General features: G+C 64.4%; 45 protein-coding genes. 25 read left to right on the top strand and 20 right to left on the bottom strand.

The genetic code is table 11. The features are described from left to right. Nucleotides 1-778: Hint domain-containing protein (locus QZY01_RS23050; RefSeq protein WP_294541959.1), on the top strand; the 778-nt coding region annotated here is incomplete at its 5' end. Between the two features lie 141 nt (nt 779-919). Here QZY01_RS23050 and bfr read toward each other — a convergent pair. The 7 genes from bfr to QZY01_RS23015 form a co-directional block, all read right to left on the bottom strand. After that, the gene (bfr, locus tag QZY01_RS23045) at nt 920-1,396 is read right to left on the bottom strand and encodes a bacterioferritin (protein WP_294541957.1); all 477 of its coding nucleotides are present in this window, start codon (nt 1,394-1,396) and stop codon (nt 920-922) included. Between the two features lie 87 nt (nt 1,397-1,483). Further along, nucleotides 1,484-1,708: a (2Fe-2S)-binding protein gene (locus tag QZY01_RS23040; protein WP_294541955.1), complete on the bottom strand. Its 225-nt coding sequence runs from the start codon at nt 1,706-1,708 to the stop codon at nt 1,484-1,486. A 196-nt stretch (nt 1,709-1,904) separates the two neighbouring features. Further along, nucleotides 1,905-3,554, bottom strand: a complete 1,650-nt coding sequence (locus tag QZY01_RS23035) for an OFA family MFS transporter (protein ID WP_294541953.1) — start codon at nt 3,552-3,554, stop codon at nt 1,905-1,907. A gap of 501 nt (nt 3,555-4,055) precedes the next feature. After that, on the bottom strand, nt 4,056-7,406 hold the full coding sequence (locus QZY01_RS23030; protein WP_294541951.1) for an efflux RND transporter permease subunit: 3,351 nt from the start codon (nt 7,404-7,406) through the stop codon (nt 4,056-4,058). After that, a complete protein-coding gene (locus QZY01_RS23025) occupies nt 7,403-10,528 on the bottom strand; it encodes a multidrug efflux RND transporter permease subunit (RefSeq protein ID WP_294541949.1) in 3,126 nt (1,041 codons plus the stop codon). The genes QZY01_RS23030 and QZY01_RS23025 overlap by 4 nt, the downstream gene beginning before the upstream one ends. Continuing rightward, nucleotides 10,525-11,964: an efflux RND transporter periplasmic adaptor subunit gene (locus QZY01_RS23020; protein ID WP_294541947.1), complete on the bottom strand. Its 1,440-nt coding sequence runs from the start codon at nt 11,962-11,964 to the stop codon at nt 10,525-10,527. Before QZY01_RS23020 ends, QZY01_RS23025 begins: the two co-directional genes overlap by 4 nt. Nucleotides 11,965-12,047: 83 nt before the next feature. Beyond that, nucleotides 12,048-13,541, bottom strand: coding sequence for an efflux transporter outer membrane subunit (locus QZY01_RS23015; protein ID WP_294541944.1), 1,494 nt, complete (start codon nt 13,539-13,541; stop codon nt 12,048-12,050). 632 nt (nt 13,542-14,173) lie between these two features. Between QZY01_RS23015 and QZY01_RS23010 the strand changes: the two genes are divergently transcribed. After that, nucleotides 14,174-15,049, top strand: coding sequence for a lysophospholipid acyltransferase family protein (locus QZY01_RS23010; RefSeq protein ID WP_294541942.1), 876 nt, complete (start codon nt 14,174-14,176; stop codon nt 15,047-15,049). A 9-nt stretch (nt 15,050-15,058) separates the two neighbouring features. Here QZY01_RS23010 and QZY01_RS23005 read toward each other — a convergent pair whose 3' ends face one another. Continuing rightward, complete coding sequence (locus QZY01_RS23005; protein WP_294541940.1) at nt 15,059-15,805, bottom strand: glycosyltransferase family 25 protein; 747 nt, start codon at nt 15,803-15,805, stop codon at nt 15,059-15,061. 132 nt (nt 15,806-15,937) lie between these two features. Here QZY01_RS23005 and QZY01_RS23000 point away from each other — a divergent pair, with 132 nt between their 5' ends. Further along, nucleotides 15,938-16,741 carry a glycosyltransferase family 2 protein gene (locus QZY01_RS23000; protein WP_294541938.1) on the top strand — a complete coding sequence of 268 codons (804 nt, stop codon included), beginning with the start codon at nt 15,938-15,940 and terminating at the stop codon, nt 16,739-16,741. Between the two features lie 225 nt (nt 16,742-16,966). On the opposite strand, the gene QZY01_RS22995 is transcribed toward QZY01_RS23000, so the two are convergent. Then, nucleotides 16,967-17,920, bottom strand: coding sequence for a D-2-hydroxyacid dehydrogenase (locus tag QZY01_RS22995; protein ID WP_294541937.1), 954 nt, complete (start codon nt 17,918-17,920; stop codon nt 16,967-16,969). 87 nt (nt 17,921-18,007) lie between these two features. Here QZY01_RS22995 and QZY01_RS22990 point away from each other — a divergent pair, with 87 nt between their 5' ends. From QZY01_RS22990 to QZY01_RS22975, 4 genes are all read left to right on the top strand, one after another. Continuing rightward, nucleotides 18,008-19,222 (top strand): FAD-dependent oxidoreductase, encoded by a 1,215-nt coding sequence (locus tag QZY01_RS22990; protein WP_294541936.1) that lies wholly within the window; start codon nt 18,008-18,010, stop codon nt 19,220-19,222. Between the two features lie 64 nt (nt 19,223-19,286). Beyond that, complete coding sequence (locus tag QZY01_RS22985) at nt 19,287-20,366, top strand: hypothetical protein (protein WP_294541935.1); 1,080 nt, start codon at nt 19,287-19,289, stop codon at nt 20,364-20,366. 130 nt (nt 20,367-20,496) lie between these two features. Continuing rightward, entirely contained in the window at nt 20,497-22,764 is a 2,268-nt protein-coding gene (locus QZY01_RS22980) for a PAS domain-containing sensor histidine kinase (RefSeq protein ID WP_294541934.1), read from the top strand. A gap of 2 nt (nt 22,765-22,766) precedes the next feature. After that, on the top strand, nt 22,767-24,134 hold the full coding sequence (locus QZY01_RS22975) for a sigma-54 dependent transcriptional regulator (protein WP_294541933.1): 1,368 nt from the start codon (nt 22,767-22,769) through the stop codon (nt 24,132-24,134). Between the two features lie 409 nt (nt 24,135-24,543). Here the strand turns inward: QZY01_RS22975 and QZY01_RS22970 are convergent, their stop codons facing one another. The 4 genes from QZY01_RS22970 to QZY01_RS22955 all read right to left on the bottom strand — a co-directional run bounded on the left by QZY01_RS22970 (nt 24,544) and on the right by QZY01_RS22955 (nt 29,774). Further along, nucleotides 24,544-24,801, bottom strand: a complete 258-nt coding sequence (locus tag QZY01_RS22970; RefSeq protein WP_294541932.1) for a hypothetical protein — start codon at nt 24,799-24,801, stop codon at nt 24,544-24,546. A 40-nt stretch (nt 24,802-24,841) separates the two neighbouring features. After that, entirely contained in the window at nt 24,842-25,057 is a 216-nt protein-coding gene (locus tag QZY01_RS22965) for a hypothetical protein (RefSeq protein ID WP_294541931.1), read from the bottom strand. 350 nt (nt 25,058-25,407) lie between these two features. Beyond that, nucleotides 25,408-28,545, bottom strand: coding sequence for a multidrug efflux RND transporter permease subunit (locus QZY01_RS22960; RefSeq protein ID WP_294541930.1), 3,138 nt, complete (start codon nt 28,543-28,545; stop codon nt 25,408-25,410). Nucleotides 28,546-28,598: 53 nt separating this feature from the next. Next, nucleotides 28,599-29,774: an efflux RND transporter periplasmic adaptor subunit gene (locus QZY01_RS22955; protein WP_294541929.1), complete on the bottom strand. Its 1,176-nt coding sequence runs from the start codon at nt 29,772-29,774 to the stop codon at nt 28,599-28,601. A gap of 170 nt (nt 29,775-29,944) precedes the next feature. On the opposite strand from QZY01_RS22955, the gene QZY01_RS22950 reads away from it, so the two are divergent. The 7 genes from QZY01_RS22950 to hflX all read left to right on the top strand — a co-directional run bounded on the left by QZY01_RS22950 (nt 29,945) and on the right by hflX (nt 34,964). Beyond that, the gene (locus tag QZY01_RS22950) at nt 29,945-30,151 is read left to right on the top strand and encodes a hypothetical protein (protein ID WP_294541928.1); all 207 of its coding nucleotides are present in this window, start codon (nt 29,945-29,947) and stop codon (nt 30,149-30,151) included. 370 nt (nt 30,152-30,521) lie between these two features. Further along, nucleotides 30,522-30,725 carry a hypothetical protein gene (locus QZY01_RS22945; protein ID WP_294541927.1) on the top strand — a complete coding sequence of 68 codons (204 nt, stop codon included), beginning with the start codon at nt 30,522-30,524 and terminating at the stop codon, nt 30,723-30,725. Between the two features lie 79 nt (nt 30,726-30,804). Next, nucleotides 30,805-31,326 carry a chromate transporter gene (locus tag QZY01_RS22940; RefSeq protein WP_294541926.1) on the top strand — a complete coding sequence of 174 codons (522 nt, stop codon included), beginning with the start codon at nt 30,805-30,807 and terminating at the stop codon, nt 31,324-31,326. Continuing rightward, the gene (locus QZY01_RS22935) at nt 31,323-31,862 is read left to right on the top strand and encodes a chromate transporter (protein ID WP_294541925.1); all 540 of its coding nucleotides are present in this window, start codon (nt 31,323-31,325) and stop codon (nt 31,860-31,862) included. Before QZY01_RS22940 ends, QZY01_RS22935 begins: the two co-directional genes overlap by 4 nt. 159 nt (nt 31,863-32,021) lie before the next feature. Continuing rightward, a complete protein-coding gene (locus QZY01_RS22930; RefSeq protein WP_294541924.1) occupies nt 32,022-32,882 on the top strand; it encodes a D-amino-acid transaminase in 861 nt (286 codons plus the stop codon). Nucleotides 32,883-33,298: 416 nt separating this feature from the next. Then, the gene (gene hfq / locus QZY01_RS22925; RefSeq protein WP_294541923.1) at nt 33,299-33,550 is read left to right on the top strand and encodes an RNA chaperone Hfq; all 252 of its coding nucleotides are present in this window, start codon (nt 33,299-33,301) and stop codon (nt 33,548-33,550) included. Between the two features lie 34 nt (nt 33,551-33,584). Beyond that, a complete protein-coding gene (hflX, locus tag QZY01_RS22920; RefSeq protein WP_294541921.1) occupies nt 33,585-34,964 on the top strand; it encodes a GTPase HflX in 1,380 nt (459 codons plus the stop codon). Between the two features lie 59 nt (nt 34,965-35,023). Here the strand turns inward: hflX and QZY01_RS22915 are convergent, their stop codons facing one another. From QZY01_RS22915 to queF, 4 genes are all read right to left on the bottom strand, one after another. Then, on the bottom strand, nt 35,024-35,974 hold the full coding sequence (locus QZY01_RS22915; RefSeq protein WP_294541920.1) for a collagen-binding domain-containing protein: 951 nt from the start codon (nt 35,972-35,974) through the stop codon (nt 35,024-35,026). A gap of 431 nt (nt 35,975-36,405) precedes the next feature. After that, nucleotides 36,406-37,053, bottom strand: coding sequence for a phosphatase PAP2 family protein (locus QZY01_RS22910; RefSeq protein WP_294541918.1), 648 nt, complete (start codon nt 37,051-37,053; stop codon nt 36,406-36,408). A 55-nt stretch (nt 37,054-37,108) separates the two neighbouring features. After that, nucleotides 37,109-38,971: an ABC-F family ATP-binding cassette domain-containing protein gene (locus tag QZY01_RS22905; protein WP_294541916.1), complete on the bottom strand. Its 1,863-nt coding sequence runs from the start codon at nt 38,969-38,971 to the stop codon at nt 37,109-37,111. An 85-nt stretch (nt 38,972-39,056) separates the two neighbouring features. Beyond that, a complete protein-coding gene (gene queF / locus QZY01_RS22900; protein ID WP_294541915.1) occupies nt 39,057-39,518 on the bottom strand; it encodes a preQ(1) synthase in 462 nt (153 codons plus the stop codon). A gap of 170 nt (nt 39,519-39,688) precedes the next feature. Between queF and eno the strand changes: the two genes are divergently transcribed. The 4 genes from eno to QZY01_RS22880 all read left to right on the top strand — a co-directional run bounded on the left by eno (nt 39,689) and on the right by QZY01_RS22880 (nt 42,525). Beyond that, entirely contained in the window at nt 39,689-40,972 is a 1,284-nt protein-coding gene (gene eno / locus QZY01_RS22895; protein ID WP_294541914.1) for a phosphopyruvate hydratase, read from the top strand. Between the two features lie 101 nt (nt 40,973-41,073). Beyond that, nucleotides 41,074-41,379 (top strand): hypothetical protein, encoded by a 306-nt coding sequence (locus QZY01_RS22890; protein ID WP_294541913.1) that lies wholly within the window; start codon nt 41,074-41,076, stop codon nt 41,377-41,379. A gap of 166 nt (nt 41,380-41,545) precedes the next feature. Further along, the gene (gene parA, locus QZY01_RS22885) at nt 41,546-42,190 is read left to right on the top strand and encodes a ParA family partition ATPase (RefSeq protein WP_294541912.1); all 645 of its coding nucleotides are present in this window, start codon (nt 41,546-41,548) and stop codon (nt 42,188-42,190) included. Continuing rightward, complete coding sequence (locus QZY01_RS22880) at nt 42,187-42,525, top strand: hypothetical protein (protein ID WP_294541910.1); 339 nt, start codon at nt 42,187-42,189, stop codon at nt 42,523-42,525. Before parA ends, QZY01_RS22880 begins: the two co-directional genes overlap by 4 nt. Nucleotides 42,526-42,554: 29 nt before the next feature. On the opposite strand, the gene QZY01_RS22875 is transcribed toward QZY01_RS22880, so the two are convergent. Then, the gene (locus QZY01_RS22875; protein WP_294541907.1) at nt 42,555-42,746 is read right to left on the bottom strand and encodes a hypothetical protein; all 192 of its coding nucleotides are present in this window, start codon (nt 42,744-42,746) and stop codon (nt 42,555-42,557) included. Continuing rightward, nucleotides 42,734-43,285 carry a response regulator gene (locus QZY01_RS22870; RefSeq protein ID WP_294541905.1) on the bottom strand — a complete coding sequence of 184 codons (552 nt, stop codon included), beginning with the start codon at nt 43,283-43,285 and terminating at the stop codon, nt 42,734-42,736. Before QZY01_RS22870 ends, QZY01_RS22875 begins: the two co-directional genes overlap by 13 nt. 190 nt (nt 43,286-43,475) lie before the next feature. Here QZY01_RS22870 and QZY01_RS22865 point away from each other — a divergent pair, with 190 nt between their 5' ends. The 7 genes from QZY01_RS22865 to QZY01_RS22835 all read left to right on the top strand — a co-directional run bounded on the left by QZY01_RS22865 (nt 43,476) and on the right by QZY01_RS22835 (nt 49,421). After that, complete coding sequence (locus QZY01_RS22865) at nt 43,476-43,826, top strand: septum formation initiator family protein (protein WP_294541903.1); 351 nt, start codon at nt 43,476-43,478, stop codon at nt 43,824-43,826. Nucleotides 43,827-44,033: 207 nt separating this feature from the next. Continuing rightward, entirely contained in the window at nt 44,034-45,080 is a 1,047-nt protein-coding gene (locus QZY01_RS22860) for a thiamine pyrophosphate-dependent enzyme (RefSeq protein ID WP_294541902.1), read from the top strand. Between the two features lie 45 nt (nt 45,081-45,125). Continuing rightward, nucleotides 45,126-46,463: a pyruvate dehydrogenase complex E1 component subunit beta gene (locus QZY01_RS22855; RefSeq protein WP_294541900.1), complete on the top strand. Its 1,338-nt coding sequence runs from the start codon at nt 45,126-45,128 to the stop codon at nt 46,461-46,463. Nucleotides 46,464-46,476: 13 nt separating this feature from the next. Further along, nucleotides 46,477-46,782, top strand: coding sequence for a DUF5076 domain-containing protein (locus QZY01_RS22850; RefSeq protein ID WP_294541899.1), 306 nt, complete (start codon nt 46,477-46,479; stop codon nt 46,780-46,782). Nucleotides 46,783-46,888: 106 nt separating this feature from the next. Beyond that, complete coding sequence (locus QZY01_RS22845) at nt 46,889-47,791, top strand: 2-oxo acid dehydrogenase subunit E2 (RefSeq protein WP_294541897.1); 903 nt, start codon at nt 46,889-46,891, stop codon at nt 47,789-47,791. Nucleotides 47,792-47,980: 189 nt separating this feature from the next. Further along, nucleotides 47,981-48,958, top strand: a complete 978-nt coding sequence (lipA, locus tag QZY01_RS22840; protein WP_294541895.1) for a lipoyl synthase — start codon at nt 47,981-47,983, stop codon at nt 48,956-48,958. Between the two features lie 7 nt (nt 48,959-48,965). Next, on the top strand, nt 48,966-49,421 hold the full coding sequence (locus QZY01_RS22835) for an SRPBCC family protein (RefSeq protein ID WP_294541893.1): 456 nt from the start codon (nt 48,966-48,968) through the stop codon (nt 49,419-49,421). 27 nt (nt 49,422-49,448) lie between these two features. Here QZY01_RS22835 and lipB read toward each other — a convergent pair whose 3' ends face one another. Beyond that, nucleotides 49,449-50,177: a lipoyl(octanoyl) transferase LipB gene (lipB, locus tag QZY01_RS22830; RefSeq protein ID WP_294541891.1), complete on the bottom strand. Its 729-nt coding sequence runs from the start codon at nt 50,175-50,177 to the stop codon at nt 49,449-49,451. Nucleotides 50,178-50,568: the final 391 nt, after the last annotated feature.

Raw genomic sequence — 50,568 nt, 5'->3', positions numbered from 1 at the left:
GTTCGACGCCTCCGGCGAGTTGGTCGCGACGCTTACGAGCGGCATCCGCGCCCCCAACAATTTGGCGACCGATTCCGCCGGCCATGTGTTCGTCGTGAGCCGTCTCAACGATACGGTCGAGCAGTTCAAGGTCTTGCAGCAGACCAGCGTGAGCGATGCGACGACGCGGATCAGCGTTTACGCGGCGCCCTGCTATTGCGCCGGAACGCTCATCCGGACCGACAAGGCGGAAGTCCCCGTGGAAATGCTGAAGCGCGGCGACCTGGTCATGACGACGGAAGGCGTCGCCAGGCCGATCTCATGGATCGGCCGACGGGCGATATGCGCCGGTTTCGCCGACCCGATCTGCTGCTGGCCTATCCGCGTCATGGCCGGCGCGCTGGGCGACAATGTTCCTTCCCGCGATTTGCGGCTGTCGACCGATCACGCTTTGCTCGTCGAAGGCGTGCTGATCCAGGCGGGCGCGCTGGTCAACGGGACCTCGATCGTTCGCGAGACCTCGGTTCCCGAAAACTTCATTTATTATCACGTCGAACTCGACGACCATGCGCTGATCCTCGCGGAAAACGCGCCGGCGGAGACGTTCGTCGATAATGTCGACCGGCTCGGCTTCGACAATTGGGCCGAGCACGAGGCGCTTTATCCGGACGGCAAAACGGTTGAGGAAATGCCTTTTCCTCGCGCGAAAGCGCGCCGGCAGGTTCCGCTGCACATTCGCGCGGCGCTCGATGCGCGCGCGATCGCGCTCGGCGCGCAGGCGAGAGCCGCTGTGGCTTGACGTTCACGACGGGTTTGGATCGTCGATCTTCATTCCCGGCATGGCAGCCGGTTCAGACGACCGGCCATGCCGGGTCGGGTCGCGACGGTCGCGGGCCCGACTGCGGCGGTCCGAAATGAGCCAGTCCGCAGCCGATCCGGCTCAGCTCAAATCGCCAATATGCTTTTGGGCGTAAAGCGGCAGGCCGACCTGTTTGATCAGTTCCAGCTGGCTTTCGAGAAAATCGATATGTTCTTCGGTTTCCCCGGCGATGTGTTCGAACAGGTTCTTGCTGACGCGGTCGTTGACCGACACGCAATAGCCGGCGGCTTCAAGGTAGAGCGCGCGGGCCGCCAGTTCCGCGGCGAGGTCGAGTTCGAGCACTTCCTGCACCGTCTCGCCGATGGTCAGGGCGTTCAGCTCCTGCATGTTGGGAAAGCCTTCGAGAAACAGGATGCGGGTGGTGAACTGGTCGGCGTGGCTCATTTCCTCGATGGATTCCTCGCGCCATTTCTTCGCGAGGGCCTTGTAGCCCCAATTGTCGAGGATGCGGTAATGCAGCCAATATTGGTTGATCGCGGTCAACTCGGCGCGCAGCCCGCGATTGAGATAGTCGATTACCGTTGCATCGCCCCGCATGATTTTCCCCAGCCTTTCGATGATATTTCCAACCTGATGGCGGCGCGATGGTTCCGCCCGCAACATCGCAGGTTCATTCTGGCCCGTTCATTCCGCCGCCTGAACCATGCGCACGCATGGGGTTTGCGCCGAGGCGCCGCCGCGCGTCTCCCGCTCGAACAAAGCCTGGATATTGCGCACGCAGCGCCCGCATTTCGGGGTCACGCCGAGGCGGTGGAACACCTCGCGCGCCCGCGCCGGCGTATCGCAGCAGGGCCTTACGCAGGCCCGGATGTCGCGGTCCGATATGACATTGCAAGAGCAGAGGATCATCTGGGCCAAGGCTCCGTCGCGGCCGGCGAAAGCTATGCGCCTATTTGACACGGATAGACGGCGCGGCAAAAGCTTTTCGCGGTGAATTAGATTATTTCTAAACTGCATCCGCGCCGCCAGACAAAAGACCGGTCCGAAACCGTCGCGATTTCGGACCGGACAAGGCTCACCCGAACAAGGGTCGCTCGGACAGGTCTCACTTGAAGATGATCAGCGCCTTGGCGAAAGTCTGCTGGACGCCCCAGGCGAGCGGCAGGCCGACCGCCAGCCAGGCGAGGATGGTTTTCACGTCGAAGCCGCCGCCGCCGATGCCATAGGCTCCGATCGGACCCGAGGGCAGGGCCTGGGCCGCCTGATAGGCCGCCGCCTCCTGTTCCGGGATCAGATATTTCGGATCGACCGGCCTGACCAGCGCGTTGCAGATCATGCCGACGACGAGAAATCCGGCGAGAATATAGAGCGTCACGTCATAGAGCCGGTCCGCCGGCACGCCCGCCGCCTTGTTGAACTCGCGGATGTAATTGACCACCACCGGACCGACGATCCCCGCCGTGGACCAGGCGGTGAGCAGGCGGCCATGGATGGCGCCGACATATTGCGTGCCGAAAATATCGGCGAGATAGGCCGGCACCGTGGCGAACCCGCCCCCATACATCGACAGGATGACGCCAAAGGCCAGCACGAACAGAGCCTTGGCGCCCATGTGGCCAAGCGTCGGGGTTGCGGCGTAAAGCGCGATGCCGAGCGCGAAAAACACGAAATAAGTGGCTTTTCGGCCAAGATGATCCGAGAGCGACGCCCAGACGATGCGCCCGACGATGTTGAACAGCGACAGGAAGCCGGCAAAGCCCGCCGCGATCACCGCGATCGTCGCTTTCTGGCCCGCATCGAGCGCGGCGAAGCCGAGTTCCGGCTTGCCGATCAGCGCGCCGCCGAAAATCTCCTGCAACATCGGCGAGGCCATGCCGATCACGCCGATCCCGGCCGAAACGTTGAGGCAGAGCACCGCCCAGATCAGCCAGAATTGGGGCGTCTTGAGCGCGTCGTCGAGATGGACATTGCCGGTGGCGATCATTTTTTTGGCGCCGGCTGGCGGCGTCCAGCCCTGCGGCCGCCAGCCCGGCGGCGGCAGGCGATAGCCGAAGGCGCCGCCGAGCATATAGACGAAATAGAGGCCGCCGAGCACGACCAGGGTCTGCCAGACGCCGACCGATTCGGCGTTCTTGAAATGATTCATCAGCATGGCGGCGAGCGGGGAGCCGATCATCGCGCCGCCGCCAAAGCCCATGATCGCCATGCCCGTGGCCATGCCGCGCTTGTCGGGAAACCATTTGATCAGGGTCGAGACCGGCGAAATATAGCCAAGCCCGAGTCCGACGCCGCCGATCACGCCCGGTCCGAGCCAGAGCAGCCAGAGCTGGTGCAGATAGACGCCGAGCGCCCCGAGCATCAGCCCGCCCGACCAGCACAAAGCCGCGACCACGCCGGCCTTGCGCGGCCCCGAGCGCTCCAGCCAGCCGCCCCAGATCGCGGCGGAGGAGCCGAGCAGCACGAAGAACAACGTGAACATCCAGCCGAGATCGGCGACTTTCCAGTCGCAGGTCGTGGTGAACAGCGCGTTCATCAGGCCGGAATCGGCGGGGCAGGCGACCGCTTTGGTCACGCCGACCGCCTGGCTCAGCGGCAGCCAGAACACCGAAAAACCATAGGCCATGCCGATGCACAAATGGATCGCCAGCGCCGCCGGCGGAACCAGCCAGCGGTTGAAGCCGGCATGGGCGACGGTCGCTTCGCGGTCCAGCCAGCCATGCCGGGCAGGCGCGCCCGGTTGCGTCAGTGTTGTCATGCGTTCCTCCCCACGTGTTATTTATCAAATTACGTCAGCGTCGCCGCCTTTCGCTTGCGATCCCGCCGCCGGCGGCAAGAGCGGCAAGATGCGTCAAGGCGCCCGGGCGCGGGCCACGGTCCGGCGGGAAAAGCCGGCGACCTTGTTCGACCCGAAAATGGGTCCAGGCGACGGTCGCCATTTGCAATCGGGAGTGAAGGGCGGGGGGCCAAGGATTTCGCGCGCAAAAAATCGCGCTTAGGCGCACGGTCTAATGCGACGCCCGCCAAGGCGCGGCCCCAGCCATGATTCAAACGCTCGCTCGCGGGATTTTCATCCCGCCAAACCGTCCTGGTCATCATTTCCTCCGACCCTGCCTCTTTGTGCAGGTTGAGCGAATAATAGGCGCCTTCCGGCGCATGGATGCAATTGGCTTTTCGAAGGATCGGTCGGCGCGGATCTTCAACGCGCGGATTGGCGCAACCAAGGCATTTCGAAACAATGGTTTCGTTGACGCCGGCCTTACTGCGCCGCGACCCCGCCCTGCGCGGCCCCGGCGGGGCGGGCGCGGCCGAGGAACAGGGCGCGCCGTCTGGCTTTCAGCCACAGGCTGAACCGGTCCATGTAGAGATAGACCACCGGGGTCGTATAGAGCGTGAGCAGCTGGCTGATAATCAGGCCGCCGACGATGGCCACCCCGAGCGGCCGGCGGATTTCGCCGCCTTCGCCAAAACTGATCGCCAGCGGCAAGGCGCCGAGAATGGCGGCGCAAGTGGTCATCAGGATCGGTCGGAAGCGCAACAGGCAGGCCTCGTAGATCGCGTCATAAGAGGTCGCGTTGCGGGTTCTCCTGGCGTCGATGGCGAAATCCACCATCAGGATGGCGTTCTTCTTGACGATGCCGATCAGCAGGATCACGCCGATGGCGGCGATGATGCTGAACTCGATGCCGAACATCATCAGGCCGAGCAGGGCGCCGACGCCCGCCGAGGGCAGGGTCGAGAGAATGGTGATCGGATGGATCGTGCTCTCGTAGAGGATGCCGAGCACGATATAGATGGCGACGATGGCGGAGAGCAGCAGCAGCGGCATGGATTTGAAGGAATCGGCGAAGACCAGCGAAGTCCCGGATTCGAGGCCATGCACCGTGGTCGGCATGTGGATTTCGGCCTCGGCGGCGTGAATTTCGGCAATGGCGTCGCTGAGCGCGTCTTTCGGATCGAGATTGTACGAAATCGTCGTGGTGACGAAGGGCCCTTCGTGATTGATCGACAAGGGCGCGTTGGCGCGCTCGAAACGGGCGATGGCGCTGAGCGGGATCATCGTCTCCTTGGTCGTGGAGACGGCGGCGCCGGCGGAGGCCGAGCTTTTGCCCGAGGCGGCGAGCGCGTTGATCGCGGCGTTGCGCGCCGAATCGAGGCTGGCCTCGCCCGCCTTCGCGGCCGTGACGCTTTCGCCCGCGGGGGCCGTCTTCTTGACCGAACCGCCGGGCAGGTTTGAGGTTGCTACGCCATTGGCCGCGCCGCCGGCGGTCGAGATGTAGATTTCGTCGAGCATGGACGGCCGCTGGGTATAGCGCGGGTCGATTTCCATGACGACGTGATATTGGTTGATGGCCGCGAAAATGGTCGAAACCTGACGCTGGCCGAAAGCGTCGTAAAGCGTATTGTCGATCTGCGCCATGCTGAGGCCGAGACGCGACGCGGCGTCGCGGTCGATCACCAGATTGGTTTGCAGCGATTTGACTTGCTGGTCCGAGGTCACGTCCTTGAGGCGATCGCGCTTTTGCAGGGCCTGGGTCAGCTTTTCCGCCCATTCGTAGAGTTCGGCGGTGTCGTCGGCGGCGAGCGTATATTGATATTGCGCCGAACTCTGCCGCGCGCCGGCGCGAAAATCCTGAGCCGCCTGAAAATACAGCCGCCCGCCCGGAACATGACCGAGTTTCGGCCGCAGCCGGGCGATCACCTCGTCGACGCTGACGCCGCGCACCGAAACGGGCTTGAGCGAAGCAAACAGCGTCGCCGAATTGGCCGAGCCGCCCGGGCCGCCGCCGCCGCTCGAACCGGTAAAGCCGACGACGGTGTCGATCGCCGGGTCCTCCTTGGTGATGCGGATCATTTCCTCCAGTTTCTGGCTGATGTTCTGGAACGAAATGCTCTGGTCGGCTTCGAGCCGGCCCATCAGGCGGCCGGTGTCCTGCTGCGGAAACAGCCCCTTCGGCACGATGCGGTAAAGCTGGATATTGAGCGCCACCGTCGCCAGCAGCAGCAGCATGATCAGGCGCGGGTGGCGCAGCGACCAGGTCAGGCTGCGGCCATAGGCGCCGTGCAGCCAGTCGAAGCCGCCTTCCAGCGGATTCCAGCGCCGCCCGCGGCTGGATTTCGGCTTTTTCACGCGGCGGCGCATGAACTGGGCGCAGAGCATCGGCGTCGTGGTGAGCGAAATCACCAGCGAAATCGAGATGGCGACGGTCAGCGTCATGGCGAATTCGCGAAAGAAACGTCCGATCATCCCGCCCATGAACAGGATCGGCGTGAACACCGCGATCAGCGACAGGGTGATCGAGAAAACCGTGAACCCGACCTCGCGCGCGCCGCGCAGGGCGGCCTCGAAGGCGTTCATTCCGGCGTCGATATGGCGTTCTATATTCTCGACCACGACGATGGCGTCGTCCACGACAAAGCCGGTGGCGACGGTCAGGGCCATCAGCGACAGCATGTTGAGGCTGTAGCCGAACAGGTACATGCACCCGAAAGTCCCGAGGATCGAGACCGGCACGGCGATTCCCGGCGCCAGAGTCGCGCGGATGTTGCCGAGAAACAGCAGCACGACCAGCGTCACCAGGGCGATGGCGATGAGCAGGGTGATTTGCGTGTCCCTGAGCGAGGCGCGAATGGTCACCGAACGGTCCATCACCGTGCTCAGCGTGATGTCGCCGGTGAGCGCCGCCTGCAAATGCGGCAGTTCGGACTTTACCGCATCCACCGTCGCGATGATATTGGCGCCCGGTTCGGCGGTCAGGATGGCGAGAACCGAGGGGACGCTGTTGGCGAAGCCGGCGTTGCGCAGATCCTCGACCGAATCGACGACGGAAGCCACGTCGGACAGGCGCACCGCCGAGCCGTTGCGATAGGCGACGATCAGCGGCCGGTAATCCTCGGCGTGCGAGGCCTGATCGTTGGTGTAGATCTGGTAATGGCGCCCGCCTTCCTCGATCGCGCCCTTGGGCGCATTGGCGTTGGCCGAGGCCAGAGCCGCGCGCACGTCCTCGAGGCCGACGCCATATTTGAACAAGGCTTGCGGATTGAGCTCCACCCGCACGGCGGGAAGCGTCGAGCCGCCGATCTGCACCTGGCCGATGCCGGGAAGCTGGGAAATTCTTTGTTGCAGCACATTGCTGGCGGCGTCGTAAAGCTGGCCCCGCGTCAGGGTTTTCGAGGTCAGGCTCAGGATCAGGATCGGCGCGTCGGCCGGATTGAACTTCCGGTAGGTCGGGTTGGAGCGCAGGGACGTCGGCAGGTCGGCGCGGGCGGCGTTGATCGCCGCCTGAACGTCGCGCGCCGCGCCGTTGATGTCGCGGTTGAGGCTGAATTGCAACGAGATGCGCGTCTGGCCGAGACTGGAGCTCGACGTCATTTCGGTGACGTCGGCGATCTGGCCGAGGTGGCGCTCCAAAGGCTCCGCGACGCTGTTGGCCACGTTCAGCGGGCTGGCGCCGGGCAGGGAGGCGCTGACCGAAATGGTGGGGATATCGACCTGCGGCAGCGGCGACACCGGCAACAGGAAATAGGCGATGGCGCCGGACAAGGCGATGCCGATGGTGAGCAGGGTGGTCGCCACCGGCCGGCGGATGAACGGGGCGGAAATATTCATGCCTGGCTCCCGACGCCGGCCTGAGGCTTCAGCGGGGCGGCGCGGTCGCCGCGCAGGCGGACCGCCAGCCGGTCGAAATAGAGATAGATCACCGGCGTGGTGAACAGGGTCAGCACCTGGCTGAAGATCAGGCCGCCGACAATGGCGTAACCGAGCGGCTGGCGCAGTTCCGAGCCGACGCCGCGCCCCAGCATCAAAGGCAGGGCGCCGAGAATGGCGGCCATGGTGGTCATCAGGATCGGCCGGAAACGCAACAGGCAGGCCTGCCGGATCGCCTCGACGGGCGACAGACCCGCGACGCGCTCGGCCTCCAGCGCGAAATCGATCATCATGATGGCGTTTTTCTTGACGATGCCGATCAGCAGGATGATCCCGATCACCGCGATGATGTCGAGATCGTAGCCGAACACCAGCAGCGTCAGCAGGGCGCCGACGCTGGCCGAGGGCAGGGTCGAGAGAATGGTGATCGGATGGATGAAGCTCTCGTAGAGCACGCCGAGCACGATATACATGGTGGCGATCGCCGCCGCAATCAGCAGCAGTTCATTGGTCAGCGAGGTCTGGAAGGCGGCGGCGGCGCCCTGCCAGGCGACGACGAAGGACGGGGGCAGGCCGATTTCCGCCTTGATCTTGTCGATCGCCGTCACCGCCGCGCCGAGCGAGACGCCTTTCGCCAGATTGAACGAAATGGTGGTCGCAGGGAACTGGCCGAAATGGGTGATCACCAGCGGCCCCGAACGGCGGGTCAGGTGGACGATGGCCGATAGCGGCGTCTGGCCGTTGGTGGTCGAGGCATTGGACGGCAGGTAGATCGAATCCAGCCCCTTGACCGATTCCTGCAGCGAAGCGTCAGCCTCCAGGATGACGCGATACTGGTTGGACTGGGTATAGATGGTCGAAATGATGCGCTGGCCGAACAAATCGTACAGCACATTGTCGATCGTCGCCGGCGTGATGCCGAAACGCGCGGCGGTGGCGCGGTCGATGGTCAGGTCGAGCGCCGCGCCGCCGGCTTGCAAATCGCTGGCGACGTCGGCCAGTTCCGGCGCCTGTTGCAGCCTTTCGGTCAGCCTGGGCGCCCATTCCGCGAATTCCTTCGGGTTGGCGTTCTCCAGCACGAATTTATACTGGGCGCGGGTGACGGAGGCGTCGATGGTCAGATCCTGCGCCGGCTGCATGAACAGTTTGGCGCCGATGACCTCCGACGCCTCCTTGTTGAGGCGGCGGATGACTTCGGCGATCGTGTCGTCGCGCTCGCCCCGAGGTTTCAGATTGATCAGGAAACGGCCGGAATTGAGGGTGAGGTTGGACCCGTCCACGCCGACGAAGGAACTGAGCGAGGCGACATCCCTGTTCGCCAGTATCACCTGCGCCAGTTCGCCCTGCAGCCTCACCATTTCCTTGAACGACACGTCCTGCGGCCCCTGCGAAATGGCCTGGATGACGCCGGTGTCCTGCGCCGGGAAAAAGCCCTTGGGGATGGCGATATAGAGCAGGGCGGTCAGCGCCAGCGTGCCGATGGCGACCATCAGCGTCAGAGGCTGGCGCGCGAGCACCACGTCGAGCGCACGGCCATAGGCGGCGACGATGCGGTCGAAGACTTTTTCGGCGTAAAGGTCGAACCGCCCGCGCTGGTTGTCGGGGCGGTAGCGGATCAGCCGGGCGCAGAGCATCGGCACCAGCGTCAGCGACACCACGGCGGAAATGACGATGGTGACGGCGAGCGTGACGGCGAATTCATGGAACAGCCGTCCGACCACCTCGCCCATGAACAACAGCGGGATCAGCACCGCGATCAGCGAGACGGTCAGCGAAATGATGGTGAAGCCGATCTGTTTCGAGCCGCGCAGGGCCGCGTCGAGCGGATCGGCGCCCTTCTCGACGTAGCGGGTGATGTTCTCGATCATCACGATGGCGTCGTCGACGACGAAGCCGGTCGAGATCGTCAGCGCCATCAGCGACAGGTTGTCGAGGCTGTAGCCGAGCAGGTACATCACGCCGAACGTCCCGATCAGCGACAAAGGCGCCGACAGGCTGGGGATCAGCGTCGCCGGCAGGGTGCGCAGAAAGACAAAGATCACCGCCACGACCAGCACGATGGCGAGCAGCAGTTCGAATTCGACGTCGGCCACCGAGGCGCGGATGGTGACGGTCCGGTCGGTCAGCACTTCCACGTCGATGGCGGCGGGCAGGCCCGACAACAGGCCCGGCAGCAATTTGCGAACCGAATCGACGGTTGCGATGACATTGGCGCCGGGCTGGCGCTGCACGTTCAAGAGAATCGCCGGCGTCCGGTTGGCCCAGGCGGCGAGCTTGGTGTTCTCCGGTCCGCTCACGACTTTGGCGACGTCGGAAAGCCGCACCGGATTGCCGTTGCGATAGGCGATGACGGTGTCGGCATATTGCTGGGGGCTGGTGATCTGGTCGTTGGCGCTGATCGTCGAAGCCTGCGACGGACCGTCGAAACTGCCCTTGGGCGTGTTGACGTTGGCGTTGCCGAGAATGGTGCGCACATCGTCGATATTGAGGCCGTAGGCGGCGAGCGCGGCGGGATTGATCTGGATGCGCACGGCGGGGCGCTGTCCGCCGGCGATGCTGACCAGTCCGACGCCGGGCTGTTGCGAGATCTTTTGCGCCAGCCGGGTTTCGGCGATATCGCGCAGCTCGGTGAGCGGCAGGGTTTTCGAGGTCACCGCGAGGGTCAGGATCGGGGCGTCGGCCGGATTGACCTTGGCGTAGATCGGCGGCGCCGGAAGGTCGGCGGGCAGCAGGTTGCTGGCCGCGTTGATCGCGGCCTGGACTTGCTGCTCGGCGACGTCGAGCGACAGCGAGAGGCCGAATTGCAGGGTGATGATCGAGGCGCCGGCGGAACTGGCCGACGTCATCTCGCTCAGACCGGGCATCTGGCCGAATTGCCGCTCCAGCGGCGCGGTGACCGAGGAGGTCATGACTTCCGGGCTGGCGCCGGGGTAGAACGTCTGCACCTGAATGGTCGGATAATCCACCGCCGGCAGCGTCGCCAGCGGCAACAGGCGGAAAGCGGCGAACCCGGCCAGCAGAATGGCGATCATCAGCAGCGTCGTGGCGACGGGCCGCCGGATGAAGGGTTCCGAAAGGTTCATTTCGAAGGGCCGTTCTGGCCGTCGGCGTTCCCCTGCCGGCGCCTGCGTCGGCTCTGGTCTTGCGCGGGATCGGCGGGCGCCGTTGCGGCGCCGGCTTGCGCCGGATCCAGCGGCTGCGCCGGGGCGGCGTTCGCGGGCGACGCGGCGTCCGTCGAGGCGTCTCCGACGACCCGCACTTCGGCGCCTTCGCGCAGCCGGTCGGCGCCATCGACCACCACACGGTCGCCCGCATCGATGCCGGACAGGATCTGGACCCGATCGCCGTCGATCTGGCCGATCTTGAGCACGCGCACGGCGGCCTTGCCATCGTTCGTCACCACATAGGTATAATCGCCCGGAGCGCCATGCTGGACGGCGGCGGTCGGCACGGCGACCACGCCCTTGAGCACCTCGACCAGCAGGCGGATATTGACGAACTGGTTGGGAAACAGCGCCTCGTCGGCGTTGTCGAAGGTGGCGCGCAATTTGACCATGCCGGTGGTGGTGTCGACCTGGTTGTCGAGCACAGTGACGACGCCGGTCGCCAGTTTCCTGACATTGGCGCGGTCATAGGCGACGGCGGTCAATTGGCCGCCGTCGCGCATTTTCGGCGCGATCTTGTTGAGGGCGTCTTCCGGCACCGAAAACAGCACCGACATCGGCTGCAGCTGCGTGACCACGGCAATGCCGGCGGTCGATCCCGCCTGGACGTAATTGCCGGGATCGACCAGACGCAGGCCGACGCGGCCGTCGACCGGGGAAACGATATGAGCATAGGCGATATTGAGCGCCTGCGCATTGACCAGCGCCTGATCGGCGCGCACCGTGCCTTCATATTGCTGGATGACATATTTCTGGTCTTCCGCCGTCTGGCGGGCGATGGAATTCTGCTTGAGCAGGGCCTGGTACCGGACGTCGTTGACGCGCGCCTGATCGAGCAGGCCCTGGTCATGGGCCAGTTGCCCCTCATATTGCGCCTTGAGCGCCTCATAGGGACGCGGATCGATCTGGGCGAGGAAGTCGCCCTTCTTGACATGCTGGCCTTCGGTGAAGCCGACCTGCTGCAAATAGCCCGAAATCTGGCTGACCACGGTGACGGTGGCGATCGGCGTCACCGTGCCGAGGGCGTTGATCACCACATTGACGTCGCGCCGCTCCGCCGCGGCGACGCCGACCGGCTGGATGACGGCGTGGTCGCCGCCCCGCCCCCGCCGGCCGCCGGACTGGTCCTGCGCGTATGGGGTCGCTGCGGGCTCGGCCGAAGGCGTCCTGAAATGGCGCCAGCCCCAATAAGCCGCCGCCACGGCGACGAGCAGCGCCAGCCAGCGCCAGGGTTTCTGGCTCGGCGGCGGCAGGCGCGAGGGGCGGGTCTCGGCGCCCGAATCGGGCGCTTCCAGCTTTTCCGGCGCGCCGCCGAGAGCTTGGCGCGCATTCAGGGCGATCTCGGTGTCGTTCATCTTTGTTCCGGATCTGGTTCTGGCGGCGCCGCCGGCCGGGCGGCATTCCCCAATTGGTGGATTATGCGCCGCGAAAGGAGAAATTATGGCGGCGGAAAAGGCGCGGAGCGCGCTACCGCCTCGATCAGCGGCGGCGCGGTTATGGCGGCAAGGCTCTCGGCGTCATAGCCGCCGCCGAGCGCCTCGATCAGGTTGACGCTGGAGACGAACAGAGCTTGCCGCGTCGTCAGCACGGCTTCCTCGGCGTTGAGCAATATGCCTTCGGCGACGACCACGGTGGTGAAGGCGACGGTGCCGGCCCGATACTGGTTCAGATAGACTTTCACCGCCTCGGCGGCTTCGTCGCGCGCCTTTTCCTGCACTTTCAGCTCCCGCGCGAAGACGCGCTGCGCCACCAGCGCGTCTTCGACCTGCTGGAAGGCGGTCAGCACGGTCTGGCGGTAATTGGCGACCGACTGTCGATAGACCGCCTTGGTGGCGTCCACCTGCGCGGCGCGAAACCCGCCGTCGAACAAGGGATCGGCGGCGGCGGCGCCGATCGACCATATCTGATAGGCGGCGAGGAAGGGAAAGGCGTTTGCGCCCTGGAAACCGCCGGCTGCGGAAATGGTCAAGGTCGGATAATAGGCCGCGACCGCGACGCCGATCAGGGCGTTCTGTTCCTGCACGGCGCGCTCGGCGGCGGCGACGTCGGGACGGCGTTCGAGCAGCGTCGAGGGCATGCCGACCGGGATCGCCGGCGGAACATGGGGCAGGGCGCCGCGCGCAATCGACAGGTCGGCGGGCGGACGGCCGATCAACTGGGCGATGGCGTGCTCATATTGGCCGCGCAGCACCTGGGTGTTGATCGCCGCCGCCTGGGTGTTGAGCACCTGCGTCTGGGCGGTGATCAGATCGGCCTTGGAGACGGTGCCGCCATTATACTGGTTGCGGGTGATCGTCTCGGTTTCCTGATAGATCTTGACCGTGCGGTCGAGCAGGCTGCGCAGCGAATCCTCGGCGCGCAGGTTGAAATAGGCGACGGCGAGCAGCGCCTGCGTCGACAGCTTGGCGTTGGCGAGCAGCGCGGCGTCGACCTGCGCGCCGGCGACATTGCTTTCGATCTGGCGCCTAATCTTGCCCCAGACGTCGATGGTCCAGGAGACCGTTCCCCGCGGATAGAAATCGGTCGCCGCGAAGGTGCGGCCAAAGGCGTTCAGATGCTTGCCCTCGCCGGCGCGGACGCCGTCGTAAATGGCGTTGACGCCGGGCAGAAGGCTCGACTGCGACTGGCGGACGACGGCCTGCGACAGTTCGTAGGTCGCCAAGGCGGCGGCGACGGTCTGGTTGTCGATTTCGACCTGCGGCAGCAGGCGGTTGAGTTCGGGATCGCGGTAGATCGACCACCAGGCGCCGCGATCGATGCCGTCGCGCGGGACGGCGCGTTTCCAGCCGGCCAGTTCCTTGTAACGGGTTTCGGTCGCCGCCTCCGGGCGCAGATAGTCCGGCCCGACCGTGCAGGCGGCCAGCGACAGGGCGCCGGCGCAGGCGAGGATGACGTTTCTGGCCCAACGGCAGGGAAAAACCGGCGGCGTCACGAGCGTCCGCCTCCGGAACAGGGTGGGCGTCTGCCGGCGGAACATTGGAAGTCCGCAAGCATTTGCGCGCTCATCTGTCCCGATCCGACCGACATCCAAACTCCGTTCCGTTCATAAAGCCCTGCGGGCTCTTCCAAAGCCCTTGCGGGAGCGCCCAAAGCCCTAGCGGGAGCGCCCAAAACCCTGGCGGGAGCGCCCAAAACCCTGGCGGCGCCAGATTGTCATGGAACCCGACAGGCGAAACCGCTCCCGATCCCGCCGAAGAAGGTTTACACTCTCTTAACCGGCCCCGCCGTGATTGATAAGTCCCCTGAAAGCCAAATCACGGCAATAAAGGCGCTATGTGGCTAAAATGTGCGCCAGTCTTTGCTTTTGATGCATCGGAATTCGTATTCGCCAGTATAATTTTTCAATTTTGCAATAATTCGAGAAATTTTTCGCCTCGCCGCTTTTTGCCGGCGCAACGGCCGCCAACTTGACGCGCCCCGACCCGTTGGACTAGAGCGGGGGGCGAACAAGCGGCCGCCGTTTTCTCGCCGGCGCGGGCCCCGGGTTCGCGAAAACATGACGAAAGCCCGAGAATCCCGAGAACTCAGGGCGTCGGCGCCTGAAACCTTCGAGGTCCCGGCTTCATGGCCCCCAAACCGCCTTCCCTGCAATATCGGCTCGAATACGCCGGCTATCGCCTGCTCAGCCTGTTTTTCTCCAGCCTTCCGGTCGAGACGGCGTCGAATGTCGGCGGCGCGCTGATGGCTTTTCTCGGCCCCCGGACGAGGGTCCGCCATCCCCGGTTGTTGCGCAACCTCGCCCGGGCTTTCCCCGAGCAGAGCGCGGAACAGCGTGAACAACTGGCCAGCGAGGTCTGGCGCAATCTCGGCCATGTGCTGGGCGAGTTTTTCCACATCGACGAAATCATCCGCGACCGCGTGGAGATCGTGAATGCGGAAATCCTCGAACAGATCGCGGCCAGCGGCAAGGGCGCGGTGCTGTGCGGCGCGCATCAGGCCAATTGGGAGGGCGGCAGCGCCGTCGTCGCCAAATATGGCCTGAAGCCGCTCGCGGTCTATCGTCCGCTCAACAATCCCTTCGTCGACGCCGATTTCAAACGGCGGCGGCTCAAATATTACGCCGGCGGGCTGACCGCCAAGCATGATCCGGAAACCCCGGTGACGATGATCCGCTATGCGCGCTCGGGCGGCGCGGTGGCCTTTCTCGTCGATCAACAGACCTATATGGGGGTGAAAGTGCCGTTTTTCGGCCACATGGCCTCGACCACGCCCTTTCCCGCCATGGTCGCGCGCCAATGCAACCTGCCGCTGGTTCTCATCACCGGCGAGCGCCTGCCCGGCGTGCGTTTCAGGGTGTTCGTCTCGACCATCGACACGCCGCGCAGCGAAGACCGCGACGCCGATATTCTGGCCGCGACCGCCGCGATGCAGACCGAACTCGAACAATCGATCAGGCGCCATCCCGCGCAATGGATGTGGACGCACGACCGCTGGTTTTGAGTCTGCGGCCTATTTCCCCGGTTTTCGGGCGAAAGCGCTCCAGGCCCGCACCTGCGCCCGGTAGATCGGCCGGGCGATTTCGTGGCGAAGTTTTTCGGCCAGCCCCATGCTCTTGCGCTGGATGGTCGAGCCGCCGAGCGCGCCGGACTGTTCCTGGACGCCGGAAGGCTTCAGCGCCAGCAATTCGACGCCCGTCACCCAGCGCATCTGCAACAAGGTGTCGATCGGCCGGTCGAATTTTTCGGTCGCCGCCAGCAGCTTTCGCGCGGCGTCGTTCGAGACGAATTGCGCGATGGCGCGCAGCGGCGGATTTTTGGGGCGAATCAGCGCAACCCCGTGTTGTTCCGCCACGACCGCGCCGGCGATCCGGGTCTGCGGCGCCGGCGCCAGGGCATAGTCCCACTGCGCCCTTGTTTCGCGGGCGAAGGCGCATGTTCTTGCAAAAGCTTCGGCGTCGATGGCGGCGTCGTCCTCGAATACCAGCGCGTAATCGAGCCCCTGTCCGACAATTTGGCGCCAGGCCGCGCGGTGGCTCAGAAAGGCCCCGATTTCGGCGCGGTTGAGGGGATGAGAAAAGCGCGGCCGGTGCAGTTGCCGCCGGTAAACGGCGTCCACTTGCTGTGGGCTCAACAGCGCGCCGTCGGTCGCGGCGACAATTTCGCTGGCGAGGGGCAGGGCGGAACGCAAAAGATCAACCTGCGGGCGCCGTTGCGCGGCCCGCTCCAGATGCAAAATGAAGGCTTTCGGTTCCGCCATGGCGTCCCAGTTTTTCCGCGCCGCTTTTAGCCTTCCCCGGCGCCGCTGTCATCTGGCGCTCGGCGCCCGCTTTGACAAAAGCCCGCGAAAAAGTTTTGTGGGAACTGACGCTAAACAGCCAGGTCGCCGCCCGTGTCCGAAAAATTGCCGCTTTCCGCCGCCGTCATCTGCAAGAACGAGGAGGCCTGCATCGGCGCCTGCCTCGCCAGCCTCGAAACATGCGCCGAAATCGTCGTGGTGGATTCCGGCTCGACCGACAGGACGCTGGAGATCATCCGCGATTTTTCCGCGAAGGGTTTTCCGATCAACCTGATCGAGCGGGAGTGGCCCGGCTATGCGAAGCAGAAGCAATTCGCGCTCGAACAGGCGGCGCAGCCGTGGGTCTTGAGCATAGACGCCGACGAATGGCTCGACGACGCGTTGGCGGCCGACCTGCCGCACCTGTTGCAGGCGCCAAAAAATATCGCCGGCTGGCGGCTGCAACGGGCCATCACCTTGTTTGGCCGCAAGGAGACGCCGCCAGACGCGGTCAAGCCCGAGCGCATATTGCGCCTCGCCCGGCGCGAACAGGTGCGTTTCGACGAAAGCGTGCTGGTGCATGAGGGGCTGATCGCCGAGGGTGAGTTGCTGGACGCCGAAAACGGCCTGCTGCGCCACGAGCGCGCGCTGCGGCTCGACGCCCAGATCGGCAAGGAGATCGTTTATGCCCGTCTCAAGGCGCAGCAAAGAATAGCCGCCGGCAGGAAGCCGAGCCTGTTCAAGCTGATCGTCAATCCGCCGATGTATTTTTGCCGGGTCTATTTTTTCCGCCGGATGTTTTTATGCGGCGTTCCCGGTTTCATCCACGCCTGGACCGGCGCGATCTATTCCTTTTTGGGCGAAGCGCTGCATTACCAACTCTGGCTGGAGGGCGGGACGGGAGAAAGCGCGGATTAGGATATTTCCCTCCTCCCCATAGCCCGTCTACAGACGGGCGTCCTTCGGATCGCCCTTTGGCGGGACAAGGTGGCGCGCGAAGCGCGACGGATGAGGGGGCATTTTAGCGCAAGGCATGGTTGAGAAAAAGGTCGCCCATTTTAATGAGCGCTTCTGCGGCCAACCCCTCATCCGTCTCGGCCTTCGGCCGATCCACCTTCTCCCGCAAGGGGAGAAGGGAAACAGTCAATCCAGCCGGTTCAATTTCTCCCCGGCCACAAATGCCTCCAGCACCTTGCCCAGTTGGTTCGCCAGAGTCTGCTGCGCGGCGCGGCTGGCCCATGCGACGTGGGGCGTCACCAGCACGTTCGGGCGCTGCGCCAGACGCATGATGGCGCTGTCGGCGGGCGGCGGTTCGGGCCGGGTGACGTCGATCCCGGCGCCGGAGACGAGGCCAGCGTCCAGCGCCCGCTCCAGCGCCTCCTCGTCCACCAGTCCGCCGCGCGCGGTATTGATCAGCAGCGGCTTTTTCTTCATCGACTCGAATTCCGGCCAGCCGATCATGTTTTGCGTCTGGGCGTTGAGCGGGCAATGCAGCGACAGCACGTCGCTGGTCGCCAGAACCTCGTCGAAGCTGCGAACGCCCGGTTTCGCGGGCTCGCCCTTGCGTCCGGCGAAAACGGCGTCCATTCCGAAAGCCCCGGCGATTTCCGCCACCCTCCCGCCGAGATCGCCGGAGCCGAAAATGCCGAGCCGCTTGCCGAAAAGATCCTCGATGCGGTGGGCGTGGAAGGCGAACTGGCCGCAGGCCTGCCAAACGCCGGCGCGCACGTCGGCGACGTAGGGCAGGATCTGGCGGCTCAGCGCGAGCAGCAGCGCGAACACATGTTCGGGCACGGCATGGGACGAATAGCCGCGAATATTGGTCACCGCGACGCCGGCTTTGCGCGCCGCTTCGACATCGACATTGTCAAAGCCGGTGGCGGCGATGGCGATCAGTTGCAGTTTCGGCAAGGCTTGGATCGTCGCCGCATCGAGACGGACCTTGTTGACGACCAGGATTTCGGCGTTTTGCGCACGAGAAAGCAATTCGGAGGGCGCGGTGGCGGGGAAATTGCGCCAGACATGCGGAAAGTCCGGCCTCGGCAGGACCACGCCCTCCGCCAAAGTGTCCGCGTCGAGAAACAGAATATGATGCATGGAAAACTCCGCCGCTGCGTGGACGCCGCAGACTGCATCGATTTTGCGCTATAATGGCAAAAAATTCAAAACGGGCGGGGATCGCGCATGAGAGCAAGTATCGTCATCGTCGGCGCGGGGCAGGCCGGGCTGCAAATCGCCGAAAGCCTTCGCGCGGAAGGCTTTGAAGGCGGCGTCGTCCTGCTCGCGGGCGAAAATTTCCCGCCCTATCAGCGTCCGCCGCTGTCGAAAGCCTGGCTGCTGGGCGAGGTCCCGGAACAAAGGCTGTTTTTGCGCGGCCCGGATTTTTTCGCCGCCAAGAACATCGACTTGCGGCTCGGCGCCGTCGTGACGGCGATCGACCGGGCGGGCAAGCAGGTCATTCTGGCCGACGGCTCGGTTGAAAACTATACCGGCCTCGCGCTGGCGACCGGCGCGCGGGCGCGGCGCCCCGTCATCGCCGGCGCCGATCTCGCCGGCGTCTGCGTGCTGCGCGACGTCGCCGACGCCAAAAACATCGCCCACAGGCTTTCGCGGGCCCAAAATGTCGTGGTGATCGGCGGCGGGTTCATCGGCCTCGAAGTCGCCGCCGCCGCGCGCAAGAAAGGCCGCGCGGTCAAAGTGGTCGAGGCGCTGGACCGGCTGATGGCCCGCGCCGTCACGCCCAAAATCTCCGGGTTTTTCGCCGATCTGCATCGCGCTCATGGCGTCGAATTGCGGTTTTCGACAAAGGTCGCGGCGCTCGAAGGGGATGAAGGCAAGGTCGAGACCGTGGTCACGGCTTTGGATGAGCAAATTCCCGCCGATCTGGTGATTTTGGGTATTGGCGCGGTAGCCAATGACGAACTGGCGGAGGCGGCGGGACTGGCGACGTCGCACGGCATTGTCGTGGATTCCTGTGGAAAAACCTCCGATCCGCATATTGTCGCGGCGGGCGACTGCACGGTCTGGCGGCGCGACGACGGGCAATTGCGGCGGTTGGAGAGCGTGCAGAACGCGGTGGAGCAGGGCAAGGCGGCGGCGGCCTCGCTGCTCGGCCGCTCAAATCCCTTCGTCGCCACGCCATGGTTCTGGTCGGACCAATATGACGTGAAATTGCAGATGGCCGGGCTGTCGCAAGGATTCGAGGCCTGCGTCGAGCGCAAGACGGGCGAAAACGCCTTTTCGCTGTTCTATTTCCGCCACGACAATCTGATCGCGGTCGACTCGGTCAACCGCCCCGGCGAACATCTTCTGGCGCGCAAGCTGCTCGACGCGGGAATTTCGCCGGACATGGCGCAAGTGGCCGATCCGGCGAGCGATTTGCGGGGGTTGCTCCGTTAGATTAGCGGCATCATTGCGTTACATATTCAGGTCCCAATCACTCGATGCGGAACGCGCGATAGACATGAAATTCTGCTTTCTCCTCGCCATTCTGGCGCTCGCGCAGATCCATGGCGGCCTTGCCGAGGCCACAACCCTGCTCGCTGGCCCCGGCGCCCCCGCCGCGGGAGACGCCGCGCCCTCGGCAAGTTTGAAACGGCCGTTCGGCCTTGTCCGGGGGCCCGACGGCGCCATCTGGGTCGCCGATTATGACGCCAATCAGATCAAGCGGATCGATGCGCGGGGCGTCCTCACCGATGTCGTCGGCGACGGCGCCGCGCGTTATGCCGGCGACGGCGGGCCGGCCACGAAAGCGTCGCTCAACCACCCGCATGAAATCCGCTTCGATGCGGCGGGCGAACTGTTCATTGCTGACACCGACAATCATGTGATCCGGCGCTATCATCCGGGCACGGGCCTGATCGACACCTATGCCGGCAATGGCCAGGACGGCTCTTCCGGCGATGGCGGCCCGGCCGCGCAAGCGTCGATCAGCGATCCCATGAGCCTGCAATTCGACCATGCCGGCAACCTCTATATCGCCGATGTGCGTCTCGGCGTCATTCGCCGCGTCGACGCGGGCGGCGGGCGGATCACGACCTTCGCCGGAAACGGCGCATGGGGAAATACGCCGGATGGCGCCCCCATAGCCGGAACGCCGCTTACCGGGCCGCGCTCGTTGGCTTTGGCTGCCAACGGGGACCTCTGGCTGGTCACCCGCGCCCATCAGCTTCTGCGCTTCGATTTGGCTCAAGGCCGCATCCGGCAGGCGGCGGGAACAGGCAAGGCCGGCTATGACGGCGATGGCGGCCCGGCGCTGGAAGCGACCCTGAACGGGCCGAAAAGCATATCGGTCGCCGCCAATGGCGATGTTTATCTGGCCGATACCGAGAACCACGTCATCCGCCGCTACGACCGGCGGCGCGGCACGCTCGAAGCCGTGGCGGGGACGGCCGCCAAAGGCGACGCGCTCGCGGCCGATCCCAGGCAGACCGCGTTCAACCTGCCGCATGGCATATGGGTCGACGCGGACGGCAGCGTTCTGGTGAGCGACAGCGACAATCATCGCATCCTGTCAATTCCCGCGCCTGGCCGGTCCGACTAAGCTTAAGCTTACCCGTTCGCCTCCAAAAGCGCTCAATTTTGTCTCAATCGTGCAACAGCGTTGCAATATTGCAACTCACCCCGCGCTCGGTTAGGTTCGCGCAAGGGGCGAGACTCACAAAAACAGACGCATGGAACAGCCGAAAGACAAAAAGCCGGAACAGAAAAAATCGCGCCGGGGCGAGCGCCGCCTGCTGCCTCGCGTTGGGCCGTTTGTCGTCGCTTTCGCCATGTTCTGCGCCATTTTCTCGTTCCTGATCTTCGCCGGCCTGACCCCGATCGCGCCGACCGACGAGACCGTCTCGATCCTGTTCATCGTCGATTTCGCCATCGTGCTGGTGCTGCTCGGGCTGGTGATTTTCGAGACCAGTCTGCTGATTCGCGCCTGGCGGGCGAAAACCGCCGCCGCCGGCCTGCATATCCGCATCGTCGCGCTGTTCGCGGTCATCGCCGCCGTGCCGACCCTGTCCATGGCCATCGTCGGATCGGTGACGCTCGACAAGATGCTCAACCCCGCCTTCATGCGCGACGTGCGGGGTTTTATCATGGGCGCGACGGAAGCCGCCAACCTGTTTCGCGAGGACCAGTGCCGCTGGCTGTTGCAGGAGGCGCAGCTCACAGCCTCCGATCTCGATCGCGGCAAGCCGATGTTCGACGCCGATCGCGGGCTGTTCAAGGAATTCTTCGCCTCGCGCGCGCATTTTCTCGGCTTTTCCTCTGCCGCCTTGATCAAGCGCGACGGCGTCATCGTCGAACAGGTCGATTCCGGCGCCGCCGCGCGTGATGCGGTGGTCAAGCCGCAGGACAGCGATTTCGCCGATTCGGCCAAGAACGAGCCGCTTTGCCTGATTCTCAACGAGGGCCGCACTTTTGTGGCCTTGCGTCCGATGCCGGCCTTCGGCGACACCTTTCTCTACGCCAGCCGGCCGGTCGATCCCTTCACGCTCGAATTTCCCAAACAGGCTTCGGCGCTGGTGCAATTGTTCGGCGCCTTCGAGCAGCATCGCCATAATTTCCAGCTGACGCTCGCCATCATGTTCGGACTGCTCGCGGCGATCATGCTGCTTTCGGCGGTGTGGATCGGTCTCGCCTTCACCAATGGTCTCGTCGGCCCGATCCGCCGGCTTATCGCCGCCACCGATCAGGTTTCGGGCGGCAATTTCTATGTGCAGGTGCCGGTGCGCGCCGCCGAGGGCGACCTCGCCCATCTCGGCGCGACCTTCAACAAGATGACGTCCGAGTTGCGGCTCCAGCAGAACCGCCTCGTCGCCGCCAATCACCTGATGGACGAGCGCCGGGTGTTTACCGAGGCGGTGCTGTCGGGCGTGCCGGCGGCGGTGATCGGCGTCGGCGCGCGCGGCGACGTCACCGTGCTCAATCCTTCCGCCCGAAACCTCGTCGGCGGCGACGAGGTCGAGGCGGAACGCGCCATTGGCCGGCCCTTGAGCGAAGTCCTGCCCGAACTCGACGCCGCCTTGCAGGAAGCCCGCGCCGGCCACGCCCGCATGACGCAGAAACAGATCATGCTGAACCGGGGCGGCCGCGAACGCACCTTCAACGCCCGCATCACCAATGGGCCGCTCAATCGCGGCGAGCGCACTTTTGTCGCGACGCTCGACGACATGACCGATCTGGTCGCGGCGCAGCGCACCTCCGCCTGGGCCGATGTGGCGCGGCGCATCGCCCATGAAATCAAGAATCCGCTGACGCCGATCCAGCTTTCCGCCGAACGGCTCAAGCGCAAATATGGCCGCGTCATCACCGTGGACAAGGACATTTTCGATCAATGCACCGACACGATCATCCGGCAGGTGGACGACATCAAGCGCATGGTGGACGAATTTTCCGCCTTCTCGCGCATGCCCAAGGCGCAACTGGCGCCCGACGATCTCGTCGCCTGTATCGACCAGGTGCTTTTCCTGATGCGCGTCGGCCATCCCGGCATCGAAATCACCGGCGATTTTCCGTTACAGCGGCCGGTGCTGCGGTTCGACCGGCGGCTATTGTCGCAGGCGCTGACCAATGTGGTGAAAAACGCCGCCGAAGGGATAGAGGCCGCCGACATGGAAGGCCGCGCGCCGGCGATCCATGTCTCCTTGCGGCTCTCCGAGGGCGAGGCCATTGTCGATGTCGAGGACAACGGCAAGGGCTTTCCGCGCGAGAACCGCGCGCGGCTGCTGGAGCCCTATATGACGACGCGCAAGGAGGGCACCGGCCTCGGCCTGCCCATTGTCGCCAAGATTCTGGAGGATCACGGCGGCGGCATCGAATTGCTCGACGCCGCCTCCGGTCAGGGAGCGCTGGTGCGTCTGCATTTTCCGGTCACCGGGATGGTCGAAAATCCTGCAAACATCGAACCTGAAGGCGCCTCCCGCGCCGAACAATCGAGCGAAGGTTGAACATGGCGAGCGATATTCTAATCGTGGACGACGAGGCCGACATTCGCGAACTCGTTTCCGGCATCCTCGAGGACGAGGGCTTTTCCACGCGCACGGCGCGCAATTCCGACGAGGCGCTGGCGGCCATCGAGGCCCGCCGGCCGCAATTGATCTTCCTCGACATCTGGATGCAGGGATCGAAGCTCGACGGGCTGCAATTGCTCGAATCGGTCAAGCGCCATCACCCGAGCCTGCCGATCGTGATGATTTCCGGCCATGGCAACATCGAGACGGCGGTGACGGCGATCCGCCAGGGCGCCTATGACTTCATCGAAAAGCCGTTCAAGGCCGACCGTCTCGTGCTGGTCGCCGAACGGGCTTTGGAGACCTCGCGTTTGCGCCGCGAGGTCACCGAACTCAAGGCGCGCTCGCTCGGCTCGAATACGCTGGTCGGCCATTCGAGCGCCTTGCAGCAATTGCGGCAGATGATCGAAAAGCTCGGGCCGGCCAATTCGCGGATTCTGATCACCGGCATGCCGGGCGTCGGCAAGGAACTCGCCGCCCGCGCCATTCACGAGCTTTCGGCGCGCGCCGCCGGGCCTTTCATCGTCATCAACGCCGCCGCCATCGCCGCCGAAACCATGGAGACCGAGTTGTTCGGCGTCGAAGCCCGCGACGGCCGCCCGCGCAAGACCGGGGCGCTCGAAGAGGCCCACGGCGGCACGCTCTATATCGACGAAGTCGCCGACATGCCGCGCGACACCCAGGCGAAAATTTTACGCGTGCTGGTGGATCAGAATTTTACCCGTGTAGAAGGCACCACGCGCGTCCATGTCGATGTGCGGGTGATCTCGTCCTCGGCGCGCGACCTGCCGCGCGCCATCGCCGAGGGGGCCTTCCGCGAGGATCTGTTCCACCGCTTGTCGGTGGTGCCGGTGCGCGTGCCCTCGCTGTCCGAACGGCGCGAGGACATTCCCGAACTGATCGATTTTTTCATGGAACAACTCGCCGCCAATTCCGGCCTGCCGCGCCGAAAAATCGGCGACGACGCCATGGCGGTGCTGCAATCGCACGACTGGCCGGGAAATATCCGGCAATTGCGCAATAATATCGAGCGGCTGATGATTCTGACCGGCGGCGATCTGGAAGCCGAAATCACCGCCGAAATGCTGCCGCAGGAAATCGGCGCGCTGGTGCCCTCGACGCCGAACGGCACGGGCGGCGAAAAGCTCATGAGCTTGCCCTTGCGCGAGGCGCGCGAAGTCTTCGAGCGCGAATATCTGGTGGCGCAGATCAACCGTTTTGGAGGCAATATTTCGCGCACGGCGGAGTTCATCGGGATGGAAAGGTCGGCGCTGCACAGGAAGCTGAAATCGCTGGCGATAGATTAGGCGGAGCGAAGGAAAACGGGGACTGGATCGAAGTGCGCCGCGCGCGGCGCCGGCGTTGCGCGGCAATCTCGGTCCGCAATTCGTTTCCTGTCCCCGGTTTCCGGGCAGCAGGGAGGTCGGGACAGCGCACCAGCGATTCAGGCGAGTCGCGCGCGATGGGGCGCAATTCGTTTCCTGTCCCCGAATTCCTCGGATCACTGGCCTCCTTGGACCGCCCTCGTGCTCCGAGACGCGCCTTTCGGGCGCTCCTCAGCATGAGGGCTACTTGATTGTTTTATATAGATAAGACCCTCATGGTGAGGAGCCGCCGAAGGCGGCGTCTCGAACCATGGGCAGAAACGCGGGCCTTTGTTATCAACCTGAGGCGGAGTCGGACTCCGCCAGTTCTGTGAAAACGATACGGGGCATATCAGCGCATGGCAGCGAGGAACGCGTCCATTCGGGCTTCGTGCTCTTCAATAGGGATGACGGCGCCGCGCGCCACGTCGGCTTCGGCCTCGTCAACATAGGGCTTTGCCCACGCCAGATCGTCGGTTTCCTCAAGCTCGCGCTCGGAAATCCGCTCGTCGATAAGCTGACGGGCCGCCTCTTCGGCAGACGCGAAGTCGCCACTCGCCACGCGCGTTTTGAGCCAAGCCTCTTGATCGGGTTTCAATGTGATCGTCATGGTCTTTCGTACCACAAAACTCCTCCGGGGCGAAGCGCGGTCACATCCCGAGCTTGTCGCGCAAAAGATTGTTGACGAAGGCGCTGGCGTTGGCCTCGTCCTGAAGGCGGTCGGCGACGTCCGGGTCGAGCATGAGATTGACCCGACGCTTTTTCGCGGCCTCCGGCATCGGGGGACGGCCGCGTGTCGCATGCGCGAAAAACCCTCGATCCAATTCCCTGACTTCACCGTCACGGGCGATGTAAGGCTTCTTCATAACGTTTCCCTCGGGCTCCTCGCCGTAATTCCCATAGTCACGCAGCCGCCCCAAGCGCGAAATATCTCGCGCCGCCCGGCGCCGCGAGCGCTGCGGCGGCGAAAGCGGCTATCGTCCAAAACTCGACCGAATGCGCCCGCTCATTATTGCCCGCCCATGCGACTGAAAAGCCGACCGGGGTGGCCGCCTCGGACGTTAAACTTTACAAGGTTCGCTTTACTTCAACTATATTTTCGCTGGGCGGGCATCTTGGCCGGTGAGCGCCGCGATTTGTCGATCGGTCGCGTGGAGGAGACCTGCGCGGCGCGGCGCGGGCGTTCCTCCACCCCAATAAAACCGGGCATTCCCACCTACGGCGCGACTTGCAGCGGGGTCGCCGCCTTGGCGGCCGCCCGCTTCGGCCGCCGCACGAACAAGGCCATGACGGTGACGAAGAACACGGGAACGAAGAACACGGTGAGAAGGGTCGCCGAGACCATGCCTCCGAACACGCCGGTTCCCAGCGCCTGCTGACTCTTGGCGCTCGCGCCCGCCGCGACCATCAGCGGCACGACGCCGAGAATGAACGCCAGCGAGGTCATGATAATCGGCCGGAAGCGCTGGCGCGCGGCCTCGACCGTGGCCGCCGCCACCGTCAGCCCCTGCGACCGCAGATCGCGCGCGAATTCGATGATCAGAATCGCATTCTTGGCCGAAAGGCCGATGATCGTGATCAGCCCCACCGTGAAGTAGACGTCGTTGGGCAGACCCGCGACATAGGCGGCGACGACGCAGCCAACGATGCCGAGCGGCGCGGCGAGCATGACGGAAAACGGAATCGCCCAGCTTTCGTAGAGGGCCGCCAGACACAGGAACACGAACAGCACCGAGAGCCCGAGCAGGAAGGCGGCCTGCGAGCCCGCGAGTTTTTCCTGCAGCGACTGCCCGGTCCATTCATAGCCGAAGCCGTTCGGCAGCGTCTTCATCAGCCGCTCCATTTCGACGATCGCGTCGCCGCTGGTGTAGCCGGGCTTGGGCTCGCCGGTCAGTCGCACGGAGGGATAGCCGTTGAACCCCACCACCTGGGTCGGGCCGACCGACCATTCCAGCCGCGCGAAGGCGGAGAGCGGCACCATTTCGCCGGCCTTGTTGCGCAGGCTGTAGCCGAGGATGTCCTCGGCGCGGACGCGCTTGGTCTCGTCCGCCTGCACCACCACGCGCTGGGTGCGGCCGCGATTAATGAAATCGTTGACATAGATCGAACCGAGATGGGTCGAGATCGCATCGTTGACGTCCGTGAACGACACCCCGAGCGCGCCCGCCTTTTCGCGGTCGATGTCGACGCGCACCAGCGGCGCGCCGGGCAGGCCTTCCTCCACCAGCTTTTCCAGCACCGGCGATTGCGCCGCCTCCGTCATCAGCTGCGCCTTCGCCGCCATCAGCGCCTCATAGCCGCGCTGTCCGCGATCCTGAAGGCGAAACGAAAACCCGGAGGTATTGCCGAGATTGGCGATCGGCGGCGGGGCGAGCAGCGAGGTCCGCGCGTCGGGAATGCGCGCGAGCAGGCCGTTGGAGCGCGCGATGATCGCATCGGCGGAATCGTTGGGGCCGCGCTTCGACCAATCCTTCAGGGTGATGAAGGCCTGCGCCGTCATCGAGCCCTGGCCGAAGAAACTATAGCCGCTGATGAAGGTGACGGAATCGACGCCCGGCTCCTTCATCACCTGGGCTTCGACCTGCTTGATCACATCGAGCGTGCGCGTCGCGCTCGCGTCGGAAGGCAGCAACACGTCGGCCATCACGTAACCCTGGTCGTCCACGGGCACGAACCCGCCGGGCGCGCGCCACAGGCCATAGCTCATGGCGGCGACGATCACGACATATACGGCGAGGAAAGCGCCGCGCCGGCCGATCGCGCGGCGGACGATTCCGACATAGCCGTCGGTAAGGCGATCGAACAGGCGATTGAAGGCGCCGAAGAAGCCTTTCTTTTCGTGATGATCGTGATCGAGCGGTTTCAGCAGCGTGCTGCAAAGCGCGGGCGTGAGCGTCAAGGCCAGGAAGGCCGAAAAGCCGATAGACACCACCATGGCGGCGGAAAACTGCTGGTACATGATGCCGACCGAACCGGGGAAGAACGCCATCGGCACGAACACCGCCATCAGCACCATGGTGATGCCGATCACCGCGCCGGTGATCTGGCCCATCGCCTTGACGGTCGCCTCGCGCGGCGGCAGTCCCTCCTGCGCCATGATGCGTTCGACATTCTCCACCACCACGATCGCGTCATCGACGAGAATGCCGATCGCCAGCACCATGCCGAACATGGTCAGCACGTTGATCGACAGGCCGAGCGCGTAGAGCGCGCCGCAGGTGCCGAGCAGCGCGATCGGCACGACGATGATCGGGATCAGCGTGTAGCGGAAATTCTGCAGAAACAGGAACATCACGAGAAAGACGAGCGCCACCGCTTCGGCCAGCGTCATCAGCACCTTCTTGACCGACGCCTCGATCACGGGCGTCACGTCATAGGAGACTTCCGCTTTCACGCCGGGCGGAAAATACTGCGCGAGTTCGGCCATGCGCTCGCGCACGGCGGCGCTGGTGGCCAGCGCATTGCCGGTCGGGGCGAGCTGCACGGCGATCGCCGCGGCGGGCTTGCCGTTCAGCCGGGTCGAGAAGGAATAGGTCAGGCCGCCGACCTCGATCCGCGCGACGTCCTTGAGCCGCACGGCGGCGCCGTTCTGGTTGGCGCGCAGCACGATGGCGCCGAATTCCTCGGGCGATTCCAGCTGGCCCTTCACCAGAACCATGTTCTGCGTGCGCTCGGCGGAAGGGCTCGGAGGCTGCGCCAGCATGCCCGAGGACACCAGCGCGTTCTGGGCGCGGATCGCCAGGGTAATGTCCTCGGTCGTCAACGAATAGCCGCGCATCCTTTCGGGGTCGAGCCAGACGCGCATGGCGCGCTCGGTCGAAAACAGCCGCACGCGCCCGACGCCGGCCACGCGGCGCAGTTCCGGCAGCACATAGCGCGTCGCGACGTCGCCGAGGCCGATCTCGTCGAGCGAGCCGTCGGGCGACGTCAGGGTGACGAACTGGAGGATCGCGGTGGAGGCTTCGAGAATGGAAATGCCCTGCTGCTGCACCGCTGGCGGCAGGCGCTGCTCGATGCGCTTGATGCGGTTCTGCACGTCAACCGCGGCGAGCGCCAGATCGGTTCCGGGCTTGAAATCGACATTGATCTCGACCTCGCCGGTCGTGTCGCCGGTCGATTCGAAATTCAACAGATTGGCCGCCCCGCTCAACTCCTCCTCGATAAGGCGCGTCACGGAATAATAGAGATCCTGCGTGGAGGCGCCGGGATAGGACGTCGAGATCGAGATCGAGGGTGGCGCCACGACGGGATATTGCAGCACCGGAAGGAACGGGAGCGCGAGCAAACCGCCAAGACAGATAAAGATCGCTATCACCCAGGCGAAGACAGGTCGCGCGATGAAAAATGCCGGCATGAAGACAGGACTCCGAAAGCGGACGACAACAGGGCTCTAACGGCGGATCGCAGCTAGCCGCGATCCGCCCGGGATTCCTTTTGGCCGTAGGGAAAGGGCTGCGGGTCCACGCGGCCGCCGGACATGAATTTCTGAAAACCTTCGACGACGACCCGGTTGCCGGGATGAAGCCCTTCCTCGACCACCACCTCGTCGCCGAGCGTGCGTCCGAGCCGCACCGGCTGGAGAATGGCGCGGTCCTGGTCGTTGACGACGAACAACTCGGCGCCGCCGGCATTGTTGCGCTGGACCGCCTGACGCGGCACGGTGACCGTGTTGGCGCGCACGCCCTCCTCGATCTGCACGCGCACATAGGCGCCCGGCAGCAGGGCCGCATCGGGATTGGGGAATTCGGCGCGCAAGGTCACCTGATTGGTGCCGGGATCGACGGTGATGTCGGAAAACAGCAGCCGCCCTTCATGCGGGTAGGTCTTGCCATTGTCGAGAATGAGACGCGTGCGGACGGCGCCGCCGCTTTTGGGCTTCCATCCGCCGCGCGCGAATTCTTCCTTCAAGGCGTCCATTTCGGAAACGGATTGCGTGAAGTCGGCGTAGATCGGGTCGAGTTGCTGGATGGTCGCGAAGGGCAAGAGCTGCTCCTGCGAGGCGAGCGCGCCTTCCGTCACCATGGCGCGCCCGATTCGTCCGGAGATCGGCGCCCGAACGGTGGCGTATTCGAGATTGACTTCGGCGCGGCGCACAGCGGCCTTCTGCGCCATGACGTCCGCTTCGGCCTGGCGTGCGGCGGAGAGCGCCATTTCGTACTGCGCCTGCGTAGTTGTCTGGCCCTTGACCAGCTCCTTCAGACGGCTCTCCTGCCGCGAGGCCTGGGACAGGGTCGCCTCCGCCCTGGCGAGCGCGGCCCGCGCGCTGTCCAGATCGATCTCGAACTGCGTCGGATCGATGCGGTACAGCACCGCGCCCTTGCTGACGACGCTGCCCTGCTCGAAGCTGCGTTCGAGCACGATGCCGGAAACACGCGGACGCACCTCCGCGATGCGCATCGGCGCGATGCGGCCGGGCGCATCCTTGGTCATCACGATTTCCTTGCGTTCGACCGTAATGACCCCGACGATAGGCGCCGCGCCCGCGTCGGGGGCGCCATTCGCCAGCGCGCCTGCGGCTGCGAGCGCGGCGCCGATCAACGCGACCGACCCGATCAACGCATTCCGTCCGCACGTTATCGCCATGATTTTTCGCATCGCTTCTCGTATCCCCACTTGCACGCTCGACCCTTCGGCCGGTCCGCCGCGGCGTCCGCCAGGCTGCGAGCATAATCTCGCGAAAAGGCGTCCCCTTGCCTGAAACGCGATCGCACTGAACATAATGATTGAGAATGTGGCGCGATTGGCGAATAACAATGACCGATCGATCGATGATTAAATTAAATTTTCGTTATGTTTGCCCGCATGGCGCGAAGGCCCTGCGTCGCTTGCATCGCGCCGATCATGACGCGTTGGTGACAAGGATCGTCGGAATTACGGTGGGAGCACGGCAGGATTACGGCGAAAATTTGCGAAATACTGGGATGCCGCGCGGTCAACGTGGCGCTTTATTAAATCCATAATTCCATTTATCGCGGATCATGAAGACGGATTCGGGGGGCGTGAAACGAATTGCGCCCGATGCTGCGCCGTTCATCTGAAAGCGCTATGAAGGCGCAATTCGCTTGCTGCCCCTGCGCTCCTCATGCCTGCGACGTTCCAACCGTTACCTGCGATCCTTTGGCGCCGCAATTCCTATGGACGCACGGAGGCGCCAAGCGCGAAATATCGGGCGCCGCCGAGCGCCGCGAGCACGGCGGCCGCTAAGGCTGTTTTCGTCCCAAGCTCGACCGCATGCGCCTCGGCCTTCGCTCCTGCAAAGCCGGGGGAATTGTGCTAGACTTAGGCTGCGGTCGAAGGTCTGTCTCCTGTCGGCCCAAAGGGAGAGATCCGATGCGTTATCTTCTTGCCGCCGCTTTCGTTTGCGCTCTCGGAATGCCTGCCGCCTCCGCCTTTCCTGCCTTTGCTCCTCACGCCCCGTCCGGGGCCGAAGCGAGCCCGATCGTGCAGGTCGCCAAGCGCGGCAAGCCGGTTTCGCGGCGTCACAGAAGCCGCACCGGCGGCATCCATGCGCTGGTGGGAAGCGGCGATTACTGAGTGGCGTCGGTAAACCTCGGGGTTTCATTGCCCCGGTTGGCGGCAGGCCAGATCCCGCGCCTTCTGCTATGGTTGGCCGATGCGGCGAATCGACCTGTTCCTCGGTTTTTTCAAGATGGGCGCGCTCGGCTTCGGCGGCACCGGGCCGATCATGCGGGCGGTGATCGTCGACGATTGCCGCTGGCTCGACGATGCGGAATTCGCTGGCCTGCTCGGCCTGTGCCAGGCGCTGCCGGGGGCCAATACCTGCAATTTCGCGGTCATTCTCGGCGACCGGTTTTGCGGCGCCGGCGGCGCCGCCATGGCTTTGTTAGGGCTGTTGCTGGCGCCCCTGGCCATACTGGTGACCCTGGCGAGCTTTTTTGCCGTCTTCGCCGCCAACGCCGACGTGCGCGCAGCGCTGTTCGGCGCCAGCGCGGCGGGCGCGGGGCTGGCCATCGGCACGGCGCTTAAGATGGCGCGCAATATTCCCCGCGATCCGGTGCTGATCGTGCTTTCTGGCGCCGCCTTCGCCGCCGCCGCCTTGCTGCGTTTGCCGCTGCCGGCAATCATCGCGGTTTTGGCGCCGGCGGGATTCCTGCTGGTGGGCGCGCGGCGATGAAGGACGATCTGCTGGTCCAGATTTTTCTGCGTTTCGCCGGCATATCGCTGCTGGCGGTCGGCGGCGCAGTGGCGACGCTGCCGGAAGCCGAGCGTCAGATCGTCAGCCAATTGCACTGGCTGACGCCGGAACAATTCGCCCAGACCTTCGCCATAGCCCAGACCTCGCCCGGCCCAAATGTCATCGTCTACAGCCTGTTCGGCTGGAAACTCGCCGGTCTCGCCGGGTTGATCGCGGCGACGCTCGGCGTGCTGGGGCCGTCCTCGCTGCTCGCCTTCGGAGTGGCCCGGGTCATGCGCCGGGCCGGCGAGGCCGCATGGCTGGCGCGGCTCAAGCAGGGGCTGACGCCGCTCGCCATTGGCCTGATGGCGGCGAGCGGCTATCTTCTGGCGCGCGCCGCCGATTCCGGCATTTTTGCCATTCTCGTCACGGTCGCGTCGTCGGCCTTCGTCGCCTTTTCATCGCGCAGCCCGCTCTGGGCGATGGCCGCCGGGGCGGCGCTCAGCGTCATCGCCGGGCGCGCGGGGTGGCTTTAGTCCATTGCGCCAGCTGGAGCGAACGCGCGTGGAACGCCTCCCGGAGGGCGGCCAGGAGCGAACGCGACCGAAAGCCCGTTGGCAGACGGGCGTCTATCGACGCCCTATGGGCTGATGCGAGGGACGCCGCCCGCAGGGCGGCAAGAAAAAGGAAATGAAATGCCCCGCATCGCCTACGTCAACGGCCGTTATCTCCGCCACGCCGAAGCCGGGGTGTCGATCGACGACCGCGCATTCCTGTTCGCCGACGCCGTTTACGAAGTGATCGAGATTTTTCAAGGCAAGCTGATTGACGACGCCGCGCATCTCGAACGCCTCGCCCGCTCGGCGCGCGAATTGCGGATCGATCTCCCGGTGGGCGAGGGCGCCTTAAAACTGATTTTGCACGAACTCGTCGCGCGCAACCGCGTCGCCTTCGGCCATATCTATCTTCAGGTGACGCGGGGCGCGGCCCGGCGCGAACATTTCTTTCCCAAAGCGGGAACCCCAAGCACGCTCGTCGCTTATGCCCAGTCCGGCGACCGCGCGGCGGCGGAGGCCAAGGCGCGGGCCGGGATCAAGGTGATCTCTCTGCCCGACAGCCGCTGGAAAAGACCCGACATCAAAAGCACCAGCCTGCTGCCCAATGTGCTGGCGAAACAGCAGGCGAAGGAGGCGGGCGCCTACGAGGCCTGGCTGGTGGACGAGGCCGGGTTCGTGACCGAAGGCGCGGCCAGCAACGCCTGGATCGTCGACGCCGAGGGCGCGCTGGTCACCCATCCGGGCGATTCGGGCATCTTGCGCGGAATCACCCGCGCGCGACTGTTTGAAATCGCCGCCGCCCATCAATTGAAGATCGTCGAGCGCCGCTTTACGCTGGCCGAGGCCCGATCCGCCCGAGAGGCGTTCATCACCGGCGCGACCAGCCTTGTCCTGCCGGTGGTGGCGATCGACGGCGAACCGATCGGCGCCGGCGCGCCCGGCCCGGCGGCTCTGGCTTTGCGCGCCGCGTTTCACGATTTCGCGCCGGCCAGCGGCTAGGGCTTGTGAACACTTGTCGCATCGACCGGGATCTGGTCGAAATGAGACGGATGGCAGGAGCAAGGCGAAGGCAATATCGAGGATATTGGCAAGGCTTGCGACGCACCAGCCGGCCATTTCGGGCAAACCCGAAGGGCGCGCGGGCGTTTTGCCTCTAGATGGTCGGTGGTTCAACGCCATAATTCAGGCAAAACGACCGCGCGTCACGGCGATGGGACAAGCGTCCACAAGCCCTAGGCCTTTTGTCGCATAAAACCGCATTGAGCATAAAAGAAAATCTTGCCTAAATCGCGGGCTTGAGACTCTAATGGGCTTCTACGCGCCTGCGGCGAGGATGGGTTTGGCGTGATTTCGGCCTCGGACAAGGACTTCGCGTTCCGGTTGCAGGCGTCAAGAAAAACTGAATGGAAAAAAACATGCCGGTTGAACGCACTCCCAATCTTCAGGATACGTTTCTCAATTTCGTACGCAAAAATAAAATTCCCCTCACCATTTTTCTGGTGAATGGCGTTAAATTACAAGGCGTTGTAAGCTGGTTCGACAATTTTTGCGTGCTGCTGCGCCGCGACGGCCACTCGCAACTCGTCTACAAGCACGCCATATCGACGATCATGCCGGGTCATCCGATCCAGATGTTCGACCCGGCCGAAGAGGCTCCGGAAAAGTGAATTTTCAGACCCATGCAAATGTGACGAGGTCCGCTTGAGCGGCTTCGTCGCCGGCGATTCGCCGGCTCAGACCCGCAAGCGCGGGGAGAAAACCCGCGTTTTGGTGATTGGACCTTATCTGAGCGACCGGGCCGCGACCCATGCCGACGGCGCGAAGTCGATAAGATCGCAAGAGGCGCGGCTCGACGAGGCCGAGGGGCTGGCGCGGGCGATCGACGTCGACGTCGTCGGCCGCGAACTCGTCGTGCTGTCGCAGATTCGCCCCGCCACATATCTGGGCAAGGGCAAGGTCGAGGAAATGGCGGCGCTGATCGAGGAGCGCGAGGCCGATCTCGTCGTTGTCGATTGCGCCTTGTCTCCGGTGCAGCAGCGCAATCTGGAAAAGGAATTCAAGGCCAAGGTGATCGACCGCACCGGGCTGATCCTCGAAATCTTCGGCGAACGCGCACGCACCTCCGAGGGCGCGATGCAGGTCGAACTGGCGCATCTGACCTATCAGAAATCGCGGCTGGTGCGGTCATGGACCCATCTGGAGCGCCAGCGCGGCGGCTTCGGCTTTCTCGGCGGCCCCGGCGAAACCCAGATCGAGACCGACCGGCGGCTCATTCAGGAGCGCATGACGCGCATCGAGCGCGACCTCGAAAAGGTCAAGAAGACGCGCGGCCTGCACCGCAAGAACCGGCGCGACGTTCCCTTCCCGGTGGTGGCGCTGGTCGGCTACACCAATGCCGGCAAATCGACGCTGTTCAACACGTTGACCAAGGCGGACGTGTTCGCCAAAGACCTGCTGTTCGCCACGCTCGACCCGACCCTGCGCGGCGTGAAACTGCCGCATGGCGGCAAGATCATCCTGTCCGATACGGTCGGCTTCATTTCCGACCTGCCGCATATGCTGGTTTCGGCCTTCCGCGCCACGCTGGAGGAAGTGCTGGAGGCCGACGTCATCCTGCATGTGCGCGACATCGCCCATGAGGATGCGGAGGCCCAGGGCGCCGATGTCGAAACGATTCTCGACGAACTCGGCGTCGACGCCCAGGATCACAACCTGCTGATCGAAGTATGGAACAAAATCGACCTGCTTCCCTTTGGCGAGCGCGAGCAAATCAAGACCAAGGCGGCAATGCGCCCTTCTGACGAGCGGCCTTGCGCCGTCTCTGCGGTGACCGGCGAGGGGCTGGACGATTTGCTGCTGGCTTTGGAGACGCGGCTGGCGCGCGGCCGGGTGGTGCTGGACGTGCCGCTGGCGTCGAGCGACGGCGAGGGCCAGGCCTGGCTGCACGCCCACACGGAAGTTTTGTCGCGCGACCTCGACGAAGAGGGCGGGGCGCATTTTCATATTCGCGTCGCGCCGGAACAATGCGACCGCGTTTTACGGCGCTTTCCCGGCGCCGAGGCCGCCGAAAATCCCGTTTGAAACGAAAACAGGCCCCTGATTGACCGGGGCCTGTCGTTTTGCGAGGCGTTTTGTCCGTCTCAGGCCGTGGCGGGGGCCCGGCCGTTGCGGCGGCGGGCGGCGAAGCCCAGACCGACGAATCCGAGGCCCAGCAGCGCCCAGGTGGCGGGCTCCGGCGCGGCGGCGGTGGTCGGCAGCACCCCCTGGAACGGATAGTCGTGCAATTCGCCATTGCCGTTGAAGTTCTTGGCGTAGAGCAGACCTTCGATCGGCGAATTATTGGTGACGGTGGCGTCTTCGGCGAGCACCGCGCCGTGAATCGTCTTGATGCCGAGACTGGTCGCGTCTTCGAAGTTCCAGATCACGTGGCTGTTCTGATACGACGTGTTGGAACCGACATAATTGAAATTCTGGTTGATAGAGCCGCCGCCGGTCACGTTGACGATGATGGTTTTGGCGGACAGGGCATTCGCGAATTCAACCCCGGCGAAGCTCTGGAATTGCGCCGTCGTGATTTCGAATACGGCGGTGCCCTTGGCGTCAGCGGCCACGTTGAACTTCACATCATTATGGTCTGACGCGTTGACGGTGCTGTTGGCGGCAAGGCCGGTAAGCGTCGCCACCTCCGCGTTGAGCGGCGTGGTGAAATCGCTGATCGCGAAATACGGAGTCTGGTTGACCAGCGATCCGCCGCCGTTGAAGTTGAAGTGGGAATTCGAGATGCTGGACACGTAATTGACGCTGCCGCCATTGTTGACGTTGCCATGGGTGTTGGCGATGGTGATCGCATTGACCGCCTGGAACGTCGAAGCCTGGCCGCGCGGGGCCACATAGAAGGTAGCGCCGCCGGTGATGTGGTTGGCGGCGAGACGGCCCTCGACGTCGGACGTTGTAGTGAAGTTGTTCCAGACAACTCCGTTGAATTCGGTGAAAATCTGCTGCGCCGTCAACGCGCCGGCCTGCACGGGAGCAACCGTCGAAGCCACAGCGGCCAGGGTAGCAGCTCCAAGGATCTTAACGTTCATTTTCATTTTTCAATTCCCGAAAAATTGCCAACTATACGCAGGACGAGCAATCGCTTGTTGAATGTCACCGCGTAGCGACACCATGCCGTCATTTAAGGCCGGCGAAACTCAGCGTCAACAAAAAATTTATGTTTTTTATTTGATTCGAAAAATTATTAGCCAAGTGTGCGTTATTTAATCACCCTAACCATAAATTGCATTTAGCAAATACTTAGCAAATTGCAATTTGCAAAATGCAAAGTGGCAAGACTGGCGAGCGGACGTGTGGCGATGTTTTTCCGCCGTCCGGGCGTGAGCGCCGCTGACATATGCTGCGTTCGCGCCCGCGCCATGCATCGGATTTCGAGGCGCTTTGCGGGCGCGGAGGCGGAAGCGCGCCTTGCCGGCGCCCACGCGCCTTTGCCTTGTTGCGCAAGCGCTTGTCCGGGATTTGAAACTCAGGCCAAAGGTTGGGCCTTGGTCAGATCGACTCGCGCGACAAAAAGCCCGACCATCCAGCCGGCCAGGGAGCCGGCGAGAACGTCGCTGACGAAGTGGAAATCCGCGAACAGCAGGCTGACGGCGACCGTCAGCGCCACGAGGACATAAGCGGGACGAAAGCGCGGGGCAAGCACCCAGAGGCAGGCGGCGACGGCGCAAGTCAGCGTTTGATGGCCGGAGGGGAAGGAGGCCCAGCCGGCCCCGCCATGAAAGGGCGAAAAAGCATAGGCGGCGTCCCTGATCAGCGAAGGATTGCCGCAGGTCCAGGTTTCGGGCCAGGTGCGGCCAAAAGCCAGTTTGAGCAGGTCCTTGACGCCTATGGCGACGAACAGCGCCAGCGAGGTTCGCAACACGATCTGGCCGGTTCGACCGAACGGCCTGCGGAGCGCATGGTTGAAGCCGCTCCACAAAAGACCGATGGCCGCCAGAACTTCGAGCACATCGACGATGCGGGTAGGCAGAATGAACGGCGCCCGCGATTCGTGGAAGTGCCGGAACATCAAATAGGCCACGGGCCGGTCGATGACGGCGATGCTGAACAGCATCGCGCCAACAACCACGCCCGCGAGCAGGGCGTCAAAACGCCGGGGACGCCGCGCTTGCATGATTCGATCCCGAAAGAGCCTGGCCGCTTAAAGCGTCCCATTGCGACAGCATTATTTATCCGCCGAGCAAAGCCTCGTATTCGGCGGAGAGTTCGAGCCATTCCTCTTCGGCAAAAGTCAGGGCGCGCTCCAGTTCGGCGCGCTGCTGCGACAGTTTCGAGGCTTCCGCCGGGTTGCGCTCGAAGGCGCGCGGATCGGCGAGCGACTGGTCGATGCGCGTGATCAGGCCGGAAAACCGCGCCATTTTCTCTTCCGCCGCCTGAACTTTTTTCGCCAAGGGCCTGGCGTCCTGCCGCGCTTTTGTCGTGTCGCGGGCCGGCGCCGCCTCGCGTTCGCGCTTTTTGGCCGGGGTTTTTGCGCCTTCGAGCACCAGCTTGCGGTAATCCTGCATGTCGCCGTCGAAATTCTTGACGCCGCCGTCGGCGACCAGCCACAGCCGGTCGGCGCAGGCTTCCAGCAGATATTGATCGTGCGAGATCAGCACCACCGCCCCGGCATATTCATTGATCGCTTCGGCCAGCGCCGCGCGGCTGTCGATGTCGAGATGGTTGGTCGGCTCGTCGAGAATCAACAGATGCGGGCCGTTGAAGGTCGCGAGCCCCATCAGCAGCCGCGCCTTTTCGCCGCCCGACAGATTTGCGACCCTGGTGTCGGCCTTGACATTGGAAAAGCCGATTTGCGCGGCGCGGGCGCGTATCCGCGCTTCCGGCGCGTCGGTCATCAGCCGCTGGATGGCCTGAAAGGGCGTGTCCCTCTCGTCGAGATCCTCCACCTGATGCTGGGCGAAAAACCCGACGTCGAGCTTGGTCGATTTGTTCAATGCGCCGGACATCGGCGCGAGCCTCCCGCCCAGAAGCTTGGCGAAGGTCGATTTGCCGTTGCCATTGGCGCCGAGCAGGCCGATGCGGTCGTCGTTGGACAGGTTCAGGCTCAGTTTCGTCAAGATCGCCTTGTCGTCATAGCCGACCGCGACGTTTTCCATCGCTATGATCGGCGGCGACAGCGGCTTTTCGGGCGAGGGCAGCGAGAAGGGCAGGATTTCGTCATCGACGACGGCGGCGACCGTCTCCATCTTTTCGAGCATTTTCAGGCGCGACTGGGCCTGACGCGCCTTGGTCGCCTTGGCGCGGAACCGGTCGACGAATTCCTGCAGATGGGCGCGCTTTTCCTCCTGTTTTTTCAGGAATTTGGCCTGAAGCATCCGCGCCTCGGCGCGCTGGCGGGCGAACCCGTCGTAATTGCCGCGATAAAGCTGCAACTTGCCCTTGTCGAGATGGACGATATGGTCGCAGACCTCGTTGAGCAGGTCGCGGTCATGGCTGATGACGACGATGGTCGCGCGATAGCGCGTCAGATAGTCGATCAGCCATAGCGAGCCTTCGAGATCGAGATAATTGGTCGGCTCGTCGAGCAGCAGCAGGTCGGGCTGCGAGAACAATACGGCGGCGAGCGCCACGCGCATCCGCCAGCCGCCGGAAAACTCCTTTAAAGCGCGATTTTGCGCCGCTTCGTCGAAGCCGAGGCCGGCCAGAATTTCCGCCGCCCGCGCCGGCGCCGCATGGGCGTCGATATCGGCCAGCCTGGTGTGGATTTCGGCGATGCGATGCGGGTCATGGGCGGTTTCGGCCTCTTCGAGCAGGCTGGCGCGCTCGACATCGGCGGCGAGCACGAAATCGACCAGCTTGCCGTCGCCGCCGGGCGCCTCCTGCTCGACCCGGCCCATCCGGCAACCCTTGGGAATATAGATCGTCCCGCCCTCGGCGGCGATTTCGCCGGCGATCAGCCGAAACAAAGTGGTCTTGCCGGCGCCGTTGCGCCCGACGAAACCCACCCGCGCCCGTTCGGGCAGCATGACGCTGGCCGAATCGAACAACAGGCGCGGCCCGAGCCGATAGGTGAGATCGGAAATTTGCAGCATGGGGCCTTTTTGCCCGAGGCTGGGAGGAAGGCAAGCCTTTTAGGTCTCGCGCTATGAGGCGACGTGACGCGCTCACGCCATATCGTCACCCCCGCCCGCGATAGGGCGCCACGCCCTGATCCGGCAGCCAGAGCCCTTTGGGCGGTTCGCCGGTCTGGTAGAACACGTCGATCGGCATGCCGCCGCGCGGATACCAGTAGCCGCCGATGCGCAGCCAGCGCGGGGACAGCGTCGCGATCAGGTCCTTGGCGATGCGGATCGTGCAGGCTTCGTGAAAGGCGCCGTGGTTGCGAAACGAGGTGAGGTATAGCTTTAAAGCCTTTGATTCAACTAGATATTTGTCGGGAACATAATCTATCACCAGATGCGCGAAATCGGGTTGGCCGGTGACCGGGCACAGCGAGGTGAATTCGGGCTGGATGAAGCGCGCGACGTAATCGACGTCCGGGTGGGGATTGGGCACGCGGTCGAGTTCCGCTTCGTCCGGGCTGTCGGGCGCTCTGGCCTGCACGCCGAGCAGGTCGGCGCCGTCATGGATCTTGACCATCTTGAAAAACCTCTGTTCACCGGATTTACGCGGCGCCGCGCCGGGCTGCAACCGCCGCGGTTCGAAAAAGCGTGACTGCGGCGGAAGGCTAACTTTTTTATTTCATGCATCCGTCGTAGAAAGGCCGGTCCTTAGCCTTCAAGGCCTTTTTTAATCCCTAGGGGAGCCGCATGACGGAGATTGTCGATATTGTCGCCCGTGAAATTCTCGATTCGCGTGGCAATCCTACGGTAGAGGTCGACGTGACGCTGGAGGACGGCTCGTTCGGCCGCGCCGCCGTGCCCTCGGGCGCCTCGACCGGCACCCGCGAGGCGGTCGAATTGCGCGACGGCGACAAGGCGCGCTATGGCGGCAAGGGCGTGCTCAAGGCCGTGGAATCGGTCAATGGCGAGATTTTCGACGCCATATCCGGCTTCGACGCCGAAGACCAGGTCCATGTCGACGAGGCGCTGATCGAACTCGACGGCACCCATAACAAGGCGCGCCTTGGGGCCAACGCCATTCTCGGCGTGTCGCTGGCGGTGGCCAAAGCGGCGGCGGACGCTTCCGGTCTGCCGCTCTACCGCTATGTCGGCGGAACCCAGGCGCGCGTGCTGCCGACCCCGATGATGAACATCATCAATGGCGGCGCCCATGCCGACAATCCGATCGATTTTCAGGAATTCATGATCATTCCCTATGGCGCGGATTCGATCGCCGAGGCGGTGCGCTGGGGCGCGGAAGTATTCCACAGCCTGGCTTCGGCGCTCAAGAAGGCGGGCCAGAACACCGGCGTCGGCGACGAGGGCGGCTTCGCCCCCAACCTGCCTTCCGCCGAAGCGGCGCTGGATTTCGTCGTCAAGGCGATCGAGACGGCGGGCTTCAAGCCGGGCGCCGACATCGGCATCGGCCTCGACGCCGCCTCCAGCGAATTCTTCAAGGACGGCGCCTATCATTATGAAGGCGAAGGCGTGGTCCGCTCGGTCCAGCAGCAGGCCGAATATCTGGCCAAACTCGTCGCCGCCTATCCGATCGTCTCGATCGAGGACGGCAATGCCGAAAACGACTGGGAGGGCTGGAAGATCACCACCGACCTGATCGGCAAAAAGGTCCAGATCGTCGGCGACGACGTGTTCGTCACCAATGTCAAAATCCTCTCCGAGGGCATCAAGAAGGGCATCGCCAATTCGGTGCTGATCAAGGTCAACCAGATCGGCACCCTGAGCGAGACGCTCGCCGCCGTCGATATGGCCCAGCGCGCCGGCTATACGGCGGTGATGTCGCATCGTTCCGGCGAGACCGAGGACGCGACCATCGCCGATCTCGCGGTCGCCACCAATTGCGGTCAGATCAAGACCGGCTCGCTGAGCCGCTCCGACCGGCTGGCGAAATATAACCAGCTGATCCGCATCGAGCAGGAACTCGACAAGCAGGCGGTTTACGCCGGCCGCGCGGCGCTGAAGGCGCTTGCTTAAATCTCACGGCGCAACGGAAATTCCGGGGACGCGCGCGGGCGCGTCCCTGTTTCGTTTCGGGCGGCGCTTCCGCCCTGTCGAAGTTTCAGGGGAGGCCCGCCATGCGGATGCTGATGAACATCACCTTTCCGACGGAGCCGTTCAACAGCGCGGCGCGCGATGGCACGGTCGGGCCGAGGATCAAGCGGATTCTCGACGCGCAGGCGCCGCAGGCCGTCTATTTCACCGAACGGGACGGCGAGCGCGGCGCCGTTCTGGTTGTCGATGTCAAAGAGGCGTCGGATGTCCCGTCCCTTGCCGAACCGTGGTTCCTGACCTTCGACGCCCTGGTCGAATTTCGCATCGCCATGACGCCCGACGATCTCGCCCATGCCGGGCTCGATGTTCTGGGCAAGGTCTGGGGATGATTTTGCGGGCGTTTTTGTTTGGGCGTTTTTTTTGGGGATAGGCGTCCTCGCAGGCAGGGACGAGCGCTCCCGCGCGTTGCAAACCGGCTCGATTGCTGAGTAAATAATCCGGCTTCAAGGGCCTTGATTCGTTTGGCGGGTCGGCCTTCTGGAAAAGGCGGCTGCGATGATTGTTGGCGTGCTGAACCAGAAAGGCGGCGTCGGCAAGACGACGATCGCCGTTAATCTGGCGTCCTGTTACAGTCAGGCCGGCCTGCGGGTGCTGCTGGTGGACGCCGATCCGCAGGCCAGCGCCCTGGCCTGGTCGGGCGTGCGCGAGGCGGAGCCGGCCTTCGTCGTCGTCGGCATGGCCAAGGCCACGTTGCACCGCGAACTCCCCGCTCTGGCGAAAGGTTACGACGTCGTGGTGATCGACGGCCCGCCACGGGTCAATGAACTGGCGCGGGCGGCGATTCTCGCCAGCGACATGGTGCTGATCCCGGTCCAGCCCTCGCCCTACGATGTCTGGGCCGCCGCGGAGACGGTGCAACTGATTCGCGAGGCGCGCATCTACCGCGAAAATCTGCGCGCCGGTTTCGTGATCAATCGCAAGATCACCAATACCGCCATCGGCCGCGACTTCGCTGCGGCGCTCGATCAATTTCCGGATACGCCGGCGCTCGACGCGCCGCTGGTCCAGCGCGTCATCTATGCCGAAAGCGCCGCGCGGGGCCTTTCGGTGCTGGAGGCGGCGCCGCGCAGCGAGGCGTCGCGGGAGCTGAAACGGCTGGCGGCGCTGATTTTTCCCTATCCTGAAAGGCAGGCCGCATGAGCCGCAAGACCATCGCTTTCCAGCTTCCCAAGCAAGTCTCGAAGCAAGTCCCGCCGGCGGCGCCGCGCAAGGAGCCGTCGCGCGCGCTGGCGCGCCTCGCCGCGCCGGGAATCGTCGAAGCCGAGCATTGGGTCAGCCGGAACGAGCCGACCGCCGAAACCTCCGGCGAAACGCCCGCGCCGAAAGCAGGGTCGCGCGCCGCCACGATCACGCTGACGCTTTCCGCCGAACCGGACCTGTTCGAAGTGGCGAGCATCGGCCTGTTGCTGCCCGCCGCCTTCCTGCTGTGGGGACTGGCCGCCACGCACAAGAGCTTGCAGCTTTTCTCCCGCTGAGAAGCGGGCGGCCGAAACCTTGACCGGCCTCAGAACAGGAATTTCGCCGCCAGCGCGCCCAACAGCGCAAAAGCGAGCGCAAGCCCGGCGACGGACGCGGGATTCCAGCGTCCCAACTGCGGGCTCGCATCTGCGGCGACCGGCGAAAGGCCGCGTGAACGCCGCCGAATGGCTTCGCTTGCGTTGAAATTGCGGTCGAGAGAAAATCCTAGATTGGACATGGGGCGGGTCCCGAATTGGCGCTTCGCCTGGCCATTGCGTTCCGGATAGGGACAATTGGGCAGGCTTGCCAACAGGGCAGCAAATCGCGCGCCGCCGAATGATTTACGTTCGAGCATAATATCAAAGTGGGAAGCAGGCGGGAAGCCGATGCTTCGAGGTTCCGTTTGGCGGCGAGCCGCATGGCTTCCACCTGTGACGAAAGCCTTTCGATCCGGTCGATCAGAACCTCGGGCAGACAGGGTTTTTCGAGGAAAGGCGTCGATGCGAAACGGGCCGGGAGATCGCGCGGCCGCACCGAGGTAAAGAGCACGGGAATGTTGCGCGCAATCAGCTCGTCGGCCGCCGGGTAGACCAGTTCCCTGCGCAGATTGATGTCGAGAACGGCGACGTCGGCTTCGACGGATTTAGCCAGCTCCATCGCCCCGGCGAGGTCGGTCGCGGCGCCGGCGACCTTGAAACCCTCGACCTCCAGCAGGAAGGCCAGACTGTCGACAATGACGCTATCGTCGTCGACGAGAACAACCCGCGATCCGGACATCGGCCGCCTTCCTTGATTTGAGCGTTATTTTAAAATTCATTAACACGTTGATTTTAAGAAAGTTTTCTAAAATGTCAACACCTCCTGAAGCCGGTTCCGCCGCATGGGCGCAGGCCGCTCGCTTTCCGTCCGTAAACGCCGGCTCCCAGCCGTTAACGACGGCGTAACCTTATCGCGCGACACTGGGGACATGGTCGTTCGCACGCGTCTCGCCTCGATTCTGCTGCCGCTCGCCTTCCACGTCCTCGCAGGCGGGGTCGGCGCTTTTTTTGTCTGGCACGCCTTCCACGGCGAGCGCGGCATCGCCGCCGATCTCGAATATCGCCGGCAGATGGCCGAAATCGACGGCCAGCTCAAGGTCGTGCGGGCGGATAAGGCGGTGTGGCAGAAGCGCATCGACCTGCTGCGCGGCGCGGAAATCGACCGCGACCTTCTGGACGAGGAGGCGCGCAACCTGCTGAACCGCGTCAACAGCAACGATCTCCTGGTGTTCCTGCCGCCGCCCAAGCCCGAATCGGCGACGCCGCGCCGCGCGGAGTGACGCAGCGGGATGGGGCGAGGCCCGGAGGTTTTCGGTTCAGAAAGGCCGATCCCCGCATGGGCTGGAAGGGCAAGGACGGCGCTGTGGGCGGCGCCCTTCCGCCATCTCGCTTTTTGTTCGGCTTCGGGCTAGTTTAGGATCGAAATCCTGCCGCGACGCTCTGGCGAAGAAAATTCGCGCGGCGGACGCGGAAAGCCCGGAGGGTCCATGGCCGCCGCTTTGTCTTCGCCCCTCGCTGCGCGTCCATCCGCGTCATCGGCCGGGGAGAATTCGTTTGCCGCCGATTTTTCGCCGGAAATCCTGTCCGATTTTCTCGGCGATGGCGGCGAGCTTGCGCTTTATCGCGGCATGTTGCTGATCCGCCGTTTCGAGGAAAAAGCCGGCCTGTTGTTTGGCATGGGGCTGATTGGCGGTTTCTGCCATCTCTATATCGGCCAGGAGGCGGTGGTCGTCGGGATGCGGCTCGCCGCCAGTCCCCGAGACCAGTTCATCACCTCTTATCGCCAGCACGGCCACCTGCTGGCCTGCGGCGCCGACCCGAAGGCGGTGATGGCCGAAATGACCGGACGCAGCGGCGGCCTGTCCGGCGGCAAGGGCGGCTCGATGCACATGTATGCGCCGGAAGGAGGATTTTATGGCGGCCACGGCATTGTCGCGGGGCAGGTCTCCATCGGCACGGGGCTGGCCTTCGCCAATGCCTATCGCGGCGACGGCCGGGTCTGCGTGGCGTTTTTCGGCGACGGCGCGGCCGATCAGGGCCAGGTCGCGGAAAGTCTGGTCATGGCGGCGCGCTGGCGCCTGCCGATTGTCTTTGTGATCGAGAACAACCGCGCGCTGCCCGAGGACGAGGGTTCCGGCGCTCCGCTCGCCGACCGCGGCGCCGCATTCGGCATCCCCGGCGCGCAGGTCGACGGCATGTGCGTGCAATCGGTGCGCGAGGCCGGCGAAGGCGCCATTTTTCGCGCGCGCGAGGGCGGCGGCCCGACCATTCTGGAAATGCGGACCGAGCGTTTTCGCGGCCATTCGATGGCTGATCCGGGCAAATATCGCCGCAAGGGCGAGGAACGGCGCGGCCCGTCGTCCGACCCGCTCGACCGCCAGCGTGAAAAAATTCTCGCCCTCGGTCTTGCCGGGGAGGCCGATCTCAAATCCATCGACGCCGAAGTGCGCGCCCGCGTCGGCGAAGCGGCGGAATATGCGGCGCAATGCCCGGAACCCGATCCGGGCGCATTGGAAACGAATGTTCTGCTTTGACCTTTTGGGCGCCGCGCCGGCGACGGCGAGCGGCTGGAGACTTCGATGGCGACCCATGTGCTGATGCCGGCTCTTTCGCCCGAGATGAAATTCGGCAAATTGACGAAATGGCTCAAACGAGAGGGCGATTTCGTCGAGGCAGGCGATATTCTTGCCGAGATCGAGACCGAAAAGGCGACCATGGAGGTCGAGGCGGTCGAAACCGGAGTGCTGGAGCGGATTCTCACGCCGGAGGGAACCGACAATGTCGCCGTCGATTCGCCTATCGCGCTGATCGAACCGGCGGCGCCGGGTCCGGCTCCGGCCGCCGTTTCGGTTGAACCGCCCCTACCGGATGAACCGACGATACTTGCCAGGGTGCCGGCCGGGTCGCCGGTTCTTGCGCAGGCGCCGCAACCGCGCGACGCGACGCGCAAAATCACGGTGCGCGAGGCGCTGCGCGAAGCGCTGGCCGAGGAAATGCGTCGCGACCCCGATGTCTTCGTGCTCGGCGAGGAAGTCGGCGACGCCCAGGGCGCGTCCCGCGTCACCCATGGCCTGTTTCAGGAATTCGGCGCCCGCCGCGTCGTCGACACGCCCATCGCCGAACATGGCTTCGCCGGACTTGGCGTCGGCGCCGCCATGGCGGGCCTGAAGCCGGTGATCGAGTTCATGAGCTTCAATTTTGCCCTTCAGGCCGTGGACCACATTGTCAATTCGGCGGCCAAGACCTTGTACATGTCGGGCGGCGCGGTTCACTGCCCGATCGTCTTTCGCGGCCCCAATGGCGCGCGCGCGCGCGTCGGCGCCCAGCACGCCCAGGATTTTTCCGCCTGGTTCGCGCATATACCCGGCCTGAAGGTTGTCGCTCCCTATAGCGCGGCCGACGCCAAGGGCCTGCTCAAGGCGGCGATCCGCGACCCCAATCCCGTGATTTTTCTCGAACACGAACATTTGTACAGCCAGAGTTTTCCGGCCCCCGACGACCCCGACCATCTGGTCGAGATCGGTCTGGCCCGGGTTTGTCGCGCCGGCGGGGATGCGACCGTGATCGCTTTTTCGCACGGCGTCGGCCTGGCGCTCGCGGCGGCGGATATTCTGGCCGGCGAGGGGATCGAAGTGGAAGTCGTCGATTTGCGGACCCTGCGGCCGCTGGACATGCCGACGATTCTAAGGTCCGTGCGCAAGACCGGCCGCTGCGCGATCGTCGAGGAAGGCTGGCCGCAAGGGGGCGTGGGCGCCGAAATCTGCGCGCGGATCGTCGAGGAGGCGTTTGACGACCTCGACGCGCCGGTTCGGCGCGTCACCGGGAGGGACATTCCAATGCCCTACGCCGCCAATCTCGAAAAAATGGCCCTGCCGCAGACGGCGGATGTCGTCGCGACGGTCAGGGCGCTCTTATAGACGAAGGCGTGAGATGACTGAGACAACCAGGACGGTTCAACAAAAGCGGGAACTCGCCGCGCCTCCCGATGTCGAGGCCAATGGCGGCACGGAAATCCTGCGGCTGTTCATCACCGGCGAGTCCCTCTCGCTGACGGTGCAGCGCGGGTTCGCCAATCCGGAAGTCTGGGGGCAGGTGCTGGCCAGGCTCGCGCGGCATATCTCGACCGTCTACGACCGCGAAACGCCCATTGGCGAGGCCAGGGCACTGGCCGTGATCGTTGCGTCGTTCGATGCGGCGCTCAACCGCAAGGCTCTGGATCCCGGCGCGACGCAATAAGCGTTTTCGCGGCGGATGGGCGCCCCGAGCCCGCGCATGAGGCCAGCGGCGCGACGGGAGAGGGTCTGGCGACGTGCAAAATAACGACAGGGGGTGGAACAGGGCGATGGACAATCTCCAGCCTGCCGAAACCTTCCATGCGGATCGACTTCCAGGGCGCAGGCCGGTCTCGCCACGCGCGAGACGGCTGGCGCGCGAGGCCGGCTGCGATCTGGCCGGGGTCGCCGGCAGCGGTCCCCATGGCCGGATCGTCGAGCGCGACGTGCGGGCGGCGCTTGCGGTTTGGCCATCGCCGGCGGCTGCGCTTGACCTATCCGAAACCCTTTCGGCGCCGGCGGCGCCGCTTGAACTTCGCGAAACCCCCGGGGCGCCGACGGCGCCGCAGGCCCATCTCGAAACCGACTGCAATCTGGACGCGCTCGAAAAATGGCGCCGCCGGTTCGACGACTCCACGGGGGATGAGGCGGCGGCGAAAGTCTCGCTCGTCGATTGCGTGATCAAGGCCCTTGCCCTGGCGCTGCAACAGACCCCGCGCGCCAATATTCGCCGGGCCGGGCGCGTTTTCGCCCCGGCGGCTCACAGCGCCATCGCCATGGCCATGGCGGTTGAGGGCCGTCTCGCGACGCCGGCGCTGGCGGCGGCGGAAAGCCTGACGCTGACGGAAATCGCCGAGGCTCGGGAAAAATTCATGGCCGGCGGCTTTGCGCCGGCCCCGGCGGTCGCGGGCGGTTTCGCCGACGCCGGTCCCGCCGCCTCCTGTCTCGTCATCGATTTCGGCGATTTCGGCGTCAAGCGGGTGTTTCCCGTTCTCGTCGCGCCCTGGACGCTGGCGCTCGCCATCGGCGAGGCGCAGGAGCGTGTCGTCGTCGAGGACGGCGCGCCGGCGGTGGCGGCGATTTTGAGCGTCACCTTGACCATCGACCGCCGCGCCATGGACGAAATCGCCGGCGCCATGCTGCTCGACGCTTTCCGGCGGCTGATCGAAAATCCCCACGAATTGCTATTTTAAGCCAATTTTTCACCGACGGCGATCAACCGCCGTCGGCAGACGCCGCGTATAAGCATCGCGTCGCGCGGGGATTTCGCGCCTTCGCCCCGGACCGGCCCGCGAAGTTCGCGCCGCCGGGATCCGTTCGCCCGATTTGCGGCGACGCGCGGAAAGCTTTATGAAAAAGGTTCAACTTTTCGGGAAACGACCATGGCCGTGGTGATCGATCTGCTCAATGGCGACCAGCGCAAGATCGCCGACGAGTCGCGCCCGCGCCATCCCGAAAAGGCGCATCGGCCCGACCAGCCCATCGCGCGAAAACCCGACTGGATTCGGGTCAGGGCGCAGGGATCGGCCGGATGGGCGCAGACCAGCGCGATCGTCAAGGCCAACAAGCTTGTGACGGTCTGCGAGGAGGCCCGCTGCCCCAATATCGGCGAATGCTGGGAAAAGAAACACGCCACCTTCATGATCATGGGCGACACCTGCACCCGCGCCTGCGCCTTCTGCAACGTCAAGACCGGCCTGCCGGGGCCGCTCGACGCCGATGAACCCGCCCATATCGGCGAGGCTGTGGCCAAGCTCGGCCTGAGCCATGTAGTCGTCACCTCGGTCGACCGCGACGATCTCGACGATGGCGGCGCCGCGCATTTCGCCGCCGTGATCGCGGCGATCCGCGCGGCGAGCCCTGCGACCACGGTGGAAATCCTGACGCCCGACTTCTTGCGCAAGGCCGGCGCGCTGGAGCGCGTGGTCGCGGCAAAGCCCGATGTGTTCAACCATAATCTCGAAACCGTGCCGTCGAAATATTTGACGGTGCGGCCCGGCGCCCGCTATTTTCACAGCTTGCGGCTGTTGCAGAAGGTCAAGGAACTGGACGGCGAGATCTTCACCAAATCGGGAATCATGGTCGGGCTCGGCGAGGAGCGCAACGAGGTGCTGCAATTGATGGACGATCTGCGCTCGGCGGAAGTCGATTTCCTCACCATCGGCCAATATTTGCAGCCGACCCGCAAACACCATCCGGTCGAGGCCTTCATCCCGCCCGAAACCTTCAGAGCCTATGAGGCGATCGCCTACGCCAAGGGCTTTGCGCTGGTCTCGGCCTCGCCGCTGACGCGCTCGTCGCATCACGCCGGCGAGGATTTCGAACGCCTGCGCGCCAAACGGCGCGGCGCGCGGGTTTGAGCGGCGCATGCCGAGCTTTCGCACCAGCCATATCGTCCCGCATACGACGCAGCAGATGTTCGATCTGGTGGCGGATATGGAGTCCTACCCGCAATTCGTGCCGCTGTGCAAATCCGTGCGCAACCGCCGGCGCTTCATCGGGCAGGGCGGCAAAGAGACGGTAATCAGCCAGATGGAGGTCGGCTACAAGGCGATCCGCGAGACCTTCACCACCCGCGTGGTGCTCGATCCACAGGCGGGCCGAATCGCCGTGGAATATGTCGACGGTCCCTTCAGCCATCTCGAAAACAGCTGGGTCTTCACCGAAACCGGCGAGGGCCAGTGCCGCGTCGATTTCTTCATCGCCTATGAATTTCGCAGCCGCGCCCTGGCGACGCTGATGGGAAGCATGTTCGACGCCGCCTTCCGCAAATTCGCCTCGGCCTTCGAGGAACGCGCCGACGTGGTGTTCCGCACCGGGTGAGCCGGCGCTCTCGAATCATGATGGCCGTTAATTTTCGACCGTGACGGTCGCCCCGAAAACCTCTTCAAACGCCCGGCGCAGCGCCACATCGGCGTCTTCCATCGTCACCGGCAGGCCGAGATCGACGAGGCTGGTGACGCCCAGATGGTCGTCCCTGACGCCGCAGGGCACGATGCCCGAAAAATGCGACAGATCCGGCTCGACATTGAGCGCAATGCCGTGGAACGACACCCAGCGCCGCATCCGCACGCCGATGGCGGCGATCTTGTCCTCCGCCGGTTCGTTGTTTCGCCCCGGTTTTCGGTCGGGCCGGGCCACCCAGACGCCGACGCGTTCCTCGCGGGTTTCGCCCTTGACGTTGAACAGCGCCAGCGTGGCGACGATCCAGGCCTCCAGCGCCGCGACGAAGGCGCGGACGTCCTTCCGGCGGCGGCTGAGATCGAGCATGACGTAAGCCACGCGCTGGCCGGGGCCGTGATAGGTGAATTGCCCGCCGCGCCCGGACCCATGCACCGGAAAGCGCGAATCGAGGAGGTCTTTCGCCCTGGCCGAAGTCCCGGCGGTATAAAGCGGCGGATGCTCGACCAGCCAGACCAGCTCGTCGGCGCGCCCCTCGGCGATCCCGGCGACGCGCGCCTCCATGAAGGCGACGGAATCGGGATAGGGCGTGAATCCTTCGGCGATGAGCCATTCCACCGGCGCCGCGCCGGGCGCGGGGAGAAAGGAGACGGAGAGGCTGGCGCGCGGGTCGGTCATGGGCGGCAACGGATTCCAGCGAGGCGCGGACTCCCTTCTCCCCTTGCGGGAGAAGGTGGATCGCCGCCCTTTGGCGGCGAGACGGATGAGGGGTTGGCGCCGCAATATGCTTCGGCGGACGTTGCGCGGCGAAAACCCCTCATCCGGCGCCATAGCCCGTCGAAAGACGGGCGTCTTTCGACGCCCTATGCCGCCACCTTCTCCCGCAAGGGGAGAAGGGAGAAGCCGCGTGTGCGCCGACTGCCCTGTGAACTCCGGCCGCGCCCCATCACCCCCGCGCCTTCCACTTGATCGAACAGCCGATGGACGGCGTCTGGTCGGCGACGACCGCGTTGGTCGCGGCGATTTCCCGCATCGCCTCCACCAGCTCGCGCCGCGCGCCGGCCGGGGG

The organism is uncultured Rhodoblastus sp. (assembly GCF_903903185.1).
In the GTDB taxonomy this organism is placed as follows: domain Bacteria; phylum Pseudomonadota; class Alphaproteobacteria; order Rhizobiales; family Beijerinckiaceae; genus Rhodoblastus.
This window is presented reverse-complemented; position numbering and strand designations above follow the sequence as displayed.

Bases quoted from the DNA above. Each gene is read 5' to 3' on its own strand.
- queF (WP_294541915.1), bottom strand. From the start codon at position 39,518: ATGGTCAAGATCCATGACGGCGCCGACCTGCTCGGCGTGCAGGCCAGA.
- lipB (WP_294541891.1), bottom strand. From the start codon at position 50,177: ATGACCGACCCGCGCGCCAGCCTCTCCGTCTCCTTTCTCCCCGCGCCC.
- QZY01_RS22935 (WP_294541925.1), top strand. From the start codon at position 31,323: ATGAAGGACGATCTGCTGGTCCAGATTTTTCTGCGTTTCGCCGGCATA.
- QZY01_RS22915 (WP_294541920.1), bottom strand. From the start codon at position 35,974: ATGAAAATGAACGTTAAGATCCTTGGAGCTGCTACCCTGGCCGCTGTG.
- QZY01_RS22980 (WP_294541934.1), top strand. From the start codon at position 20,497: ATGGAACAGCCGAAAGACAAAAAGCCGGAACAGAAAAAATCGCGCCGG.
- QZY01_RS22930 (WP_294541924.1), top strand. From the start codon at position 32,022: ATGCCCCGCATCGCCTACGTCAACGGCCGTTATCTCCGCCACGCCGAA.
- QZY01_RS23025 (WP_294541949.1), bottom strand. From the start codon at position 10,528: ATGAACCTTTCGGAACCCTTCATCCGGCGGCCCGTCGCCACGACGCTG.
- hfq (WP_294541923.1), top strand. From the start codon at position 33,299: ATGCCGGTTGAACGCACTCCCAATCTTCAGGATACGTTTCTCAATTTC.
- QZY01_RS22890 (WP_294541913.1), top strand. From the start codon at position 41,074: ATGCGGATGCTGATGAACATCACCTTTCCGACGGAGCCGTTCAACAGC.
- QZY01_RS22965 (WP_294541931.1), bottom strand. From the start codon at position 25,057: ATGAAGAAGCCTTACATCGCCCGTGACGGTGAAGTCAGGGAATTGGAT.
- QZY01_RS22955 (WP_294541929.1), bottom strand. From the start codon at position 29,774: ATGGCGATAACGTGCGGACGGAATGCGTTGATCGGGTCGGTCGCGTTG.
- QZY01_RS22870 (WP_294541905.1), bottom strand. From the start codon at position 43,285: ATGTCCGGATCGCGGGTTGTTCTCGTCGACGACGATAGCGTCATTGTC.
- QZY01_RS22860 (WP_294541902.1), top strand. From the start codon at position 44,034: ATGGCCGCCGCTTTGTCTTCGCCCCTCGCTGCGCGTCCATCCGCGTCA.
- QZY01_RS22940 (WP_294541926.1), top strand. From the start codon at position 30,805: ATGCGGCGAATCGACCTGTTCCTCGGTTTTTTCAAGATGGGCGCGCTC.
- QZY01_RS22910 (WP_294541918.1), bottom strand. From the start codon at position 37,053: ATGCAAGCGCGGCGTCCCCGGCGTTTTGACGCCCTGCTCGCGGGCGTG.
- QZY01_RS23020 (WP_294541947.1), bottom strand. From the start codon at position 11,964: ATGAACGACACCGAGATCGCCCTGAATGCGCGCCAAGCTCTCGGCGGC.
- QZY01_RS22975 (WP_294541933.1), top strand. From the start codon at position 22,767: ATGGCGAGCGATATTCTAATCGTGGACGACGAGGCCGACATTCGCGAA.
- QZY01_RS22845 (WP_294541897.1), top strand. From the start codon at position 46,889: ATGGACAATCTCCAGCCTGCCGAAACCTTCCATGCGGATCGACTTCCA.
- QZY01_RS22985 (WP_294541935.1), top strand. From the start codon at position 19,287: ATGAAATTCTGCTTTCTCCTCGCCATTCTGGCGCTCGCGCAGATCCAT.
- QZY01_RS22850 (WP_294541899.1), top strand. From the start codon at position 46,477: ATGACTGAGACAACCAGGACGGTTCAACAAAAGCGGGAACTCGCCGCG.
- QZY01_RS23040 (WP_294541955.1), bottom strand. From the start codon at position 1,708: ATGATCCTCTGCTCTTGCAATGTCATATCGGACCGCGACATCCGGGCC.
- QZY01_RS22960 (WP_294541930.1), bottom strand. From the start codon at position 28,545: ATGCCGGCATTTTTCATCGCGCGACCTGTCTTCGCCTGGGTGATAGCG.
- QZY01_RS22880 (WP_294541910.1), top strand. From the start codon at position 42,187: ATGAGCCGCAAGACCATCGCTTTCCAGCTTCCCAAGCAAGTCTCGAAG.
- QZY01_RS22905 (WP_294541916.1), bottom strand. From the start codon at position 38,971: ATGCTGCAAATTTCCGATCTCACCTATCGGCTCGGGCCGCGCCTGTTG.
- lipA (WP_294541895.1), top strand. From the start codon at position 47,981: ATGGCCGTGGTGATCGATCTGCTCAATGGCGACCAGCGCAAGATCGCC.
- eno (WP_294541914.1), top strand. From the start codon at position 39,689: ATGACGGAGATTGTCGATATTGTCGCCCGTGAAATTCTCGATTCGCGT.
- parA (WP_294541912.1), top strand. From the start codon at position 41,546: ATGATTGTTGGCGTGCTGAACCAGAAAGGCGGCGTCGGCAAGACGACG.
- QZY01_RS22995 (WP_294541937.1), bottom strand. From the start codon at position 17,920: ATGCATCATATTCTGTTTCTCGACGCGGACACTTTGGCGGAGGGCGTG.
- QZY01_RS22990 (WP_294541936.1), top strand. From the start codon at position 18,008: ATGAGAGCAAGTATCGTCATCGTCGGCGCGGGGCAGGCCGGGCTGCAA.
- QZY01_RS23010 (WP_294541942.1), top strand. From the start codon at position 14,174: ATGGCCCCCAAACCGCCTTCCCTGCAATATCGGCTCGAATACGCCGGC.
- bfr (WP_294541957.1), bottom strand. From the start codon at position 1,396: ATGCGGGGCGATGCAACGGTAATCGACTATCTCAATCGCGGGCTGCGC.
- QZY01_RS23030 (WP_294541951.1), bottom strand. From the start codon at position 7,406: ATGAATATTTCCGCCCCGTTCATCCGCCGGCCGGTGGCGACCACCCTG.
- QZY01_RS22970 (WP_294541932.1), bottom strand. From the start codon at position 24,801: ATGACGATCACATTGAAACCCGATCAAGAGGCTTGGCTCAAAACGCGC.
- QZY01_RS22865 (WP_294541903.1), top strand. From the start codon at position 43,476: ATGGTCGTTCGCACGCGTCTCGCCTCGATTCTGCTGCCGCTCGCCTTC.
- QZY01_RS22945 (WP_294541927.1), top strand. From the start codon at position 30,522: ATGCGTTATCTTCTTGCCGCCGCTTTCGTTTGCGCTCTCGGAATGCCT.
- QZY01_RS22835 (WP_294541893.1), top strand. From the start codon at position 48,966: ATGCCGAGCTTTCGCACCAGCCATATCGTCCCGCATACGACGCAGCAG.
- QZY01_RS22875 (WP_294541907.1), bottom strand. From the start codon at position 42,746: ATGTCCAATCTAGGATTTTCTCTCGACCGCAATTTCAACGCAAGCGAA.
- QZY01_RS23005 (WP_294541940.1), bottom strand. From the start codon at position 15,805: ATGGCGGAACCGAAAGCCTTCATTTTGCATCTGGAGCGGGCCGCGCAA.
- QZY01_RS22950 (WP_294541928.1), top strand. From the start codon at position 29,945: ATGACCGATCGATCGATGATTAAATTAAATTTTCGTTATGTTTGCCCG.
- QZY01_RS23035 (WP_294541953.1), bottom strand. From the start codon at position 3,554: ATGACAACACTGACGCAACCGGGCGCGCCTGCCCGGCATGGCTGGCTG.
- QZY01_RS22855 (WP_294541900.1), top strand. From the start codon at position 45,126: ATGGCGACCCATGTGCTGATGCCGGCTCTTTCGCCCGAGATGAAATTC.